The organism is Azospirillum melinis (assembly GCF_013340935.1).
GTDB classification, from domain to species: Bacteria; Pseudomonadota; Alphaproteobacteria; order Azospirillales; family Azospirillaceae; genus Azospirillum; species Azospirillum melinis.
The window spans coordinates 221,127-276,400 of the sequence record NZ_WHOS01000003.1 but is presented as its reverse complement, the minus strand read 5'-3'; the positions used below and the strand labels follow the sequence as shown (position 1 = coordinate 276,400).

The window sequence follows — 55,274 nt, the reverse complement described above, 5'->3', positions numbered from 1 at the left end:
TCTTGCTTTCGAATTCGCAAGGCCGAAGCGGAAGGCGGCAGCATTGTTTTCCATAACCTAACTTATGTGTTTTTTGTTCGCCCATACGGGGTGTTCCCCTAAGCATGCCCCATAAGCATGCATGGCTGGATCGTTTTGGGGTGACCGGTTGCGGCATGGCGGATTGCGGATGCGTTGCCCATTTCCGGCGTCGCAACTTCGGATCCGGATGGATGATGCCGTCGAAAAACCAGCCCACCCCGCCCGATCAGCGCCAAGCGGTCCTGTCCCAGCGTCGAAATCTCAAGATGGCTGAGTCCGCTCACGCCTATGTGCGCGGCAGCACCGTGAAATTCTACGAATGGCTGGAGCAGTCCAGCGGCAGAATCCCCGACGGTCCGCCAGTCTGGATCTGCGGCGACTGCCATGTCGGCAACCTCGGGCCGGTCGCCAACGCCAAAGGTCGGATCGGCATCCAGATTCGCGACGTCGACCAGACGGTTGTCGGCAATCCCGCCCATGACCTGATCCGGCTGGGCCTGTCGCTCGCCACTGCGGCACGCGGTTCCGACCTGCCCGGCGTCACCACGGCGCTGATGCTGGAGCGGATGATCGAGGGCTACATGATGACCCTGGACGGCGAACTGGGCGGCGATGCGGTGCGGAAGAGACCCTCGGTCGTCCGCCTCGGCATGCGTCAGGCCATCGGCCGCACCTGGAAGCATCTGGCCATGGACCGCATCAAGGACATCCGGCCGACCATCCCGCTCGGCAAGCGTTTCTGGCCGCTGACCGACGAAGAACGCGCCGCCGTCGCAGAGCTGTTCGCCAGGGATCAGGTCCGCCGTCTGGTGACCGCCCTGCACTCCCGCGACGACAACGACAGGATCGAGCTTCTGGATGCGGCCTATTGGGTGAAGGGTTGCAGTTCGCTCGGCCGGCTGCGGATCGCGGTGCTTCTCGGCGTCGGCGAGGGTCATTACGACGAGGGCGGCCTCAGCCTGATCGACATCAAGGAGGCGGTTCAGGCCGCAGCACCGCGTGCCGCCAAGAACGGCATGCCGCGCGACAATGCGGAACGCGTGGTGACCGGCGCGCAGAATCTCTCGCCTTATCTTGGCGACCGGATGCGCCCTGCCCGCCTGCTCGACCGCGCCGTCTTCCTGCGCGAGCTTCTGCCGCAGGACATCAAGCTCGATTTCGATCATCTGACGAGGGAGGAAGCGACCCGCGTCGCCTTCTATCTGGCCGCTGTGGTCGGCAAGGCGCATGCCCGCCAGATGGACGAGGCGACGCGCAAGTCATGGCGTGGCGAATTGGCGCGCAACCGGACCAAGAGCCTGGATGCTCCATCCTGGCTGTGGTCCAGCATCGTCGACCTGATCGTCGGTCATGAAGCGGCCTATCTGGAGCATTGCCGCCGCTACGCCGAAAGGCCGGAGGCCTGATCGAGAAAGCCACGGGCCATCTCTAGGCAGGCGTCGCGGTCCGGCTGGAAATCCTCGGCGATCCACCAGGCCTCGACGCGCTTCAGCGTGCCGCCGACCAGCGGGCCGCGCGGAACGCCAAGCTCCAGCAGGTCGCGACCGGCAATCGGCAGCTTCAAGCCCGGCAGGTCGTCGGCCACCGACAGGGCCTTGCGCAACGCGCCCAAATCCAGCGGACCGTCATGAATGGCGGCGGCGATCAGCAGCAGGTCGCCGAACAGCTCCGCATCGCCGACGCGGTACAGCGCCTGACGCAGGGCCTTGCGGTTGTCGGCCGGCGACACCGCGACCGGCGGTTCGACCAGGGCCAGCAGGCGCTCCCGCTCGTGGTTGGACAGGCGCAGAGCATCGGCAGCCCTGAGCGCGCCCGGCCGGTCGCTGTCCAGCACCGCAGCCAACCGGCGGGTGGGGTCGGGCGTCACGCCAAGGTCGCGTTCCACCGCGATCAAGCGCTCCAGCCGGTCGGTGTCCATTGCCTCCGGCAGCAGATGGACCATGATCCCCTGCCCCATCATCAGCCGCCAGACCGACGCGGCGCAGGCTGCGGTCAGCAGGCGGAAAAGCTCGCCCCGCACCCGTTCGCCCGACAGGGTCGGCAGGCGCGGCGCCAGTTCGCGGCAAGCCGCCATCGCCTCGGCATCAGGCTCGCCGCGGCCGTAATGGGCGTGGAAGCGGAAGAAGCGCAGCAGGCGCAGCACATCCTCCTCAATCCGCCGACGGGCTTCGCCGACGAAGCGCACACGTCCGGCGGCAAGATCGGCCAGACCGCCGAACGGGTCGAACATTGCGCCGTCCGGCGTGCAACTCATCGCGTTCATGGTCAGGTCGCGGCGGGCGGCGTCCTCGATCCAGTCGTCGGTGAATTCGACACGGGCATGGCGGCCGAAAGTCTCCACATCGCGCCGCAGCGTGGTGATCTCATAGGGCTTGCCGCCGCACAGCGCGGTCACGGTACCATGGGTGATGCCGGTCGGGATGGCGCGGATCCCCGCCGCCTCCAGCAGCTCCATGACCCGTTCGGGCGGCGCATGGGTGGCGATGTCGATGTCCTTCACCGGCCGGCCGAGCCACGCATCGCGCACGCAGCCGCCGACGAATCGCGCGTCGGCACCGCCCGATGCCAGGGCATCGAACACTGCCAGGCTTTCGGGGGCGGTCATCCAGGGCTGGGGAGACAGGCGTGCGGCAACGGTCATGGCGCGCGACGCTATCCGATTCCCGATCCCCATTCCACCGCCGTCGGGTTCCGGGCCATCGGTTTTGGAGACGTCAGCCCGCCCCTTCCCCTGTTTCGCGGGCGGCGGCACCCAGCACGTCGCGCAGGTTCACCAGCATGCCGGCGGTCGCGCCCCAGATGTAACGCTGCGGATAGGGGAAGGCGTAGAACCAGCGCGGCTTGCCCAGAAACTCGCGGCTGTGGCGCTGCGGGTTCGACGGGTCGAGGATGAAGGACAGCGGCACCTCGAACACCTCGGCCACCTCGGTCGGGTCGGGCGTCAGGATGAAGGGTGGCGTCACCACCCCCACCACCGGCGTCACCCGGAATCCGGTGCGCGTGACATAGGTGTCCAGCCGGCCGACGATCTCGATCCGGCCGCGCTCCAGCCCGATCTCCTCCGCCGTTTCGCGCAGCGCGGTTTCCTCCGGAGTGCCGTCCTCCGGCTCCATCCGCCCCCCGGGGAAGCTGATCTGGCCGGCATGGGCGCTCAGCGTCGCGGTGCGCTGCGTGAAGATGACGGTGAGCTCCTCCGGCCGGTCGACCAGCGGAACCAGCACCGCCGCCTCGCGCAGCGTCGAGGGCGGCCCCATTTCCGGATTGAGGTCGTGGTCGCCGCGGATCTTGGCGGCGTGCTTCGGCGCCGTCCGGTTCGACCGGACGGAGCTCTCCACCGCTGCATCGGTGCTCATCGCCGGCAAGCGCCGGCGGACTTCCTCCAGGCTCAGTCGCCAGGCAGCCTGCCCAGCGTGAAGAAGACCTTGTTGCTCCATAGACCCACCTCGGACTCGCCGGTTTCGGTGCGGCGCGCCTCGCTGCGCTCCACCATGTCGTAGAACACGGGCCGCAGGATTCTCGCCTCAAGCCGGCTTCTGATTTCGATGTAGGGTGCCGGCTCCCCAGTTTCAGGGTTGACGGCGACGCGGATCGGATGTTCGGGACCGGCCTCCACCCAATGATCGAGGTTGGTACGGAAGGACAGGACCTGATCGGCTCCGCTGCCCGCCACAGTCATCTCCACCGCAACGAAAGGGGCGTCGTCCACGACGATCCGGCCGCGCTCGACAGGCGTGATCAGCCAGTAATCGCCGTCGTCGTCGCGCTTCAGGACGCTGGAGAACAGCTTCGCCAGTTCGATCCGGCGGATGGGATCGCCATTGTGGAACCAGGTGCCGTCGCGCGCAATGCGGATGTCGTACTGCTCCAGCGTCGGTGTCCGTCCCAGCGCCACCGGCAAGTCGGACGGCAGCACCGGCGGCGTCTCCGGAACGGTTTGCCCATCTGAGCGCTTGTCATTCGCCATCGCGTTACCGACCTTCATAGGATTGGGAGCCGTTTTGTCCCCGGACATGCGCATTTTCGCCACACTCGGCCGCTAGGTCCACTCCAATGGTCCTGGCGCCACCACCCGTCCGGCGGCACATCCGGCGGCGGGATTCGGAAAATGGGTGTCGACAAGGTGCCGGAACAGGGCCAACCATGCGGATCCCGTGTTTCGCGTCGCGGAATCCTGCGACCATGACACCGATCGGCCCACCATCGGGGAGCAGCAGACCTTGAGCGCACAGGACATCCTGAGGGGGCAGCCTCCCGTGCCGGACGACCCGCAACGGCTGATGGAAGAGATCGAGGCGCTGGGTGACCGCCTTGCCTCCGTCCGCGACCGCATCGGCCGCGTGATCTTCGGCCAGCAGGAGGTGATCGACCGCACGCTGGTCACGCTGCTGGCCGGCGGCCACGTCCTGCTGATCGGCGTTCCCGGCCTTGCCAAGACGCGGCTGGTGGAAACGCTGGGCACCGTGCTGGGCCTCGCCGAAAAGCGAATCCAGTGCACGCCCGACCTGATGCCTGCCGACATCCTGGGCTCCGAAGTGCTGGAGGAGGGCGACAACGGACGCCGGTCCTTCCGCTTCCTGCCCGGTCCGGTGTTCAGCCAGTTGCTGATGGCCGACGAGATCAACCGTGCCAGCCCGCGCACCCAATCGGCCCTGCTCCAGGCGATGCAGGAGCACCGGGTGTCGGTCGCCGGCCAGTACCACCCCTTGCCCCAGCCCTTCCACGTGCTGGCGACCCAGAATCCGCTGGAGCAGGAAGGCACCTATCCGCTGCCGGAAGCCCAGCTCGACCGCTTCCTGATGCAGATCGACGTCGATTATCCGGACCGCGAGGCGGAACGGCGGATGATGATCGCCACCACCGGGGCCACCGACGAACGGGCGGTGACGGTGCTGTCCGCTGCCGATCTGCAGGCGGCACAACGACTTGTCCGCCGCGTGCCGGTCGGCGAAGGGGTGGTGGACGGCATCCTCGACCTCGTCCGCCGCGGCCGCCCGGAAACGTCGGAGCTGATGGAGGTGCGCCAGCATGTCGCCTGGGGCCCCGGTCCGCGCGCCAGCCAGTCGCTGATGCTCGCCGCCCGCGCCCGTGCAGTGCTGGACGGCCGCCTGTCGCCGTCATTGGACGATGTCGTCGCGCTGGCCAAGCCGATCCTGAAGCACCGCATGGCGCTGAACTTCGCCGCGCGGGCCGATGGGGTGACGCTGGACGACGTCATCGACCGCCTCTGCGCGCCACTGGCCTGACCCCTCGAAGCGGAGCCGCAATGCCGCGAAGCTCAAACTCCCCGCAAAATGGCCAGCCGCCGGGTCAGCTGTCGAACACCCTGCTGGCGCGGCATCGCGCGGAGGAACTGGCATCCGCCCTGCCCCCGCTTCTGGTCGCGGCAGAGCGGGTGGCGGCGACCGTCGCCCAGGGGGTGCATGGCCGGCGGCGCGTCGGGCTGGGCGAGACCTTCTGGCAGTTCCGTCGCTACCAGCCGGGCGATGCGCCGTCGATGATCGACTGGCGCCAGTCGGCCAAGACCCAGCCGGTCTATGTCCGCGAGAATGAATGGGAGGCGGCGCAGAGCGTCTGGCTGTGGCGCGACCGCTCCGCCTCCATGGATTTCCGCTCTGTTAACGGGCTGCCGACCAAGCGGGAGCGGGCGGATCTGCTGACGCTCGCCACCGCCGTGCTGCTGGCCCGAGGCGGCGAGCGGGTCGCCCTGCTGAACAGCGGCGTGCGGCCCGACCACGGCAAGACCGCCATCGACCGCATCGCCCGGCTGATGACCGACCCGCGCACCGCTGCCGCACCCGATCCGCTGCCGCGGGTGGAGCCGCTGCCCCGCCATGCGCAGACGGTCCTGTTCGGCGACCTGCTGTCCCCCCTGCCGGAAATCCACGCCATTGTTGCCGGCCTCACCGGGCGGGGCCTGCGCGGCCATCTGGTCCAGATCCTCGATCCGGCCGAAGAAACGCTGCCCTATGACGGCCGTGTCGATTTCCACGGCCTGGAGGGCGAACAAAATCTGCTGGTCCCCCGTGTCGAGGCCGTCCGCGACGCCTACCGCGAGCGCCTGAAGGCGCAGCAGGACGGGCTGGCGGCGCTTGCCCGCACCGCCGGCTGGAGTTTCGCCGTTCATCGCACCGACCGTTCGCCGCAATCCGCGCTGCTCACCCTCTGGGGTGCGATGGCGATGGAGGCGGTGTGACGCGCCGGCCTACCCCTTCTCGCCCCTCCCCCTCGTGAAGACGCGCCAATGCTGGGTCTCGGACCGATCGCCTTCGCCGCCCCCTGGGTCTTGACCGCACTGGCTGCCCTGCCGGTCCTCTGGTGGCTGCTGCGCGTCACGCCGCCGGCCCCGCGTGCGATCCAGTTTCCTGCCATCCGCCTGCTGCGCGACCTGATCGCGCGGGAGGAGACGCCGGCCCGGACGCCGTGGTGGCTGCTGCTCCTGCGGCTGATCGTGGCGGCGCTGATCATCCTGGCCCTGGCCGGTCCATTGCTGAACCCGCGGGCGGCGCTGCCCGGCGGCGGGCCGTTGCTGCTGGTGGTCGACAATGGCTGGGCGGCCGGGCGCGACTGGCCGACCCGCAAGCGCACGATGGACGAACTGATCGCCCAGGCCGACCGCCAGCAGCGGCCGGTGATCCTGCTGCCCACCGCCCCGGCCGCCGACGGGCAACCGATCCATGCAAGCGCCGTCCTGCCGGCACCCGAAGCCCGCCGTCTGGCCCAGGCGATGGTTCCCCTGCCCTGGCCGACCGACCGTGCCGCAGCGCTGGAGGCCCTGAAGGCGGTGGCGACGCAGGCCAACGGGCGCGGCTCGATCCATGCGGTGTGGCTCAGCGACGGCGTTGGCGACCGCCAAGCCGCCGCTCTCGCCGCCGGATTGCAGCGGCTGGGCTCCGCCGATGTTCTCGACGATTCCGCCGAGCATCCCCCCCACCTGCTGCTGCCGCCCTCCAGCGAGGGCACGGCGCTGACCGCCCGCGTCGTCCGCGCCGATCCGTCGAAGCCGGAGCCGGTGACCGTCCGCCTCGCCGCCGCCGACGGCCGGCTGTTGACCCGCCAGACCGTGACCTTCGAGCCGGGCCAGAAGGTGCGGGAGGTGCGGCTGGACGTGCCGACCGAGCTGCGCAACGACGCCGCCAGTCTGCGGGTCGAAGGCGATACCACCGCCGGTGCCACCGTCCTGCTGGACGAGCGCTGGCGCCGCCGCCCCGTCGGTCTCGCGTCTGGCCGGGCGGAGGGGGAAAGCCAGCCGCTGCTCTCCGATCTCTATTATCTTGAACGCGCGCTGTCGCCCTACAACGAGGTGCGGCGCGGCGAGACGCTGGATCTGCTGAAGCGCGATCTGGCCGTGCTGATCCTGTCCGACATCGGCGCCTTGACTGGGACCGAGGTTCAGGACATCGAGGATTGGGTGAGGAAGGGCGGCGTGCTGGTCCGCTTCGCCGGCCCGCGTCTGGCCCAACATGCCGACACGCTGGTGCCGGAGCGGCTGCGCATCGGTGACCGCGCGCTTGGCGGCGCATTGTCTTGGTCGGAACCGGCAAAGCTCCAGCCCTTCCCGCCGAAATCCCCCTTCGAGGGGCTGGCCATCCCGCCCGATGTCCAGGTGAACCGGCAGGTGCTCGCCGAGCCAGCCCTGGATCTGGCGGACCGCACCTGGGCAAGGCTGGCCGACGGCACGCCGCTGGTCACCTCGCAGAAGCGCGGCGACGGCTGGATCGTGCTGGTCCACACCACCGCCAGCCCGGACTGGTCGAACCTGCCGCTGTCCGGCCTGTTCGTCGACATGCTGCGCCGGCTGGTCGCGCTCAGCGGCGGCGTGACGGGAACGGCGGCCACTGCCTCGCTCGATCCGGTCGAGGTGCTGGACGGCACCGGCCGGCTGGTTCCTCCGCCGCCCACCGCCTTCCCGATCCCCGGCAATGCTGCCGCCGATGTCATCGGACCGCGCCATCCGCCGGGATTCTACGGCACCGACGATGCCCGGCGCGCTCTGAACCTCTCCGCCGCCGTCACCGCCATCGACCCCTTGCCGCCGATGCCGGCCGGTATCGGCCGCGACGGCTATGGCGGCCGCGGCGAGGTTCCGCTGAAGCCGTCGCTGCTGGCGGCGGCCCTGGCCCTGCTGTCCATCGACCTGCTGATCGCGCTGGCCCTGCGTGGCCTGCTACGCCCGCCCAGCCTGCGGCGCGGAACCGGCGGGGCGGCGGCCGGCCTGCTGCTGGCGCTCGCCCTGTCTTCGGCACCGCAGCCTGCCCGCGCGCTCGATCAGGACAAGGCGGTCAAGGTGACGGCGGAGACTTACCTGGCCTATGTCCAGACCGGCGACAGCAGCGTCGACGATACCGCCCGCGCCGGGCTTGAGGGGCTGGTCAGCGTGCTCGGTCTGCGCACCGCCGTCGAAGCGGCCGGAGCGGTCGGCGTCGATCCCGAACAGGACGAGCTGGCTTTCTATCCCCTGCTCTACTGGCCGGTGTCGGATCGGCAGAAGACGCTGTCCGATCAGGCGCGCCAGCGGGTGAACGAGTATATGCGCAGCGGCGGCACCATCCTGTTCGACACACGCGATCAGGCCCCTGGTGGCGGCCCGGCCGTTCTGCAACGGCTGGTACAGGGCTTGGACATCCCGCCGCTGGCCCCGGTGCCGCAGGACCATGTGCTGCGCAAGTCCTTCTACCTGCTCACCGACTTCCCCGGACGCTATGCCGGCGGGCAGTTGTGGATCGAAGCGCGCGAAGGGCCGGCGAATGACGGCGTGTCCTCCGTCGTCATTGGCGGCAACGACTGGGCGTCGGCCTGGGCGGTCGGCCGCAACGGCCAGCCGATGTTCGCGGTCATCCCCGGCGGCGAACGTCAGCGCGAGATCGCCTATCGCTTCGGCGTCAACCTCGTGATGTATGCGCTGACCGGCAACTACAAGGCCGATCAGGTCCATGTGCCCGCCATCCTGGAAAGGCTCGGCCAGTGATGCCCGTCGATCTGCTCTCCGGACTTTCGGTGGCGCTGGCGCCCCTGCTGCCCTGGCCGGTGCTGGGCGCACTTTTCGGCTTCGCCTTGCTGGTGGTGCTGATCGCGGCAGCACGCCGGGCGCGCGGCACCTGGCTGCGCCTGCTGGCGGTGGCGGTGCTGGCCTTGGCGCTGATCAACCCCTCGCTGGTCCAGGAGAAGCGCGACCCGATCAAGGATGTCGCCGTCGTGGTGATCGACGATTCGCCGAGCCAGGCGATCGGCGACCGCCGTGCCCGCACCGAACGGGCGGCGGAGCAGCTGACCGAGCGGCTGAAGCGCTTCAACGACCTGGAGGTGCGCGTCGTCCGCAGCGCCGAGGGCGGCGAGACCGGCGGCACCATCAACGAGACCCATCTGTTCGATGCGCTGAACCGTGCGATGGCCGATGTGCCGCGCCGCCGCATGGCCGGCGCCGTCTTCATCACCGACGGTCAGGTGCATGACGTTCCGCAGGTGCCGGGCAAGCTGGCCGACATCGGCCCGATCCACACGCTGCTGACCGGCGACCGCGACGAGGGCGACCGACGCATCGCCATCGTGCAGGCGCCCAACTACGGCCTTGTCGGCAAGCCGGTCGAGTTGACCATCCGCGTCGACGACATGCCCGGCCGCCAGTCGGTCGACGCCGCGGTGACCCTGCGCCAGGACGGCGGCGCCCCCAGCACCATCCGGGTGCCGGTTGGCCGCGACGTCCGCGTCGATTTGCCGATCACCCATGGCGGCCAGAATGTCCTGGAACTGGAGGTCGAGCCGGCGAAGCAGGAGCTGACCCTAGCCAACAACCGCGCGGCGGTGGTGGTGAACGGCGTGCGCGACCGGCTGCGCGTGCTGCTGGTTTCCGGCGAGCCTCACGCCGGTGAGCGCACATGGCGCAACCTGCTGAAGGCCGATCCGGCGGTGGATCTGGTCCATTTCACCATCCTGCGCCCGCCGGAGAAGCAGGACGGCACGCCTATCCGTGAGCTGTCGCTGATCGCCTTCCCGATCCGCGAGCTGTTCGAGGTGAAGCTGGACGAGTTCGACCTGATCATCTTCGACCGCTACCGCCGCCGTGGCGTGCTGCCGCAGATGTATCTGGAGAATATCGCCGATTATGTCCGCAAGGGCGGTGCCCTGCTGGAAACTTCCGGACAGGGCTATGCCGGGCCGCTGTCTCTCTACCGCACCCCCCTGGGGTCGATCCTGCCGGCGGCTCCCAGTGGCCAGACGGTGGACAGCCCGTTCCTGCCGACCGTGACCAATGTCGGCCGCCGCCATCCGGTGACCGCCGGACTGCCAGGCGACCGGCTGGACGCAGCACCGAGCTGGGGCCGCTGGTTCCATCAGGTGGATGTGACGCCCAACAGCGGCACCGTGGTGATGCAGGGTGCCGGCAACCGCCCGCTTCTGGTGCTGGACCGCGTCGGCAAGGGCCGGGTGGCGCAGCTCGCCTCCGACCAGATCTGGCTGTGGAGCCGCGGCTTCGAAGGCGGCGGTCCGCAGGCCGAGCTTCTGCGCCGCCTCGCCCACTGGCTGATGAAGGAGCCGGAGCTGGAGGAGAACGACCTGCGCGCCCATGTGGACGGCAACCGCATCACGGTCGAACGCCGGTCCCTGACGCCCGACCCGCGCTCCGTCACCATCACCGATCCGTCCGACCAGACCAGCACGCTCCAGCTGGCCGACGACCGCACCGGCCGGGCCATCGCCACCGTGACCGCCGCAGCCCCCGGCATCTACCGCATTTCCGATGGGGAGCGGACGACGCTGGCAGTGGTGGGTGCCGTGAACACGCCGGAATTGGCCGATGTGCGGTCCACCGGCGACCGCATGCAGCCGGTGGCGGAGGCGACCGGCGGCGGCATCCATTGGCTGATCGACACCGACACCGGATCCAACCCCGGCATCGATGTGCGCCGCACCCAGCCCGACCGTAGCCAGACCGGATCCGGCTGGATCGGGCTGCGCGCAAACGGCGACTATACGGTGACCGGCGTGACAGATGTGCCGCTGCTGCCGGTGGGTGCAGTGCTGGCCCTGGTGCTGGGTGGGTTGCTGATGGCATGGCGCCGGGAGGGCCGCTGAGCAACCTCGCGGAGGGCCGATTGCCGCGAAAATTTTCTGAAAACAGCCTGTTGCGTTCGGCCGGGCTTCCGATTATGGTGCCGCTCCTTCCGGCGATACGAGAGATCGCCGCGCCGGTTGGGGCGTCGCCAAGCGGTAAGGCAGCGGTTTTTGGTACCGCCATTCCCAGGTTCGAATCCTGGCGCCCCAGCCAACTTTCACAATCTTTGAAACAGCAAACCTTCAACCCGCCCTTCGGCGGGTTTTCGCGTTTTTGGCGGCCGGTACAGTATCGACCCCTTGGTCACGCGGTACAAAACACAATGCGTTCTGTACCAGCGCATCAAGACCAGAGGCAGATGACTTGGGAGCACTTGCCTTTCGGGTGTCCCAAGCCATTCCTTCCTTAAAGAGCGGCGGCCAGTGAAGCCGAAGCCTGTTCGGATGCCAGGAACTGTGCGGAACGGCTGGTGGATGTCGTCAGCGGGGCGGCAGACCGTCCCTCACGATATCCGGATGTCACATAATGCGTCGCGGCGCCCAGTTCGCTGGTGCCGTACATCCACCGGAGGTCCGGGTAGCGCGCAAGATAGGCGGACGCATTGAAAGTCGTCGACCTGCCCTCTAGCCGCCCAGTGGTGGCGTAGTGCAATGCCGCAGCGTTCTTGTCCGTTCCGAACGCCTGGATAAGATCCGGATTCGCGGCGAGGTAGCTCATTGCGTTGAAGCTGGTGCTGCGACGTTCCAGACGGCCGGCATTTATGTAGTGCTGAGTGGCCGCTACGGTATTCGAACCGAATGCGGCGGCCAAATCTGGGTTCGCCGCAAGGTAGCCCGCGGCATCGAAGGTCGTCGACCGATGTTCGCGGATGCCGATGCTCAGGTAATGGCTCAGCACTGGCGCAGTGCTTCCACCAAACGCTGCGGCGAGATCGGGATTGGCCGCCAGATAAGACAGCGGATCCAACGCGGCAACGCTGGACGTGGCGATCGTTCTGTTGCTGAATCTAATGTATTCGACCCCAATCAGCTGGTCGTAACCGCTCGAATCGTAGACATAGACGGACCCGCCATAGCTGAAGGTGGTATTGGTATCGGTGCTTCCGCGGAATTCGACGGTATCGACGCCAGCACCACCGTCGATAACGTTGTTTCCGTAACCGCCATCCAGAAGATCGGATCCGCCGCCGCCCAGAATCGTATCGTTTCCGGTATACCCCCGAATCGTATCGTTGAAATCCGACCCGAACATCGTGTCCGAACCTGACAAGATCGAGGACCGTGCGCTGCTGCTATCGCCACTGGACAGCCACGCGAGGAAGGTGGTTGCGGGAACCGACAGGTTTTCGACGGTGTAGGTCGGCGTGCCGTTCGACAGCGAGCGGATGGCGGAGATCGTTCCGCCCACCACATTGGTGCCCGTCGAGTTGTAAGCGAAATTACCATAAAACTCGGTGACTGCACCGCCACCATAACTTGCCGAAATATAGGTGCTGTTTGCGCCGGTTATCTGCGCAAACCGAAGATCGGTGATATAGATACTGTCGGTGTTAACCCCGGTTGAACCACCCGCAATAAAGCGCGCCATAGGCCTTCCCCTGATTTTTGTTGCGTTCGTTTTCAGCTCGACGCGTGTTATTCGTATGACGCTTTTAAAATCGCTCAAGCTGAACGAAAACAGCCTCAGAGTAGCACAACCTCAGGGTATGAAAAACACGCAATTGCATTTTTCTGCAACGGCTTGCGGCAGAAAATTACGAACCGTGTTCTCTGACTGCCAATGATCAGGTGCCAAACGGCGAAGGGCAGTCGGATCGGCAGCCTTACTCTTGGAGCTCCGCGACCTCGTTCGCGGAAGGCTCGACCAGCATGACCAAGGTGAAAGCGGATCGGTCACCCGGACGCAGGGTCACCTGCTCCAACATCAGGGCGCCATCCAGCGGATGATTGAATCGGCGCAGGCCGCCTTCGCGCTCCAGAACACTCTGGTCCTCCCACAACCGGGCGAACAGCGGGCTGGCCTGCCGCAGTTCGTCGACCAATTGCCGAAGCGTCGGGTCGTCCGGGTGCCGGGCCGTTTCGGCACGAAACTCCGCCAGCAGCCGGCGGCCACGATTCTCCCAATCCTGGATGAAATCGCGGGCCGACGGGTCGAGGAAGACATAGCGCAGCAGATTGGTTTCGGTGCCAGCCAGCCAACCGGAAAAAAGCCGCTCCGCCCGGGGATTCCAGCCGACGGCGCTCCAGCAGCGGTCGAGGAGATAGGCTGGCGCGGTCATCGCCGTCAGCGCCGCAAGCAGCGACGGCGGGGGACTGTCCGCCTGCCCCGCTGCCGGCATGTCCGGGTCGCGCTTGCGGGTCAGTTCGAACAGATAGGCCCGTTCAGCCGGGGTCAGGTGCAGCGCATTCGACAGGCGCGCCAGTGCCGCGGGAGAAACCGAAACGTCGCGGCCCTGCTCCAGCCAGGTGTACCAGGTTGGACTGATGCCACAGAGCTGCGCCAGTTCCTCCCGCCTCAGGCCGGGCGTTCTCCGGCGGGTGGAACCGGTTCGAACACCGGCCTCTGCCGGAGCGATCCGTTCGCGGTGGCGCCGCAGAAAGGAGGCAAGCTGGCGGCGGCGGTCGGCCGTTGGATCGACGGGGACCTGACCGGTGGAAGCGGGTGTGCGGATCATCGTGGCAGTGCTTATACCAGGATAACCACCTGCCTTGTACCCGGTTACGAATGGCGCGACGCTCGCCACATCAGCCAGCCAACTGCAAGGAAGCCCTCCATGACCCGGAATCACCATGGCGTCGTCGCCGAGAATTACGGCCCGCGCGCCGATGCCTATGTGTCCAGTGCCGTCCATGCCGGCGGTGCCGACCTGGACCAGATCGAGCTGGTCCTGCGTGGCCGGTCGAGCGCACGGGTTTTGGATCTGGGCTGCGGCGGCGGTCATGTCAGCTACCGCGCCGCTCCCCATGTGGCGGAGGTCGTGGCCGTCGACCTGACGCCGGAGATGCTGGAGGTGGTCGCCCGCACCGCCGCGGAACGCGGCCTGTCCAACATCGCCACCCGGCAGGCGCCGGCCGAACGGCTGCCCTTCGAGGATGGCCGGTTCGACGTCGTGCTCTGCCGTTTCACCGCCCATCATTGGCGTGATTTCGAGGCCGGACTGCGGGAGGCGCGGCGGGTGCTGGCACCAAGCGGGATTGCGGTCTTCATCGACTGCATCGCACCGGCCGCCGCCGTGCTGGACACCCACCTGCAGGTGGTCGAGGTGCTGCGCGACCCCTCGCATGTCCGCAATTATACGGCGGCTGACTGGGTGTCGGCATTGGCACGGGCGGGCTTCGCTGTCCGGTCCCTGACGCCGCGTCGCCTGCGTATGGAGTTCCCGGTGTGGACCGCCCGCACCCGCACCCCGGACCTCCACGCCCAGGCCATCCGCTCGCTCCAGCGCAGTGCGGCGGCGGAGGTCCGCACCCATTTCGACATCACCGAAGACGGCAGCTTCCTGCTCGACACGCTGACGCTGGAGGCGGACCCGGTTTGACAGGCCGGTTCAGCAGGCCGCCGGAACAGTCGTCCGGCGGTCGGTCTCCCGCCTGTCGAGCGCACCGCTCGCCAGCGTCAGGACGAGACCGCCCAGAACGAACAGGCCACCGACCCACGGCGTGGCGCCGAGACCGAGTGGGGAGGAAACAACCTGCCCGCCGAAGAAGGCGCCAGCCGCGATTCCCAGGTTGAAGGCAGCGATGTTCAGCGCTGACGCCACATCGACCGCTTCCGGCGCATGACGCTGCGCCAATTGGACGACATAAAGCTGAAGGCCTGGGACATTGGCGAAGGCCAGCGCTCCCATGCCGGCCAGCGTGACCAGCGCCGGAACCTTGGCGTCTGCGGTGAAGGTGAAGACGATCAGAACCAGCGCCTGCAAGGCGAACAGCCAGGCCAGCGCCCGAACCGGCCGGCGGTTGGCAAGCCGGCCGCCGACGACATTGCCGACCGCGATGGCGGCACCGTACAGAACCAGGACGAGGCTGACGGTCGAGTTCGAAAACCCGGTGATCGTCTCAAGGATGGGCGCCAGGAAGGTGAAGGCGACGAAGGTGCCGCCATAACCGAGTGCGGTGATGGCGAAGGCCAGCAGAAGCCGCGGCTTCGCCAATACACCCAGTTGCGTGCCCAGACCGGCGGCCGGCGGTTGGCTGAGCCGTGCCGGCACCAACGCTGCGACACCCAGCCCGCCGATGACGCCAAGCGCCGACACCGCCAGGAAGGTGGCGCGCCAGCCGAAGGTCTGACCGATCCAGGTGCCCAGCGGCACGCCGGTGACGATGGCGATGGTTAGGCCGGAGAACATCATGGCGATGGCCGAGGCGCGCCGGTCCTCCGGCACCAGATCGGCGGCGATGGTCGAACCGACCGAGAAGAAGACGCCATGGGCGAAGGCGCTCAGCACCCGCGCCACCAGCAGCGTTTCGTAATTGGGGCTGATGCCGGCCAGCAGGTTGCCGGCGACGAACACGCCCATCAATCCGAGCAGCAACGGCTTGCGCGGAACCCGGCCGGTCAGCGCGGTCAGAATCGGCGCGCCGAATGTGACGCCCAGCGCATAGACGCTGACCACCATGCCGGCCAGCGGCAGGCTGACGTCCAGATCGCTCGCCACGGTTGGGAGCAGGCCGACAATCACAAACTCCGTCGTCCCGATCGCATAGGCGCTGATCGCCAGCGCCAGCAGTGCAAGTGGCATTTCCAAAGTCTCCATTCCAAGAAGGACTGTGCTGGGGAGACGATGTGCGCCATAAGGTCAGGAACGGGAATACCAGCCCAGTTCGCATGATTTTGTCATTCAAGGACAAGGTAAGGATGGAGATGCCGGAATGAGCGATCCGCGTGCCTGGGAAATGCGGGTTTTCCTGCGGGTTGCTGCCCAGGGCAGCTTCAGCGCCGCCGGGCGCGATGTCGGCATGACACCGTCGTCCACAGCGAAGCTGGTCGGTCGGCTGGAGGAACGGCTGGGTGTGCGGTTGGTCGAACGCTCCACCAGGAAACTGCGCCTGACCGCCGAGGGAGAACTGTATCGGGAACGGGCACAGGCGCTGCTGGGAGAGTTGGACGCGCTGGACGCGGAGATCGCCGGCGGCGCCCGCGCGCCGACCGGCCTGATCCGGGCCAACGCCTCGGTGCCGTTCGGTCAGCATTGCCTGCTGCCGCTGCTGCCTGAATTTCTACGTGACCATCCCGGCATCACGATGGACGTGACGATGACCGACGAGGTGGTAGACCTCTATGCAGCCCGTGTCGATGTCGCCTTCCGCGCCGGGCCCTTGAGCGATTCGGCGCTGCTGGCCCAGCGGCTGGGCGTCGTCCGGCGGAGAATCGTCGCCTCCCCCGCTTATCTGGACCGCAAAGGCGTTCCGATGACTGCCGCGGATCTGGAGGCCCATGACTGTCTGGGCTTCAATTTCCGTCGTGCCGCCGCGGTCTGGCCGCTGAAGTCCGGCGGACGGCTGGTGGACCGCGAGGTGCCGACCCGCATCCTGGCCAACAATGGCGAGACGGTTCGCCATATGGCGCTGCTGGGACTGGGGCTGGCGCGGCTGGCCGAATACCACGTCCGCGACGATTTGCGTGAGGGGCGGCTGGTCGCAGTGCTGGACGACACGCTGGTCGATACCGAGGAAATCCACGCCGTCTATACCGGTCGCGACCGTGCGCCACGCCGTGTCCGGGCCTTTCTGGACCATATGGCTCCGCGCCTGCGCGCGATGCTGGCAGGCTGACCTATCGGACGCCGAAAAAGAAATCGGCCGGATGACTGGCATCCGGCCGATGGAACTTACCGCTTCGGTGATTCGCGTCAGAACGGGATCTCGTCGTCGAGGTCCTCGTGACGGGGCGGAGCGCCACCGCCGCCACGGTTGCCGCCCGAAGAGCCGCCGCCGTAGTTGCCGCCACCACCGCTGCCGCCGCCATAGCCGCCGCTTCCGCCGCCACGCGATTCGTAGCCGCCACCGCCGCCGCCGAAGCTGCCGCCGCCACCCTCTTCACGGGCGCCGCCGGTGAAGTCGATTTCGGCCACGCGCACCGACAGGCCGGCGCCGCGGGTGCCGTCACGCTTCTCATACTCGCGCAGGGTCACTTCGCCCGAAACGACGACGCTCTTGCCCTTGGTCAGGTGCTGAGCGAGCGACTCGGCGCGGCGACCCCAGATCGAGCAATCGACCCATTGAGTCGTCTTGCGTTCGCCAAAGCCGACATCGTTGGCGACGCGGAAACCCAGCACCTTCTCGCCGCTCTGGGTCGTGCGCAATTCGCCGTCCGCGCCCAGGCGTCCCGTAAACGTCCAAACATTCATCGCTCGTTGCTCCTAAGCGCGAGTGTCCCAGCATCCATGCCGACCCGTCAGGATGCCCGGCGGAGGCACCCAGATGCCGAGGGTTCCCATTCGCAGGGCCGGCTGTTCAATGGCGACCATCCCCCCGGTCCCGCGCAACGAAGCACGAGGGACCGACGCCGGTCAACCGCCGTCGGAAATGCTCCGGCGATGTTCGGACCGGCGCACTCGCCCTGCCGCTCCGAACCAGAACACTCCATGAACAAATATAGCAGAGGAACAGGCGCGGGAAAACCGAATCCTTCGGCTTAGTGCTGGAAACCCGTCAATCGGCACCGGGATCAGCGCAGGCGCCGCGCCGCCAGATCCAGGGCGATCTTCAGCTGTGCATGAGAAAAGGGCCTGTGCACCACACCCAGCGGATAGGTTTCGGTGATGCGCGCCATGGTGCCATGGTCGCTGTTGCCCGACAGGAAGATGGAACGCAGTCCGTGGTCCAGATTCAGCCGGCGCGCCACCGCGATGCCGTCTCCGCCGCCGAGATGTGCATCGGTCATTGCCAGATCCGGACGTTCACGCAGCGCCAGATCGACCGCCTCACACTCTGTCCGGGCAATGCCGCAGACGGTGTGCCCCAGATCCGCCATCACCACCGACAGGGCGTCGGAGATGCCGGGGTCATGCTCCACCAGAATGACGCGCAACGGCTGCCCTAGCGTACGGGTGCGATGGGGCAGATGCTGCTTGGCGATGGCGTCGATCCGGAGCATGCGACCGACCTCGGACGTTGCAACTGTTGCGCGGTATGCGGCGAATCTTGGTAAAATTTCATTTACCGATACGCCGTTTGTACTAGAACCTCCCCGAATTTGCAAGCTCAATCGTTCAGAATCTGACCTTCTGCGTCGGCCGCAGAAGGGTGCGAGAGCCGCGAGTCGCAGCCCTTCCGACGCCTGTCCACCACATCCTGTTTTTGCTGACGTCAGCGTCCGGCCGGCCCCAGCCAGTCGATTCCACCCTTGGGTCTTGGTCCAGCGCTGGCGGTGGCCCGTACCGTCGCCGCGCGGGATGGCGGCGGTGGTGGCGCCGGTTCGCTGGCAAGCCATGACGCCTGCCCTTCGCCGGTTCGGGCTGCCGAAGCCGATGACCGAGAGGCTGGGCTGGATGGATTTACCGCCGCAACCTGCGACAGGGCCGGTGCCAGGGGGCCGGGAGAGGGAGAAGCTTGCGAAGCCGGCAGGGCCAGAGCCGGCTGGGACAGTCGGGCCGGCAAGTGGGTCGAAGGTGGCGGCGCGCTGTCGGCCTGAAGCGGTTCGTCGCTCCGCTCCAGCGCATCGTCGCCGCCCCAGCCATCGGACATGCCTTCATCGGCCGACACACCCTGGGCAATCGCGGCAGGCTGTCGCAGGCGGGGAGCGTCGGCGGCTCCCAGCCAGGACGGGCGCTCGTCATCCGACAGCGGGCCGGTCTGGGTGTTCAACTGCCGGGCCTGTTCGCGAATTTCCAGCAGGGTTGTGACCGCCAGTTGGAGCAACGGCGCCAGCACCATCGGGTCGGCCATTTCCTCGGCGGTCAGTGCGGCAAAACGGTCGCGCACCGTCTCCACAGCCTGCTCCACGCCATCACGCAGGGCGCCGGCCTCATGGGCCAGCCGCTCCAGATCCTCGCGCAATGCGGAGATTTCGCACGCCTGCCGCAACTCGTGAAAGCCGATGCCCGCCCCCGGCACGGGTGCGGATCGCCGGTCGCGTGACGAACCAAAATCGTGAGGCATCCTGGCCCTACCCCGGTTCCAAGCCCAGCCCGATGCAGACGTCCAACCTTCCGGAAACGGCGGCGTCCACCCTTATGGCAACCCGCGCAACCGACGGGCGGTTCCAAAAGCCAACGTCATGGCGCCATTTGCCGGAGCGTCGGCGAAGTTGCCCGGCGTCACGGATGGGGTCCCGATCGGGCAACACTGTTTAGCGCCGTTGATGTCGTTTGGAAACCGTTTGCGCGTGATGGCCGCTTGTACTATTTTTTCGGCCCCAGGGGAATGGATTCCTTGCGATCCAACATCCGGGCGCTTCCCCGTCGCCATTTCATCTTGCCGGAATCCCATACGGTGTCGATCGATCGCTCGGAACTTGAACGGCTCCTTGCCGATCGCCCGGCTGGCAACCGCAGCGCCATGCAGGCGGTGCGCGAAAGCTATGCCGATATCGGGCTGATGCGCGAGCGCGGCCTGTCCTGGGCCGAGATCTCCGATCTGCTGGCAAAGCTGGGGGTGACTGCCCGCGACAACCAGCCGATCTCGCCCGTTACCCTGCGCTCCGCCTTCTTCCTCGTCGGAAACGAAGGGCGTGGCGAGGCCGCCGGTGACCATGGCGCCGCAGCCCTTCCTGCCGAGACCCTGGCAGCCGTCCATGAGGCAGCCCTGTCCGCCGGCCTGAAGGAAGAGGCCGGAGATGCGGATGAGGGTGGCCCGGATGAGGACGGCCCCGAGAAGGGCGACCAGAAGGACGATGGGGGCGACTCCGTCGTCGAGCCCGTCACGGAGGCTGCCGACTCCGATGTCGAACTGCTGACCGAGACGACCGGGCTTGATGGCGAGGATACTCAGGCTAACGCCGTCGAGGAAGAACCGCTGACGCAAGCGCCCACGCCTGAAGAGGGCGAACCTGCCTCGAAGGCCGTCGAGGAACCTTCCCAACCCGCCTCCCCTGCCCTGGACCTGCTCGCACCGGCGACTGCCGTTGCCGGAGACCGGCCGGCAGAGGACGAGACCGGAACCGGAGAGGACGAAACGCCTCCTGAACCCGCAATGACCAGGCCGGAACCGCAGCCGGCTTCCCATCAGACGTCCGCGGCGGTTGCGCGGGGCACCGGCTCTCCTGTATTCCCGCCGATGCCTGCCACGATGACCCAAGACGACTCAACAAACGCATACTGGAAAGGCGATCGCATGCTGGGCACGATCTTCGTCCTCAATGACCGCGGCGGCGTCGGCAAGACGCTGCTGTCCCATCACCTGATGGCGACCGCCATGCTGGAAGGCCTGCAGCTGAAGGTCGTCGAGTACGAGGTGAACGAGCGTCTCGCCCGCCTGTTCGGCCCGGACGTGGTCGAACACCGCCGCATCACCCAGGACTTCATGAACATGATGGGCTCGGGTGACGGCTTCTACGAGTTCTGGGACCTGATCGGGCCGGAATTGCAGCGCGGCGGCCGCCTGTATGATTTCGGCGGCAACATCTCGCAGTGGTTCTTCAACTGGGCCGAGGTGTCGGGCTTCGACTATTACGTCGGCGAAGGCGAACGGCTGACCTTCATGGTCCCCGTGACCGTCGACCTCGCCTCGCTGTCCACCGGCATGACGACGCTGGAGCGGGTGGCGACCATCGCCCCGAAGGCCAAGCGCGTCCTGGTGGAAAACGGCTTCTCCGGCCCGTTCTCCCAGCTGGAGGACAGCCAGTATGCCCGCCGCAAGGCGGAGATGGTGGAGCGCGAGGGCCTGCAGGTCATCTCCATGCAGCCCTGCACCGCCCCGGCCTGGGCGCGCCTGACCGGCCACCGGCTGGATCAGGTGGCGACGATGACCCGCGAGGATCTGGTGAAGCTGGGCATGACCCCGCCGGTCGCCTCCCGTTCGCTGATCATCATCCATGAATGGCTGCGCAACATGCGCCAGTCGCTGTCGCCCTACCTGCACGACGCCTTCCGCCAAACCCCGGCCACCGCCAAGGCGCGCTAAAGCCTGGGAACGCGCTGAGACGGACCTTTGCGAAAAGCCCTTCTTCCCTCGCGGAGGAAGGGCTTTTCGATGTCTGCGCGATGCTTTTCTACGCTGCGCTTTGGGCCGGGCTGGCGTTGTAGAGATCTTCCTTCACCGGGGCCACCGACCGCACCTGATAGCCGGGCCGGGCGCTGAAGCGGCGGTTGGCACGTTCGCCGGCCTCGCGGTCCGACTCCGCCCAGACCAGATACTGGCGCCCCCGTGCCCATTCGACGGCAAGAGGGTGGGCGGCATCGATCTCGCCAATCTGCTGGTTCACCACGGTGACCAGCCATTCCTTGTCGCCGGGATTGCGCCGGTCGGTCAGGATCAGGATCTGCGGACGACGCTTCGACTGCGCTTCGGTCAGGCGCTGTTGCACCTCCACCTGCTTCTTGCGCAGTTCCACCATCTCCCGGGTCAGTTCCTCGATCTCGGCATGGAGGGTCTCCTCCTCCCGATGCAGGCGGTGGATGGTGGCATCCAGCTTATCGAGGTTGTTGCGGACGCCGCGGACGCGCTGGCGCGCCTGCGACACCCGCTGCTCGACGCTCATCAGGATGTTGCCGAGCCAAGCACCGATAGCGACGATGGCCAGGACGATGATGAAGTTGATCATCATGTGGCGGCACCCGCCTTCGCCCGGGCGGTGGCGGGTGGCGTCGGCACACCCTTGCCGGCGGCCTTGCCGCCGGCCCGCGCATCGCCGCGCATGAACGTCTTCTGGAAACCCATTTTGAACGGGAAGGCCACATCGCACATCTGCTTGGCCTCGTCAAAGCTGGACGCCCAGACCTCGGCTACATTTGTGCAGCGCCATATCGGGTTGACCTGCGCCCGCTCGCCGGCGGCGCGGGCAGCGGCAGACGCCTTCTCCTGCGTCACCGTCGCGACGAATTTCATCAGTCCGGCCTGCGGGTCGCCGACCTCATGCACGAACATCGGCGGCTGGTCCGAGAGGTCCCGAACCTGCTTTTCCGCCTTGCGGATATCGCTTTCCAGCCGGTTGCGGTCGGAAGACTGGCTGTTCCGGCGCTGGACCAGATGGTTCACCCGGTTTTGAAGCTCCTGCGCCTCGGCATGCAGGACGTAGATGCGGTTCTCGACCTGATCCAGGCCGCTGCTCTTTTCCATGATGTTCGGCAGGAAATCCTTCATCATCATGGCGACCGGGACGGCAGCCAGCATGATGATGACGATGGCGATCAGGAACAGCGTCGTGTTCGACATCCGCCCGCCCGTTCTCCTACCGCAAATCCCACCCGCAAATTCCGCCGAAGCCGGCATCACCCGACGCGGAAGCTGCACCGGCGCAGTGGAAAAGAGAATCAACGAACAATCCGACCCCGTCAACGAATCGTCACAGGTTGGTTCGAAATTCGTCGGAATGAGTCGGTCGGCTGCGGGTCAGGACACCGCCATCCGTCAGGACATGGCAATCTCCGCCACCCGCTTCACCGCGTCCCGCACCGGCCCGGGACGCCGTTCGTCGCCCAGCGTCGTGAACCAATGTTCGGGCGGATTGCGGCCGGCGGCGCGATTCCAGGTCAGGGCACGCAGCACCGCCTCCGCCTCCGCCGTTGGCCGCACGGCGGGATCGACGCCGTTCATCACCGCCCAGATCCCGGCCCAACAACGCCCGACCGACCAGGGATTATAGCCGCCGCCTCCGACCACCAGCACCCGCGGCGCCAGCGGAAGCAGCGCCGCCACGGCATCCCACAGCGCACGGTTGGACAGCTCCAGCCGGCTCAACGGATCCTCGGCCAGGGCATCGGCGCCGGTCTGGATCACCATCGCCTGCGGACGGAAGGCACGGGCCAGCGGCAGGACCGCCGCCTCCATCACATGCTCCATCTCGCTGTCGTTGAAGCCCGGCGGGACCGGCAGGTTGCGGGCCATGCCGCCGGCGCGGTCCTCCGCCTTGCCGGTGTAGGGCCAGCGCCCATCCTCATGGATGGACACGGTCAGCACCCGGTCGTCGTCGGCGAAGGCCTCCTCCACCCCGTCGCCATGATGGGCGTCGAGATCGACATAGAGGACCCGCTCCAGCCCATGGTCCAGCAATTCCAGAATGCCGAGAACCGGCGCGTTGAAATAGCAGAAGCCGCTGGCCCGGTCGCGCCGCGCATGATGCGTCCCGGCGGCCGGCGCATACACCAGACCGGCGGGCCGGTCGCCGAGAATCCTGGCCGCCTGCAACGCCGATCCGCTGCTGTGTGCCGGCCGCCGGTACATCTCGGCGAAGACGGGGTTTTCCAGCTTGCCCAGATTGTGGCGGGTGGCTGTCGCCTCGTCGACCCGCTGCTCGGCCTCCGCCCGCTTCAGCGCGGCGATGTAGTCGGCGGTATGGAAGCGCGCCAGTTCGCGTTCGCTCGCCACATGGGTGTCGAGATAGACCTCGTCCGGCAGCCAGCCCATGGCGCGGCTGAGGTCGATGGCGGTCGACACGCGTGGAATCGCCAGCGGATGCTTCGGCCCATAGGTGGAGCCGCGGTAGATTTCCCCGCCGATGAACAGCGGTGTGCGGAATGGCGTGGTCAGGACGGGCACTCCTCGATGCCCGTCAGAAACTAGGCGCCGCAGCGGTGTGGTCAAGCCGCCCGCTTCCGCATGCCGGAAGCGGCATCCGGCAATGCTTGCGGTCACGGATCGTCCGCGCCTATAGTCGCCGCCTTCACTGGGGGGAGCCGATGGGCGGCTGAGAGGTCCTGTTGCGGGACGACCCCTGGAACCTGATCCGGTTCATGCCGGCGTAGGGATCAGTGATGCGGGACCGCACCCTCTCCAACTCCGCCAGTTCACGATGCATGCCCGCGTGCCTGCGATGACGCCCCTTTCGGTGACCATCTCGCGGGCGCGGCTGACCTATGGCGGCACGCTGCTGTTCTCCGACCTGACGCTGGAGCTGCCGGCCGGGCGGACCACCTGCCTGCTGGGGCCGAGCGGCGTCGGCAAGACCACGCTCCTGCGCATCCTCGCCGGTTTGGCCGAGCCGGAGCCGCCGACCGAGGTGGTCACCGGCGACCGGCAGCCGCTGGCCGGCCGGATCGCCTACATGGCGCAGCAGGACCTGCTGCTGCCTTGGCTGACCGTCCTCGACAATGTCCTGCTCGGCGACCGGCTGCGCCACCGCCGTCCCGATCCGGCGCGGGTGGAGCAGGCTCGCGCGCTGCTGGACCGCGTCGGCTTGACGGGGCGCGAGCGCGACCGTCCCGCCGCGTTGTCCGGTGGGCAGAAGCAGCGCGTGGCGCTGGCCCGCACCCTGATGGAGGACAAGCCGCTGGTCCTGATGGACGAGCCCTTCTCCGCGCTCGACGCCATCACCCGGCTGCGCTTGCAGGAAACGGCGGCGGAGACGCTGGCCGGCCGCACCGTCCTGATGGTCACCCACGACCCGCTGGAGGCGCTGCGCATCGGCGACCGACTGCATGTGATGACCGGCCGGCCCGCCGTCATGGGACCGGCGCTGGAGCCCTCCGGCCCGGTGCCGCGCCGGGTCGACGATCCGGACCTGCTGGCGCATCAGGCCGAACTGTTGCGGAGGCTGGCGGAATGAAGGCGCTGCTGCGCGGCGCGATCACCCTGCTGGTGCTGGTCGCCGGCTGGCAGGCGCTGGTCTGGGCCACCGGGCTGCCGCGCTACCTTCTGCCCGGTCCGCTGGCGGTGGCGGACGCCATGCAGCGCCAGGCTCCTCTGCTGTTGACCCATGGCCTGACCACGCTGGCCGAGATTCTGATCGGGCTGGTGGCCGGCGTGGCGCTGGGCGGGGTCAGCGCCTTGCTGCTCGCGCGGTTCCGCACGGCGCGGCGCTGGTTGATGCCGCTGCTGCTGGTCAGTCAGGCCATCCCGGTCTTCGCGCTGGCGCCGCTGCTGGTGCTGTGGCTCGGCTATGGCATGGCGTCCAAGATCGCCATGGCGGTGCTGGTCATCTATTTCCCGGTGACGACCGCACTGTTCGACGGGCTGCGGCGCACCGATCCCGGCTGGCTCGACCTTGCCCGCACCATGGGCGCCTCGCCCGCCGCGATTCTGTGGAGCATCCGCCTGCCGGCCGCCCTGCCCGCCTTCTGGTCCGGGGTGCGGGTGGCCGCCGCGGTGGCGCCCATCGGGGCGGTGATCGGCGAATGGGTGGGGTCGTCTTCCGGCCTTGGCTACCTGATGCTGCACGCCAATGCCCGCATGCAGATCGACCTCCTGTTCGCCGCCGTGCTGGTGCTGGGACTTTTCGCCGTCTCGCTTTATGCCGCCGTCGATGCGCTCGCCCGCCGCGCCCTGCCTTGGCAACCCGATACCCAACCTGCCGAAGACGCCAACCCTTGAAGGGGAGAGACAACCCGATGAAGCACCTTTTTGCCGCCGGCCTGATCGCCGCCGGTCTGATGACCTCGCTTCCCGCGCTGGCCCAGGACAAGCTGTCCGTGATGCTTGACTGGTTCGTCAACCCCGACCACGCCCCGCTGGTGGTGGCGCAGGAGAAGGGATTCTTCAAGGACGCCGGGCTTGAGGTCACCCTGACCGCCCCGGCCGACCCCAACGACCCGCCGAAGCTGGTCGCCGCCGGCGGCGCCGACATCGCCGTGTCCTACCAGCCGCAGCTGATCCTCCAGGTGGCGGAGGAACTGCCGCTGGTCCGAATTGGCACGCTGGTGTCCACGCCGCTGAACTCCGTCGTCGTGCTGCGCGACGGGCCGGTGAAGATGCTGAAGGATCTGAAGGGCCGCAAGGTCGGCTACTCCATCGCCGGCTTCGAGGATGCTCTGCTGGGTGCCATGCTGGAGAAGCAGGGGCTGAGCCTGAAGGATGTCGAGCTGGTCAACGTCAACTTCTCCCTCTCACCATCGCTGCTGTCAGGCCAGGTCGATGCGGTGGTCGGCGCCTTTCGCAATTTCGAACTGAACCAGATGGAGATCGAGAAGCACCCCGGCCGCGCCTTCTATCCCGAGGAAGAGGGCGTTCCGCCCTATGACGAACTGATTCTGGTCACCCGCAAGGACAAGACGAACGATCCGCGCTTCAAGCGCTTCCTGGCGGCGGTGGAGCGGGCGACGCTCTACATCCTGAACCATCCGGAGGAATCGCAGGCCGCTTTCGTCAAGGGCCGGCCCGAACTGAACGACGAGCTGAACCGCCGCGCCTGGGCCGACACGCTGCCGCGTTTCGCCCACAGCCCGGCCGCCCTGGATGCCGAGCGCTACACCCGCTTCGCCGAGTTCCTGAAGGCCCGCGGTCTGATCAAAGCGGTGGCGCCGGTCGACCAGTATGCGGTGGTGGTGAAGTAACTGCCTGCCTTTCCCATGTGACCGGCGTTGCCATCGACCCCGGCGGAGCGTTACCTAGAGGGAAACCGCTCCGCCGGCTGATGGTGGACCGATCATAATGTTGGGAGACGCAAGGGCATGCCGATCAAGACCATCCTGCTGCACATGGCCAACGACGACGCCCACACCAGCCGGCTGGCGGTGGCAACGGCCCTGGCCAAGCGTTTCTCCGCCCATATCCAGGCGCTCTACATCGCCACCCCGGTGTCGATGCCTGCGGGCGCCACCGGCCGCGCCGCATCCTATGGCTTCATGGCGGAGGCGACCGCAATCGCCCACGAGAATGCCGAGCGGATCGAGCAGGAGGTCCGCAAGTCGCTTGACGGGCTGCCCTACGACTGGACCATCGAAGAGGGCGACCATGTCGATCTGCTGGCCGAGCGCGCCGCTTATGCCGACCTGATCGTCGTCGCGCAATCCGCGGCGGTGCGGGCGGGCGAGCGGGTGTCGCTGCACCACATCCCCGATCGTTTGCCGCTGGAAACCGCCACACCGGTCCTGGTCCTGCCGCCGAAACAGCCGGCTGCGGCGCCCATCGGCCGCCATGTGCTGATCGCCTGGAAGAACACACGCGAATCCACGCGTGCGGTCCGCGCCGCCATGCCCTTCCTGGAGGCGGCGGAGTCCGTCACCGTGCTGACCGTGGAACCCCTCGGGCAACAGAGCAGAGAAGCCGCCACCCTTGTCGACTGGCTGCACCGCCACGGCATCGCCGCCCGTCCGCAGTCGGTCATCGCGTCCGGCGGCGAGGTCGGGGACATGATCCTGTCCTGCTGCACCGACCAGGGCGCCGACCTGCTGGTGATGGGCGCCTACGGCCATTCCCGCCTGCGTGAACTGGTGCTGGGCGGGGCGACCCGCACCGTGCTGGACGGGCTGGCCCTGCCGGCGCTGCTGGCACATTGAAGGGGCGCGGGAGGGCTATAGCCCTCCTGTACCCAACACGCACTCAGCCGAACAGCTGTCCATGCAGCGCCTGCCAGCTTTCGCGGTCGGGCGCCAGCAGGATGCTGCCGTTCAGCAGCCCCGGCCGGTAGGGCGTCCCGTCGATCAGCGCCGAATAACCTCCGGCCTCCGCATGCAGCAGGACGCCGGCCGCATGGTCCCACGGCATCAGCCGGTGATAGAGCGAGTAATGCGCCCGCCCCTCCAGCAGGCGCAGATACTCCTGGGCGGCGCTCGACAGGCACACGCGATCCGCCAGCCCGACGCTGCGCTCTTCCAACTGGCGGCCCATCTCCGCGCTGCAGAAGCGCGTGGACAGCGCCCCGACCATCTGCGGCAGCGGCACGGCCGGTGCGACATGGACGCGGCGACCGTCGAGCCAGGCACCCTGCCCCTTTACCGCCGTCGCCATCCGACCGTCGACCGGATCGTGGATCCAGCCGGCGACCGTCTCCCCCTTGCAGGCAAGCGCAACGATCACCGCGAACATCGGCCGTCCCTGGGCGAAGTTGATCGTGCCGTCCACCGGGTCGATGATCCAGACCGGATCGTCGCCATGGATGCGGTCGAGCACGCGCTCGTCCTCGGAGGCAGCCTCTTCTCCGACGACGCGGCTGCCCGGCAGCAGCGCCGACAGCGCCGGGGTCAGGGCTCGCTCCGCCGCCTCGTCGGCGAGCGTTACGAGATCGGTCGGGCCGGTCTTCTGCCGGATGCCGGCGGCGTCGAGCTTCTGGAAATAGGGCATGATCTCCGTCCGGGCGACGGAGCGGATCAGGTCCGCGACGCGGTCGATGTCGGGAAGCGGGAAACCCGTCATGGTCGGTTGGCCCTTTTGCGGCTTGAGTTCGGAGAGGGTCAGCGCTTCGCCGCCGGCTTGCTGCCGGGCACGCTGTCCAGCTTCAACAGGGGATCGCCGCCCTTCGGGTCGGTCAGCAGAACCTTGCCGTCCAGTCCACTGTCCTTCAGCGCCTTCGACAGCGCATCGAAGGTGGCGCGGTCGGCCGCGGCGGCGGCAGATTCCTTGGCCGCATCGGTTGGCGGTGGCGGCACCGGTCCACCCTGTGCCGGTTGGCGTGGCGCCTTGGGGTCAGGTGGCGGCGGAGGCGGAGGCGCCGCAGCGGTATCCTTCTCAGGTTCCGGCGGCGGCGGTGGAGGCGGCGGGGGTTGCCACAGGCGGAAGCAGTCGGTGAAAGTCTGCTGCTTGCAGTCTTTCAGCAGCCCGGCAGCATCGGGAGCGACGACCTGCGGTTCGTCGGGCGCCACCGACAGCGGCTTCGGCGGCGGAGGAAGCGGGTCTTCGGGTGGGGTCTCCGGTTCTTCCACATAGCCGGGCGGCAGCGGCATTCCCGGTCGCAGCGGCTCCGCCGCCGCCAGTGGCTGGACGAATGCCAGCAACAGCGGCAGCGCCGGCATCAGACGGCCGGCACCGGTCAGGATGGTTCGGGAAGGGGAACGAAGCAATTCGGGACCGCGGCGATGACGAACGGCTCATTATGACCTGCCATCGCAGGCGCCGTCATCCCTCAAGCATGTGTCAAATCACCGTCATGCCGCGGCGCGGTGATCGTGGCGAGGCTCATGGCGGGGCCCACCGGTGAAGCCGCCATAGCCCCAGGCGGTCAGTTCACGGCAGATCGCCGAAATCTTCGCGGCCTCGTCGGCGTTCGGTTCCCGCTCGCCGGCGGCCTCGATCAGATGCATCAGGGTGGCGCGGCCTTCCGGCGTGCGCGAAAGCTCCTGCAGGCGCAGCAGGGCCGCACCCGGCGGCAAATTCTCCTGACGGGCGACGAGGGCTACCTGATCGGCGAGAAATGCCGTAATCGAGAAGCACGACGGATCGGTTTGCAACCGCATTGGCAGTCCTCCTCATGGGGGAGCACGACTGCTCCATTCCCATCATCGGACCCCAACGGGCAAATAACCACGCCGCATTCGTCTTAAGACCGGAGTGGGGTGCAACAGGTCATAGACACCGTCCACACCCCTTTCCGTTTAGCCAGGACACCCAGCCGCACCGCCTAAGGTTGCGGTTGAGCCTGACTGTCGGGCTGGAACCGCTTTTCGAACCGGGCGAGATCGACAGGGTCGATGGAGACATGCAGATGCGCGTGTTCCTCGTCGTCTCGCCGGTCCAGCACCTCGCCCTTGGCGTAGAGCCAGGCGAGCGCTGCCCCGTCGCCAAGGTCTACCGAGAGGTCGACGACCTGCCGGTTGACGTTCATCCGCTGGTCCAGCAGGCGGTCGAGGTTGTCGATCCCCTCGCCGGATAGGGCTGAGACCGCCACGGCACGCGGATTGCGGCCGGTCTGGACCAGAATCGCTGCGCGGCTTTCCTCGTCCAGCGCGTCGATCTTGTTCAGCACCTCGATCACCCGGTCGTCCGTCTCCGGATCGATGCCCATGTCCGACAGCACCTCATGGACATCGGCCTTCTGGGCGTCGCTGTCGATGTGGGCGATGTCGCGGACATGCAGGATGATGTCGGCGGCGTCCACCTCCTCCAGCGTGGCGCGGAAGGCGGCGACGAGGCCGTGCGGCAGGTCGGAGATGAAGCCGACCGTGTCCGACAGGATCACCTTGCGCCCCGACGGCAGGGTCACCTGCCGCATGGTGGGATCGAGCGTGGCGAACAGCAGGTTCTGGGCGAAGACGTCAGCGTTCGCCAGCCGGTTGAACAGCGTCGATTTGCCGGCGTTGGTGTAGCCTACCAGAGCCACCACCGGATAAGGCACCTTGGCACGTGCCTTGCGGTGCAGGCCGCGGGTTCGCCGCACCTCCTCCAGTTCCTTCTTGATCTTGATGATCCTGTCGCCGATCAGGCGGCGGTCGAGCTCAAGCTGCGATTCGCCGGGACCGCCGAGGAAGCCGAAGCCGCCGCGCTGCCGTTCCAAGTGGGTCCAGGACCGCACCAGACGCGATTTCTGGTAGGTCAGGGAAGCCAGCTCGACCTGGAGCATGCCTTCGCGCGTCCGGGCGCGGGCGCCAAAGATCTCCAGGATCAGGCCGGTGCGGTCGATGACCTTGGCCTTCAGCGACCGCTCGAGGTTGCGCTGCTGCACCGGCGACAGGGCATGGTCGAGGATGACCAGAGTCGCCTCGGCCTCTTCCACCACCTGTGCCAGATGCTCCACCGTGCCGGAGCCGAGCAGGGTCGACGGTTGCGGCCGGTTCACCTTGGCGCATTCGGCATGGACGACATCCAGCTGAATGGCCTGGGCAAGACCGACCGCCTCCTCAAGCCGCGATTCGGGAGGGCGCATGTCCCCGTCCGCCTCACTGCGGAGGACGGGGTGGACCACGATGGCCCGCGCGGCGCCTTCAGGGACCGCGCCGTTACCATTGGTCAAGGGATCAGACGCTTTCACCTTCCTTGGGCGGCTCGAAAAGTTGAATGGGATGGGCCGGCATGACCGTCGAGATTGCGTGCTTGTAGACGAGCTGGGAATGCGCGTCGCGCCGCAGAAGTACCGAGAAGTTGTCGAACCAAGTAATGATGCCCTGGAGTTTCACGCCGTTCACGAGAAAGACGGTTACGGGAGTCTTGTTCTTACGGACGTGATTCAGAAACACGTCCTGCACGTTCTGGCTTTTTTCAGACATTTTTCATGCCCCCTTCTTCAATGTTCTTGGGACCCCTTTGCTAGGCGGTCCGCTCCCCGTTTCACGGTGCAGGTGTGGTGCGCGTTGGTACCGTCTCGACAGCCGTTTGCAGGGATATGGTATCACCATTGCCGTCCACCAAGCCATACAGGACGCGGTGAAGCGCCGTACAGTCGATGTGGCGATGGGCGGGCGGGAAGCGGTCGAAGCCACTCCCCTCGCCCAGCCCTATTAGCACCGGAACGAGACCGGCGCCATGGGCGCATTCCATATCGATGTCGGCGTCGCCAAGAAACCAGACATCTTGGCCCGGCACGATCCCAGCCGGCTCCAGCGCCATCCGCACCGGGGCGATGTGCGGCTTGTCGAACTCGGCATCCTGTGCGCCGACCAGCTTGCCGAAATACCGGGTCCAGCCCAGAGCGTCGGCCTCCGCCCGCAGGAACTTGCCGTTCTTGTTGGAGACGACGGCCTGATAGACGCCCCGCTCGTGAAAATGGCGCAGCAGCGTCTCGGCACCCGGCAGCGGTGTCAGCCCGTCCAGATGGTGGGCAGCGAAATAGGCGTAGAACAGGTCGCGCGCCTCGGTCCAGCGCTCGCCGAAAATGCGCGGGAAGCTGTCGCGCAGCGATGCCTTGATCCGCTCGCGCGCCTCCTCGGCACTCCAGGGGGCAAGGCCGAAGGACACCAGCGCATGGTTCAGCGCCTCGCGAACCGTATCCCAGTTGCTGACCAGAGTGTTGTCCCAGTCATAGATGACGGCGCGCGGCAGGGCGATGGGAGAGGACAAGGAGATTTCTCGATGGATTGTCATGGCGGAAGCTCCCTTCCCCCGCGGAGGGGAGAGAGGGGAATGGTGGGGGCGCGACCTCCCCCCACCGATCACTCGAGGAACATCTTCCCCTTCTCGCTGCCATGAACGCCCAGCGACTTCAGCTTGCGGTGAAGGGCGGAGCGTTCCATGCCGACGAAGGACGCGGTGCGGGAGATGTTGCCGCCGAAGCGGGTGACTTGGGCCAGCAGATATTCGCGCTCGAACACCTCGCGGGCTTCGCGCAGCGGCAGGCCCATGATCTCGCCGCCCTTGTCCCATTTGAGGACCGTCGGCGTGATGGCGCCGATCTCCGGCGGCAGGGTGTCGGCGCGGATCGGCTCCTTGGGGTCGCCATGGGCCATGATCAGCAGCCAGTCCACGACGTTGCGCAGTTGGCGAACGTTTCCCGGCCAGTCATAGGCCTGGAGGGCAGCCATGGCGTCCTCACCGAACTCGCGGGTCGGCAGGCCGGACGCTTCGGCGGACCGCTGCATGAAATGGCGAGCCAGCACCGGGATGTCCTCACGCCGCTCGGCAAGCGACGGGACGCGGATCGGCACCACCGACAGGCGGTAGAACAGATCCTGGCGGAAGCGCCCCTGCTCGATTTCCGCCTGGAGGTCGCGGTTGGAGGTGGCGATCACGCGCACATCCACCTCGACCCGCTGGCCGCCGCCGACGCGCTCGAACACCTGTTCCTGAAGGGCGCGGACGATCTTGCCCTGGGTCTCCAACGGCATGTCGGCGACTTCGTCCAGCAGCAGCGTGCCGCCATGAGCCTGCTCGAAGGTGCCGATCTTGCGGCCGGGACCATCGACGCCGGCCTCGGTGCCGAACAGCTCCATCTCCAACCGCTCGGGCCGCATGGTGGCGCAGTTCAGCCCGACGAAGGGACCGCCGGCCCGGCGGGAGCGGGCATGGATCAGCCGGGCGACCACCTCCTTGCCGGCACCGGGCGGGCCGGAGATCAGGACGCGGCTGCCGGTGGGCGCCACCTTGTCGATGGACTGCCGCACCTGATTGACTGCCGACGATTTGCCGATCAGCTCCGCATCGCCGCCGGCGCGCAGCTTCAGCTCCTGGTTCTCGCGCTTCAGCCGCGCCGCCTCGATGGCGCGATCCACCATCAGCAGCAGGCGGTCGGCCTTGAACGGCTTCTCGATGAAGTCGTAGGCGCCGACCTTGATGGCCTGGACCGCGGTTTCGATGTTGCCGTGGCCGGAGATCATGATGACCGGCAGGTTGGCATGATCCCGCATCAGCTGTTCCAGGATCTGCAGGCCGTCCAGCCTGCTGCCCTGGAGCCAGATGTCGAGCACGACGAGGCTCGGCCGGCGCGCCGCCACCTGGGCGAAGGCCTGATCGGCGTCGGCGGCTTCGCGCGTCTTGATGCCTTCGTCGTTCAGGATGCCGGCAATCAGCATCCGGATATCGGCTTCGTCATCGACGATCAGAATGTCATGCGCCATGGGCTTCGTGCCTCATCTCTCCGCCGGTCTCCGCCGGCCTGTCGTCACGGCCGCCCGCGTCGTTCGCGACCGTAACCGGGTGTGGAATGACCAGGGTCACGCGCGCCCCGGGTCCGCCTTCGCGGTCCTCAAGGGTCAGCACGCCGCCATGGTCCTCCATGATCTTCTTGACGATGGCGAGCCCCAGCCCGGTGCCCTTGGCCCGCGTCGTCACATAAGGTTCGGTCAGCCGGTCGCGCTGTTCGCCGCCGGGCAGGCCTTTGCCGTTGTCCTGTACGGTGACGACGACCTTCTCGCCGTCGTCCTCCACTGCAATCGCCACCTCTCCAGGCGGCAGATCCGCGCCGTCGGCCGGCGGCGTGCGCCCCTCGATGGCGTCGGCCGCGTTCTGCAGCAGGTTGGTCAGCGCCTGGGAGATCTGCCGGCTGTCGCAGGCCACCGTCAACGGCCCGGACGGCAGCCGCGTGTCGAAGCGGATCTTGCCGGAATGGGCGCTCGATTGCAGGAACACCGCCTGCCGGACCAGATCGTTGATGTTGACCGGCTTCATCACCGGCTGCGGCATCCGTGCGAAGGCGGAGAATTCGTCCACCATGCGGCGGATGTCGTCGACCTGCCGGACAATGGTGTCGGTGCACATGGTGAAGACCTCCGTATCGCTGGAGATCTCCTTCAGATATTTGCGGCGCAGCCGTTCGGCCGACAGCTGGATCGGCGTCAGCGGGTTCTTGATCTCGTGCGCGATGCGGCGCGCCACGTCGGCCCAGGCCGCCTTGCGCTGCGCCGACACCAGTTCGGTGATGTCGTCGAAAGTGACGACATAGCCTCGCACGTTGCCGTCGCGTACCTCCGCCGCGATGCGGACCAGCAGGGTCAGCGTCGTCTTGCCCGGACGCCGGATTTGGATCTGGTCCTGCACCACGCGGCCGGGCTTCTTCGGCGCGTTTTCCAGCAGGTCGCCGATGTCCGGCAGCAGCTCGACCAGCGACATGCCGATCATCCGCTCCGGATCCTCCTCGCCCAGCAGGCGGGCGGCGGACAGGTTCGGCAGGTTGATGACGCCGTCGGCATCGACACCCAGCACACCGGCCGACACGCCGGACAGCACCGTCTCGGTGAAGCGGCGGCGCTCGTCGAGCAGCCGGTTGGTCGACAGCAACTCCCGCCGCTGCCCCTCGATCTCGGTGGTCATGCGGTTGAAGGCACGCGACAGCAGGACGAACTCGTCCTCGCCCGGCGGTTCCGACACGCGGACGGTCAGGTCGCCGGCGCGCACCCGCTCGGCGGCTCCGATCAAGGCGCTGATCGGGCGGACCAGCCGGGTGGCGAAATTCAGCCCGGCCCATACCGCCGCCAGCAGCAGCAGCATCGCCACCACCAGGAAGATCAGCGTGAAGGTGACCTGCAGGCTGCCGCGCTGGTTCTCCAGCGCGGTGTATTCCTTCACCGCCCCCTCGGCCGAGGCCATGTGCTGGAGCACCCGCGGCTCCACCATGCGGCCGACATAGAGGAAGGTGTCGGACACCCGATCCAGGCTGACCAGGGCGCGGACGCGATCGTCGGATTCCTTGACGATCAGCGCGACCTCGCCGGTGCGGGCCTGCTGGATCTTGTCCTCAGGGATCGGCTCGAATTCCAGGGTGAAGGTGTAGCCGGCCCGCGCGACGATGGCGCCGGTGGTGCCGTTGAAAACGATTGCTTCCGACAGCGCGCGCAGCATCGCCTGGGTGGCGACGACCTGTTCGAACCGTTCGGGGTCACTGGAGAAACGCGCCTCTTGCGAAAGGTCGTTGGCCATCGCCAGTGCGTCGGCGCGGATGTTCTGCTGGTGCTCGTGCAGATAGGCGCTGGCGACCACCAGGGATTCGTTCACCGCCGTGCGCACGCGGTCGCTGAACCAGCTCTGCACCCCGACATAGAAGAACAGGGTGGAAAAGACGGTCATGATGATGGCCGGCGCCACCGCCAGCACGCTGAACACCAGAACCAGACGTGTATGGAGCCGCGACCCCGCCAGCCCGCGCCGCCGCCCGATCAGGATGGCGACGATGCGCCGGGCGATCAGAACGCCCAGCGTCAGCAGGATCGCAAGGTCGAGCGTCAGCAGAAGCGTGACGGTCCGCGGGTTGGCCTGTCCGAACGGCGCGCTTTCCGTCATCGCCGCGTAGGTGGCGAACCCGGCGGCCAGGGCCGCCAGCGACAGGGCAAAGGCCAGCCGCTTGCCCAGGCCGACCCGCCTGGACCATTGGAGAATCTTCTGCCAGACCGGCCTTTGGCCGGCTGCTGCAATGTCGGAATTCGGTGGCATGGTCCGGCGCTAATCTGTTGCCGGAAAGATACACCTCTGTTGCGGCCCTGCCAAGCCTCAACGAATCTGCCTTTCGGACAGCACAGTCTACGCCAGAAGGCGTCAGAAGAAGTGCAGAAGGCGTTTAGTAGCCAATGGGCGGCGGTTTGCCCGCCGCCCCTGACCGGGTTGTGTCACAATTTTGGCACGGATTGGCAGCGTTGCTGGGCCTCCCCGCACGCGTTGCCGGATGCGGCTTATTTGATGCCGCGCATCACCTGGATATCGAGGTCGCGGATCTTCTTGCGCAACGTGTTGCGGTTTAGGCCGAGCAGTTGTGCCGCCTTGATCTGGTTGCCGCGGGTCGCCGACAGGCTGAGCGAGATCAGCGGCCGTTCGATTTCGCGCAGCACCCGGTCATACAGGCCGTTGGACGGCATGCCGTCCTTGTGGGCGGCGAAATAGTCCTTCAGGTGGCGCTCGACGGCCGAGGACAGGCCTTCGCTCTGCGGCTCCTCCACCGGCTGGGAGGCCGGGGTGGCGTCGGCGAGTTCCGCCTCCACCACATCCAGCCCGATCACCTCCTGCGAATAGAGCGCGGCCAGACGGCGGACGAGATTTTCCAGTTCACGGACGTTGCCGGGCCAGCGATAGCGCTTCAGCCGGTCCATCGCCGCCTGGTCGATGCTCTTGGCCGGAAGTCCCTGGCTGATGCCGAGATTCAGGAAATGGCGGACCAGCAGCGGAATGTCTTCCGTCCGCTCGCGCAGCGGCGGCAGGCGGATCGGCACCACGCACAGGCGATAGAACAGATCCTCGCGGAACAGCCCCTGGCGGATCAGGGTGCGCAGGTCGCGGTGGGTCGCCGCGATGATGCGCACGTCGGTCTTGATCGCGGTGCGCCCGCCGACGGTGGTGTATTCGCCTTCCTGCAACACGCGCAGCAGCCGGGTCTGGGCATCGAGCGGCATGTCGCCGATCTCGTCCAGGAACAGCGTTCCGCCCTGCGCCTGCTCGAACCGGCCGGTCGAACGGTTGGTGGCGCCGGTGAAAGCGCCCTTCTCGTGGCCGAACAGCTCGGATTCGATCAGTTCGCGCGGGATGGCGGCCATGTTGATGGCGACGAAGGCCCCGTTGCGCCGCTTGCCGTAATCGTGCAGCGCGCGGGCGACCAGTTCCTTGCCGGTCCCGGACTCGCCGGTGATCATCACCGTCAGGTCGGTGCCCATCAGGCGGGCCAGCACCCGATAGATTTCCTGCATGGCGGGCGAGCGGCCGATCAACGGCAGCTGCTCCTCGCCCTCCATCTCGCCGCCCGGCATGGCGGCCGGCGGGGTGTTGGTGTTCAGCGCACGTTCGACGACGGAAACCAGTTCCTTCAAGTCGAAGGGCTTGGGCAGATATTCGAAGGCCCCACGCTCCGCTGCCTTCACCGCGGTGATCAGCGTGTTCTGCGCACTCATCACGATGACGCGCATTTCGGGCCGCAGCTTCTTGATGCGCGGGATCAGGTCCAGGCCGTTTTCGTCCGGCATCACCACGTCGGTGATGACCAGATCGCCCTGCCCGTCCGCAACCCACCGCCACAGCGTCGCGGCGTTGCCGGTGGTTCGGACCTCATGCCCCAACCGGGCCAGGGCCTGCGTCAGGACGGTGCGGATGGCGCGGTCGTCATCCGCGATGAGAATGGTCGCTGCGCTCATCAACGAGTCCCCCGGCCGCCCTTGGACTGCAAGCCAGCGTCAGAAATCTTCGAGTCCCCGGAAAGTTTCGGTTCGTCGTATTTCGAATCATCGTACATCGGCAGCGACACCTTGAAGACGGTCCGGCGAGGCTGGCTGTCGAACTCGATGGTTCCGCCATGGTCGCCTATCAGTTTCGCCACCAATGCAAGACCAAGGCCAGTCCCGTTCACTTTGCTGGTCACGAACGGATCGAACAGGTTGGACTGAAGATCTTCCGGAATGCCGTCGCCGTTATCCTGAACCGTCACCAGCAGGGGCAGGTGCCGGCGCACGTCCCCACCGGGCAGCGCCATGCGCACGCCGTGCTGGTAAGAGGTCGTCAGCGTGATCTCGCCGCCCGATTCTGGTGCAGCCTCTGCCGCATTTTTCACCAGATTCAGGAAAACCTGCACAAGTTGGTCGCGATTGCCATAAACAGGAGGCAGTGACGGGTCGTACCGCTCGACAAAGCGTATTTTTCGGGCAAAGCCGCTCTGGGCCACTTTCCGCACATGTTCCAGAACGGTGTGGATGTTCACCGCAGCGCGTTCCGGCGGCCGTTCGTCGGAGAACACCTCCATCCGGTTGACCAGCGCCACGATGCGGTCGGCCTCGTCGCAGATCAGGCGGGTCAGCACCCGGTCCTGGTCGCTGGCGTTCTCCTCCAGCAGCTGGGCGGCGCCACGGATGCCGGACAGCGGGTTCTTCACCTCATGGGCCAGCATCGCCGCCATGGCGGTGACCGAGCGCGCAGCATGGCGGTGAGTCAGCGAATGGTCGATCTTGCGGGCGAGCGACCGCTCATGGATGGTCAGCACCACATGGTCGGGCGGGTCGCCCATGGTCGCCACCTGCACCGTCACATGGTGGGGGCCGATACGGGGCGTATCGATGATGACGCCGTCCTGCGAAACCCGGCGGCTGCCTCGGCGCACCTGTTCGATCAGGCCCATCACCGGGCTGTCCGGAGGCAGCAGGTCGGGCAGCGGCATGCCTTCCATGGCATTGGCCGAAAGGTCGAAGAACTCCTGCCCTTCCAGATTGACGAAGCGGATGTCACCGTTGCCGTCCACCACCAGCACCGGATCGGGCAGGCTGTTCAGCACCACCAGCGAGTCAAGCCGCGGCGCTCTGGCGGCACCCGACCGGTTGCGGCCACGCTGGCTCGGAGCGGTCATCGGTACGGGATCCATCAGGCGGCCATCCTTTCGATTGCCGGTTCATAGAAGGCACGGATGCGGTCACGCACCGCGTTCGGATCGCCCAACTGGTTGACCTCCTGTCGGAACTCGTTGGAGCCGCGCAGGCCGGTCGAGTACCAGGAGACATGCTTGCGGGCGACCTTGATGCCGCCGTCCGTGCCGTAATGGCTCAGCATGCTGTCGAAATGCTCCAGCAGCGTGTCCATCTGCTCGGGCAGCGGCGGGTCGGGCAGCTTCTCGCCGGTACGCAGATACTGCATGACCTGAGACGGGAACCAGGGGCGGCCGTAGCTGCCGCGTCCGATCATCACGCCGTCGGCGCCGGATTCGGCGAGCGCACGGTCCACCGCCTCGAAGCTGACGATGTCACCGTTGACGACGATGGGGATCTTCACCGCCTCCTTCACATGGCGGACATAGGTCCAGTCGGCAGTGCCGGTGTAGAACTGCATGCGGGTGCGGCCATGGACCGTCACCATCCTGATGCCGCACTGCTCGGCGATGCGGGCGAGATTGGGGGCGTTGCGGTTGGTCTCGTCCCAGCCCAGCCGCATCTTCAGCGTCACCGGAATGCTGACGGCCTTCACCACCGCCTCCAGGATGCGGCCGGCCAGTGCCTCGTCCCTCATCAGGGAAGAGCCGGCATGGCCGTTCACCACCTTCTTGACCGGGCAGCCGAAATTGATGTCGACGACCGCGGCGCCGCGATCCTCGTTCAGCTTCGCCGCCTCGGCCATCACCTCGGGCTCGCAGCCGGCGAGCTGGACCGCCATCGGAAACTCTTCCGGCTCGGTTTCCACCATGCGCAGGGTCTGGCGGTTCTCGCGGATCATCGCCTGGCTGGCGATCATCTCCGACACGACGAGGCCGCAGCCCGCGCGCTTCACCAGACGGCGGAACGGCAGGTCGGAGACGCCCGACATGGGCGCCAGGATCACCGGTCCGGCGAGCGTGATGGGTCCGATTTGTATGGTCATTCTCACCTGCCCGATTGATGGGCAAATCAACAAAGTGCCGTCAATTTGGGCAAGTTATCACGTGGCGACAGTCGTGTGCAAGGGCGAAGCCCGACCGCCACGCTCAGGCCCCGCCCTAAACCCATGATCTTGCACCGGCTTGCGCCGATGTCGGCTCAGCTCCAGGTCCACTGCCCGATCAGCACGTTCGAGACGAACTTGACGCCGGGATAGGCAAGCGTCGCCAGCAGGTAGACGATCAGCATGGTGCGCGCCGCCGTCCGTCCACGCACCCCGGTCCGGTATTCGGCAAGCAGCAGGATTCCGATCACGATGAAGGTCGCGAGCGACAGCAGGCTCTTATGGTCGGTGCGGAACAGCAGCCCCTGCTCGAAATAGAGCACCGCCATGCCGGTGGCGAGGCCGGCACCAAGCACCACCTCGGACGCGATCAGCAGGCGCAGTTGCAGCCGCTCGCTCTCCGCCACCGGCGGCAGGAAACGGCTGAGCGGGGTCGGCCGCTTGGACTTCAGTGCCCGGGTCTGGATCACCGCGGCGAAGGACGACACGGCACTGAGCGTCAGCAGGGCATAGGTGAAGACCGACACGGCGATGTGCAGGTCGATCCACACGCCCGGCGCATTGCCGCGCAGGATCGGCGCCGGCGCATCCTCGGTCAGGGTCGCCAGCAGGCAGACCACCAGCAGATAAGGCAGCAGCAGCGGCGCCAGCCTCCAGGCGGTGGCATGTAACAGGCTCAACCCGATGAACAGCGCCATGCAGGCGGCCGTCGTCACCCACAGCGCTGTCGAGAATCCGGTCTGCCACTGACCGGCAACCTGCAGGATCGCCCACATGCCGGGCCCGGCGGCTGCGAGCAGCAATGCGCCCCAGAAAGCCCAGCCGCGCCCCTCCACGCCCTGCCCCGCGATGCGCCGGTAGGGATAGAGGGCGGCAGGCACCAGGGCCACCAGCGCCGTCAGGCTTAAAAAGATGTTCTGCGACATGGACCCGAATGCACTCCCGTCTTTCCGCCATCATGCTGCCGGAGCAGGCCGGCCGGCTCCCTGACATTGTCCGGAGCGTCTCGGCGGCAAGGCTCGGCACTTGGCGGAACCACGGCGACAGGCTAGGCTCCGCGACGTTTCCGTCAAGTGGCTATCATATCTTACGGTTTGCCTTATGCCCACCTGCATCGCCCCCACCTGTATTGCTTTGATCGTGGCCGGAGGGTCCGGACAGCGGTTCGGGGCCGAGCGGCCGAAGCAGTATCTCGACCTCGCGGGCAAGCCGGTGCTGCGCCGGACGGTGGAGGCTTTCCTGAGCCATCCGCAGGTCACCGGCGTGCGCGTGGTCATCGACCCGACTTGGCGCGATGCCTATGACGCCGCCCTGTCCGGTCTTGCCCTGCCCGACCCGGTTGCCGGCGGCGCCAGCCGTCAGGACTCGGTCCGCAATGGGCTGGAGGCCCTGGCCGCCGACGGCGCACCCGATCTCGTGCTGATCCATGACGCTGCCCGCCCCCTGATCGATGCGGACACCATCGCCGCGGTGATCGCGGCGCTGGACAGCACGCCGGGCGCCATCGCGGCGGTGCCGGTGGCCGATACGTTGAAGCGCGGCAGCGGAGACGCCATCACCGGCACGGTTGACCGCGAAGGGCTGTGGCGGGCGCAGACACCGCAGGGCTTCCGCTTCCCCGATATTCTCGAAGCCCACCGGGCTGCCGCCGGCCTGTCGCTGACCGATGATGCCGCAGTGGCGGAGCGTGCCGGGCTGACCGTGGCGCTGGTGCCGTCCAAGGAGGACAATTTCAAGGTGACCACCCCCGACGACCTCACCCGCGCCACCCGCGCGATCATGAGCAGCCTGTGGGACGTGCGGACCGGCAGCGGTTTCGATGTCCACCGCTTCACCGATGGCGATTTCGTGACGCTCTGCGGCCTGCGCGTCCCCCACAGCCATGGGCTGGAAGGCCACTCCGACGCGGATGTCGGATTGCATGCGCTGACCGACGCCATTCTCGGGGCGCTGGCCGCCGGCGACATCGGCAGCCACTTTCCGCCGACCGATCCGCGTTGGCGTGGGGCCGACAGCGCCAGGTTCCTGCGCCATGCCGCCGATCTGGTGGCGGAGCGCGGCGGCGTCATCGCCCATGCCGACGTGACCATCATCTGCGAGCGGCCGAAGGTCGGCCCCCACCGCGCCGCCATGACGGACCGCATTGCCCAGATTCTGGGCATCGAGGTCGGACGGGTCAGCGTGAAGGCGACCACCACCGAACAGCTGGGCTTCACCGGCCGGCGCGAGGGTATTGCGGCACAGGCTGTGGCGACCGTCCGACTTCCGGGCTAACATCCCGACCAACGATACGAACCGGGAGAGGCCGTCATGTTTCCCGAGATCATCCGCGACCTCGCCGCCCAGACGCTTGCCGAATACGGCCTCGCCGGCTTCATGCTGGCGACGGCCGAGTCCTGCACCGGCGGCCTGATCGCCGGCGCCCTGACCGACATCGCCGGCTCGTCCAAGGTGGTCGACCGCGGCTTCGTCACCTACACCAACATCGCCAAAACCGAAATGCTGGCCGTTCCCGCCAGCCTGCTTCATGCCCATGGTGCCGTCAGCCCGGAGGTGGCGGTCGCCATGGCGGTCGGCGCGCTGGCGAAATCGCGGGCCGACGTGACAGTGGCGGTGACGGGAATCGCCGGCCCCGGCGGAGCCACGGAAACCAAGCCGGTGGGCCGGGTCTATGTCGCGACCGCCGTGCGCGGCGGAGCTGCCAAGGCCAAGGAATACACCTTCCCCGGCGACCGCGACGCCGTGCGGATGGCGACGGTCCAGGCGGCGCTGGAGAGGCTGCGGCTCGCCCGGCCCACTGGAAGCCTGCGCTGAAGAAACGCCGGCAAGCTCTTCACAACGAAGGAAAATGATCTAATGCCGACCATCAACATCCAGCTGTTCGAAGGACGCACCGTCGAACAGAAGCGCGAATACGCCAAGGCGTTGACCGAGGCGACCGTGAAGGTCCTCGGCTGCTCGCCGTCCGCGGTGGACATCATCTTTCAGGACGTGAAGAAGAGCGATTGGGCGAGCGGCGGGGAGCTGTGGTCGGACAAGAGCTGACCGACCACCCGACCCAATCGGCCGCGGCCGGCGTCAGGCCGGCTGCGTCGCGCGGCCCGGCCCGTAAAGCTGGGCCGCACGCGTTTCGAAGGCCTGCACCATGCGCCGGACAGCCTCGTTGAACAGCAGGCCCATGATCTTCTGCAGCATCTTCGAACGGAACTCGAAATCGACGAAGAAATCGACGCAGCAACCGCCGGGATGCTCGTTGAAGATCCAGTGATTGTTCAGATACTGGAACGGCCCGTCGGTGTACTGCACGTTGATCCGGCAGTCGGGCTCGTGCAATTCCACTCGCGAGGTGAAGCGTTCGCGGACCATCTTGAAACCGATGATCAGGTCCGCGAACATCACGTTGTCTTCGCGCTTCCGGATGCGGGCCGCCAGGCACCAGGGCAGAAACTCCGGATACTTCTCCACGTCCGCGACCAGGTCGTACATCTGCTGGGGCGTGTAGGGAAGAACCTTCTTCTCCGCGTGCGTGGGCATGCCCGTACCGTGTCCTTTCTTATTGAACCGCCTGGATCAGGCGGCCGCGACCCCCAGCCTGCGCAGCCGGGCTTCACGCAGCTTCTCGAAATCCGCACCCGCATGGTAGGACGAGCGCGTCAGCGGCGATGAGGCCACCAGCAGGAAGCCCTTGCCGCGGCCAACAGTGGAATAACCGTCGAACTCCTCGGGAGTCACGAAGCGATCCACCGCCGCATGCTTGGGCGTGGGCTGGAGATACTGCCCAATCGTCAGAAAGTCCACATCGGCGGAGCGAAGATCGTCCATCACCTGCCCGATCTCCTCCTTCGTCTCGCCCAGACCGACCATCAGGCCGGACTTGGTGAAGATCGTCGGATCGAGTTCCTTCACCCGCGCCAGCAGCTGCAGCGAGGCAAAGTAGCGCGCGCCGGGACGGATCGTCGGGTAGAGGCGCGGCGCGGTTTCCAGATTGTGGTTGAAGACGTCGGGCTTGGCCTCCACCACCACCTCGACCGCACCCTTCTTCTTCTGGAAGTCGGGGGTGAGGATCTCGATGGTCGTCTCCGGCGACGCGACACGGATGGCGCGGATGGTGCGGGCGAAATGCTCCGCACCGCCGTCGGCCAGATCGTCGCGGTCGACTGAGGTGATGACCACGTGGGAAAGCTTCAGTTGACCGACGGCCTCCGCGACTTTCTCCGGCTCATGCGGGTCGAGCAGGTCCGGGCGTCCGGTCTCCACGTTGCAGAAGGCGCAGCCGCGCGTGCAGATGGAGCCCAGGATCATGAAGGTGGCGTGCTTCTGCTTCCAGCACTCCCCGATGTTCGGGCAGGCTGCCTCTTCGCACACGGTGTTCAGCTTCAGCCCACGCATCAGCTGGCGGGTCTCGTTGTATTCCTGGCTCATTGGCGCCTTGACCCGGATCCAGGCCGGTTTGCGCTGGATGGGGTTGTCGGGCTTATGGGCCTTTTCGGGGTGGCGCAGCTTCTCGGTCTGGTCGACGAGGGTCATGGTCTAAAGCTCCCGATGGCCGACGCGATGGCCCGGCCCCGACAATTAGGTGCGATGAGGATGTCAAACCCGCCATTCCGGCGGAAACAGTTCGGCCGGATAGGCCGGATCGAGCGCCTGGTCAAGCGTGAAAGGCAGCTCGACCGGGAAATGGCCGTCAGGGGTATCCGCCTCGACGGCAGCCCGCAGGCGGGCATCCGAGTAAACCTCGGCGAAAACGTTGACGATGTATGGCCGAAGGCTTGGGCTGTCCTTGATCTCGCGGATCAGCTTCTTGCGCTGCTCCCGTACTGTCAGGCGCCAGCCACGCTCGCAGCGTTCCCGAAGATCCGGGCAGAACATCCACTTCAGCAAATGGACCAACAGAACGCCAAGGCGATGGTCGATCTCGGACTTCTGGCTGCGGCCCATGCTCTCGATCTCCTCGGCGACGTTCTCCCAGTCGACCGGGGCATTGTTCCGCTCGGCGCCGGCACGGCGAAGCTCCTGCGCCTGGGCTTGGGTCCAGGCGTAAAAATCCTCGTCATAAGCGGCGTTGCTGCGGTCCATCGCTCCGTCCGGTTTGGAAAAACGTCACCTCGGAAGATCCTAGTTAAAAGTGGATCGCCCGGCCATAGGCATCAAGGACCGACTCATGCATCATTTCCGACAGGGTCGGGTGCGGGAACACCGTGTGCATCAGCTCGGCCTCGGTCAGTTCCGACGACTTGGCGATGCCGTAGCCCTGGATCAGCTCGGTCACTTCCGCGCCGATCATGTGGGCGCCCAGCATCTCGCCAGTCTTGGCGTCGAAGATGGTCTTGATCAGGCCTTCCGGTTCGCCGAGCGCGATGGCCTTGCCGTTGCCGACGAACGGGAAGCGGCCGACCTTGATCTCGTAGCCGGCTTCCTTTGCCTTCTTCTCCGTCAGACCGACCGACGCGATCTGCGGGTGCGAATAGGTGCAGCCCGGGATGTTGCGGACGTTCAGCGCATGCGGATGCTTGCCGGCGATGTGCTCGGCCACGATCACACCCTCGTGGCTGGCCTTGTGGGCGAGCCAGGGGGCGCCGGTCACGTCGCCGATGGCGTACACGCCCGGCTCGTCGGTCTCGCACATGCCGTTGGTCTGGATATGACCGCGGTCGGTCTTGACCTTGGTGTTCTCCAGGCCGAGGTTCTCGGTGTTCGGGCTGATGCCGACGGCGACGATGACGCGATCGACCGTGATGTCCTCGGTCTTGCCGCCGGCCTCGACGGCCACGGTCACGCTGTCGGCGGCCTTGCGCAGGTTGCCGGCCTTGCCGCCGGTGATGATGCGCATGCCCTGCTTCTCGAAGGCTTTCCGGGCCATCGCGGAGATTTCCTCATCCTCCACCGGAAGGATGCGGTCCATCACCTCGACCACGGTGACCTTGGCGCCGAGCGCATTGTAGAAGCTGGCGAACTCGATGCCGATGGCGCCGGAGCCGATGACCAGCAGCGACTTCGGCATGGCATCCGGAGTCATCGCCTTGCGGTAGGTCCAGACCAGCTTGCCGTCATCCTCCAGACCCGGCAGCGTGCGGGCACGCGCACCAGTGGCGATGATGATGTGCTTGGCGCCGAAGGTGCCGACCGGGGCTTCGCCCTTCGAAACCGCCACCTGCCCCTTGCCGAGCAGCTTGGCGGAGCCTTCGATCACCGCGACCTTGTTCTTCTTCAGCAGGTGCTTGACGCCGCCGTTCAGCTGCCCGGCGACCTTGCGCGAACGGGCGACGACCTTGTCGAGGTCGAAGGACGGGTTCTGGATGACCAGACCATAGTCGGACGCGTGCTTGGCGAGATGCAGCACCTCGGCCGAGCGCAGCAGCGCCTTGGTCGGGATGCAGCCCCAGTTCAGGCAGATGCCGCCCAGGAGTTCCCGCTCGATGACCGCGGTGTGCAGGCCCAGCTGCGCGGCGCGGATCGCCGCCACGTAACCGCCCGGTCCGCCGCCGATGACGATGACGTCGTAATTGATGTCGGCCAAGGGTGTTCTCCCCATTCAGGAGCGAGGCGCATCCTCGCGGCCGGCGGCAAAGATGCCTTCCTCGACCCGGCACGCCTCGTCGATGATCGTCTGGTACAGGGTGGCCATGAAGTCCGGATCCAGGCCGTAGGCCTTGCCTGCCTCGGCCGCCCGCCGTTTGACCGCTTCGACGCGGTCGGGCAGGACGGCCGGCAGTTTCTCCGCCATCTTCACCGATGCTACGCGGTGGACGACGGACAGGCGCTTGCCCAGCAATGCGACGATCTCGTCGTCGATGGCGTCGATTTCGGCGCGGAGCGGGGCAAGGCTTTTCGACATGGAACCGGTCCTCTAACCGTCAGAGCAGCATCGAGAGCGGATCCTCGAGCAGCTTCTTCACCGCTCCAAGGAATTCCGCACCGACGGCGCCATCGGCCACGCGGTGATCGAAGGTGCCGGTCAGGCTCATCACCGTGGCGATGGCCAGAGCGCCGTCCTTCACGACCGGGCGCTGCTCGCTGGCGCCGACGGCCAGGATGCAGGCCTGCGGCGGGTTGATGATCGCCTGGAACTGCTTGATCCCCATCATGCCCAGATTGGAGATGGAGATGGTGCCGCCCTGATACTCTTCCGGCTTCAGCGCGTTGTCGCGCGCCTTCTTGGCCAGCACCTTCATCTCGTTGGAGATGTCGGCCAGACCCTTGGTCTCCGCCTTCTTGACGATCGGCGTGATCAGCCCGGTCGGCGTGGCGACGGCGACCGAGATGTCGGCGTGGCTGTACTGCAGCATCGCCTCGTCGGTCCAGGCGGCATTCAGCGCCGGGACCTTCTTCAGCGCCAGCGCCACGGCGCGGATGATGAAGTCGTTCACCGACAGCTTGTAGGCGTCGGACCGGCCATTCAACTCGGCACGGACCTTCATCAGCGCGTCGATCTCGACATCCACCGTCAGGAAGTAGTCGGGAACCGTGCGCTTCACCTCGCCCAGACGCTTGGCGATGGTCTTGCGCATGCCGCTGTTCGGCACGGCGGTATAGGCCATGCCCAGCTTGTCGGCGAGCGCCTTGGCGTCCACGCCCTCGGCCTTGGGAGCCGGGGCCGGTGCAGCGGCGGGAGCCGGAGCGGCGGCCGGAGCCGGGGCAGCAGCCGGAGCGGCAGCGGCCTTGGCCGGGCCGGCGGCCTTGGCGGCCTCGACGTCGGCCTTGACGATGCGGCCGTGCGGGCCGGTGCCCTTGACGGTCTTCAGGTCGACGCCGGCCTGTTCGGCGATGCGGCGGGCCAGCGGGCTGGCGAACACGCGCTCGCCAGCCGCCGCAGGAGCGGCAGCGGCCGGAGCCGGAGCCGGAGCAGCGGCGGCAGCCGGGGCTGCCGTGGGCGCCGGGGCAGCTGCCGGAGCAGCGGCTGCCGGGGCCGGAGCGGAACCGGCCGACGCCAGCGCGCTCTCGTCCTCGCCCTCTTCCAGCAGGATGGCGATGGGGGTATTCACCGCCACGCCCTGGCTGCCGGCCGGGATCAGGATCTTGCCGATGCGGCCTTCATCGACCGCTTCGACTTCCATGGTGGCCTTGTCAGTTTCGATCTCGGCGAGCACGTCGCCGGACTTCACCGTGTCGCCTTCCTTCTTCAGCCACTTGGCGAGGTTGCCCTCGGTCATCGTGGGCGAGAGGGCGGGCATCAGAATCTGAACGGTCATCCTATCAGCCCTCCTCTCAGCGATAGCAGGCTTGCTTTGCGGCCTTGACGATGTGATCGACCTGCGGCAGCGCCAGCTTTTCCAGGTTGGCGGCGTAGGGCATCGGCACGTCCAGGCCGGCCACGCGGGCCACCGGCGCGTCGAGATAGTCGAACGCCTGCTCCATCATCAGCGCGCACATTTCCGAACCGATGCCGGCGAAGGGCCAGCCCTCCTCGACGGAGACGAGGCGGTTGGTCTTCTTGACGCTGTTGACGATGGTCTCGGTGTCCAGCGGACGGATCGTGCGCAGGTTGATGACCTCCGCGTCGATGCCTTCCTTGGCCAGGATCTCGGCGGCGGCCAGGGCATGGCCGACCATGATCGAGAAGGCGGTGATCGTCACGTCCTTGCCGGCGCGCTCGATCTTGGCCTTGCCGATCGGCAGGACGAATTCCTCGTCCTCCGGAACCTCGAAGCTCTGGCCGTAGAGGATCTCGTTCTCGAGGAAGACGATCGGGTTCGGATCGCGGATCGCTGCCTTCAGCAGGCCCTTTGCGTCGGCCGCCGACCAGGGCGACACGACCTTCAGGCCCGGGCAATGGGCGTACCACGAGGCGTAGCACTGCGAGTGCTGGGCGCCGACGCGGGCAGCGGCGCCGTTGGGGCCGCGGAACACGATCGAGTTGCTCATCTGACCGCCCGACATGTACAGCGTCTTGGCAGCCGAGTTGATGATGTGGTCGATCGCCTGCATGGCGAAGTTGAAGGTCATGAACTCGACGACCGGCTTCAATCCCTTGAAGGCGGCGCCGACGCCAAGGCCGGCGAAACCGATCTCGGTGATCGGCGTGTCGATGACGCGACGCTCGCCGAACTCCTGCAGCAGGCCCTGGGTCACCTTGTAGGCGCCCTGGTACTGGGCGACCTCCTCACCCATGACGAAGACCTTGTCGTCACGGCGCATTTCCTCGGCCATCGCGTCGCGCAGCGCTTCGCGGACCGTCTTCTTGACGGTCTTGGCCATGAACCTGTCCTCGTCCGACGCGGGCGCCGCGACCGGAGCCGCCGGCACCGTGGGCGCCGGGGCCGGAGCAGCTTCCGCCACCGGGGCGGGAGCGGGGGCGGCCGGAGCTGCGGCGGTTGGGGCGTTGCCGCCCTTGCTCAGCGCGCTCTCGTCCTCGCCTTCTTCCAGCAGGACGGCGATGGGGGTGTTCACGGCGACGTTGTCGGTGCCCTCGGCGATCAGGATCTTGCCGACGCGGCCTTCATCGACCGCCTCGACCTCCATGGTCGCCTTGTCGGTTTCGATCTCGGCGAGGACGTCGCCGGACTTCACCGAGTCACCTTCCTTCTTCAGCCATTTGGCCAGTTTGCCCTCGGTCATCGTGGGCGACAGGGCCGGCATCAGCACTTCGATCGGCATTCCTCAACCTCCGGCGGCGCGGGGAGTCCGGTTTCCCGTCCCACAAGGCGCCGCTCCCGCTTATCGTTGACGTCAGGATCAGACGAGAATGTCGGTCCACAGCTCCGACGGATCGGGCTCCGGGCTCTGCTGGGCGAATTCGGCCGATTCGGTAACGATCGCCTTCACCTCGCGGTCGATCTCCTTCAGCTTGTCCTCGTCGGCGTGGTTGCCGGACAGGATCTTCGCCTTCAGCTGATCGATGGGATCGGATTCCGACCGCATCTTCTCGACCTCTTCCTTCGTCCGGTACTTGGCCGGGTCGGACATCGAGTGGCCGCGGTAGCGGTAGGTCTTCATCTCGAGGATGACGGGGCCGTTGCCCCCGCGGATGTGGGGCACCCACTGGTCCGCCGCGGCCTTGACCTCCAGCACGTCCATGCCGTTGACCTGATAGCCGGGGATGCCGTAGGCCGCACCGCGCTGGTGCAGTTCGCCTGCAGAGGCGCGCTCCTGCGAGGTGCCCATGGCGTATTTGTTGTTCTCGATGATGAAGAGCACAGGCAGCTTCCACAGCGCCGCCATGTTGAAGCTCTCGTAGACCTGGCCCTGGTTGATCGCGCCGTCGCCGCAATACACGGCAGCCACGCCGCCGTCGTTGCTGTACTTGTGCGCGAAGGCCAGACCCGTGCCGAGCGGGACCTGCCCGCCGACGATGCCATGGCCGCCGAAGAAGTTCTTCTCCTGGCTGAACATGTGCATCGAGCCGCCCTTGCCCTTGGAGTAGCCTCCAATGCGGCCGGTCAGCTCGGCCATCACGCCCTTGGCGTCCATGCCGCAGGCCAGCATGTGGCCGTGGTCGCGGTAGCTGGTGATGACGCTGTCGCCATCCTTCAGGGCGGCCTGCACGCCGACCACAACGGCTTCCTGGCCGATGTAGAGGTGGCAGAAGCCGCCGATCAGACCCATGCCGTACAGCTGGCCCGCCTTCTCTTCGAAGCGGCGGATCAGCAGCATCTCGCGATAATAATGAAGAAGCTCTTCGGAAGAGACGGCTTGAGCGGGCGCGGTGTCGGTCAGCGCCTTGGTGGAACGGCGTCGGGACGCGGCCATGATTCCTCCCCAGGGTTCAAGCGGCAAAGGTCTTTGACACCTCTTGCCGCCGCGCGTTGCGGGCATACGGGAGCCCGCACCGGAAGCGAATATGGCGCGCACACTACACGAGCTTCTGGAGGCGCGCAAATGTCTGTTTTTGCAGCGCTATTTCAGATTAACCGCGAAACGGTTAATCGGCTGATTTCCCCTTACTTCTGCTGGCCGGCCCCTTCCTGCTCGGCCAGTTTCGGCAGCTTGACGACCACGTCGCGCGGGCTCGCGAAGTTCAGCATCAGACGTGCCCGCTCCTCCAGCATGTCGCGGTCGAGGCCGTCGCCGCGCAGCAGCTGCGCACGGCGTTCCATATCCTCCCGCTCGGTGCGGAGCTGGTTGAGGACCCCTTCGGCCTGGGCGATCTCCCCCTGGATCTGCTTCATCGCCACCAGTCCGCGGTCGCCATGGACCGCGTAGTAGGCGAAGTAGGCGACCACGCAGGCGCACAGCGCCGGCATGATTGCTTGGCGGATCGCGCTTTTGGCGGCGCGGGCGAGCGTGTCGGTGAGGTCGGCGATCATCGTCATGGTGGCATGATGGAATCACAGCGACTTTCCGCCGGTCAAACGAAAAAGATGGAAAAGCCAAGTCGCAAAAGGTTCGTGTTCTTTGCGCAACCCAGTAATGGGTATCCGTCACGTCCAGGCCACAAGTCGCGTTGATGTTCTTGTAAAGTTCTCGTCAGCCGCCGCAAGGATCCAGCGTCTGGAAACCTGTTCATCGGAACAGGCACCCACCCGGCATAGCACCAAGGTGGATGGAATGAAACCGGCGGTGGCGTGTTTGGAGGCATACGGTGCCACCGGAGCCGTACCGAGTCCGCTTCGTACTCGCACAGCAGGTCCCGTCGATGGCGCCGCCCACTGGCTGAGGAGCAACACTCATGCGCAGCAAGTTTCTGATCGTGGCCCTGCCCGCCCTGCTTCTGGGTCTGGCCGCCTGCGATGACCATAACGCACAGAATTCCAACGCGTCCAACCAGACCAGCCCGACGACCAGCAGCGGGTCGAGCAGCGGGTCCACCACTGTCCCGCCGCCTTCGACCGGCGTGCCCGTGCAGGGCGGCACTTCCGGCAACTCGATGAACGAGACCACAGGTGCCACCCAAACCGTACCGGGCGGATCGACCGCCGGAGGGTCGGCCGGCGGCGGTGCCAGCACCGGCGGATCCGCCACCCCCTCGGGCGGCCAGTAAAACAGCGGATTTAAAAACAGCGGATTTGCGGCCCCTCTCCTTTCGCGGATGAGGGGCCGTCCGCCTATACGTCCACCACCCGCCCGTGCCGCTCGGATACGGCGGCGCCGCTGTCCGGTTCGAAGGCGACGCCCTTGACCAGCGCCACCACCTCGCGGCCGGGCACCAGCCCCAACTCGCGCACCGCCGCACGGGTGATGCGCGCGATCAGGAATGAACCGCCCAGCGCCAGCCGCACGTCAGCGGAGGATGGGCCTGCCTCCGCCAGCTCGATCACTGTCGCGGCCAGTGCGTTGCGCAGGCTGACCCCGGCCAGCGGCTTCAGCGCGACGATCACGTCGCGGGCATGGATGTGCAGCCGGACGGCGGAGCCGGGTGGGCGGTCGATCTGCGGCACGGTCAGCCGTCCGCCGTCGAAGGCCAGCACCGACAGACCGTCTTCCGGAATATGGGTCTCGACCGTCAGGTCCAGCACGGCGCCGGCATCCTGCGCGCCGGTCACCGCCGACAGGTCCAGCCTGCCCATCACCGTTCCGACCGGTCCGGACGCACGCACCCTGCCCTCCCCGATCAGCACCATGGTGGTGGCAAGCCGCACCACCTCGTCCAGCGCGTGGCTGACCATGACGATGGGGATGTTCATCTCGTCACGCAGCCGCTCGATGTAGGGCATGATCTCCGCCTTGCGGGCGGCGTCGAGCGAGGCCATCGGCTCGTCCATCAGCAGAAGGCGTGGCTGAGCCAGCAGGGCGCGGCCGAAGGCGACACGCTGCCTCTCGCCGCCGGACAGGCCGCGCGGCCGGCGGTCCAGCAGATGGCCGAGCCCCAGCAAATCCACCACCGGGCCGAAGGCGATGCGCCGCTCCGCGGCCGGCACGCGGCGCAGGCCGTATTCAAGGTTGCTGCGGACGGTCATGTGCGGAAACAGCCGCGAATCCTGGAAGACATAGCCGATGCGTCGCTTCTCCACCGGCACGTCGATGCGCCGGGCGCTGTCGAAGAACATTGTGTCGCCGACGCGGATATGCCCGTCGTCCGGCCGGGTCAGCCCGGCAATCGCATTGATGACGGAGGTCTTGCCGGACCCGGAACGGCCGAACAGCGCCGTCACGCCGCGTTCCTCGGCGGTGAAGGCGATGTCGAGCGTGAAGGCGCCCAGCCTCTGGCGGATTTGCAGGTCCAGCATGATCAGACCTGCCCGATCAGGCGGCGAACCCGGTTCGCCAGGAATTCAGACAGCATCAGCGCCAGCAATGCCACGGTGAAGGAAATTGCCGCCAGCCTTGCCGCCACCGCATCGCCGCCGGGTTCCTGCGTCGCGGCATAGATCGCCAGCGGCAGGGTCTGCGTCTTCCCGGGGATGTTGGACACGAAGGTGATCACCGCTCCGAACTCGCCCATCGCCGCTGCGAAGGCCACAATGGCGCCGGACAGCAGTCCGGGCGCCATCAGCGGCAGCAGGATGGTGAAGAATCGGTCGACCGGCCCGGCACCCAGCGTGCGCGCCGCCGCCTCCAGCCCGCCGTCGATGGCCTCCACCGACAGGCGTATCGCCCGCACCATCAATGGGAAGGAGGTCACCGCCACCGCCAGCGAGGCGCCTTCGGCGGTGAAGATCAGCTTGATCCCGAAGGTCTGGTACAGCCAGCCGCCGACCCCCCCCTTTGTCCCCATGGTCACCAGCAGGATATAGCCGGTGACCACCGGCGGCAGGACCAGCGGCAGATGGACCAGCCCGTCGAACAGCGTCTTGCCCGGAAAGGAATAGCGGCCGAGCACCCAGGCGGCGAGCACGGCGAGCGGCAATCCCAACGCGATGGCGACGCCCGCGACACGCAGGCTCAGCAGCAACGCGGTGGTCTCCATCGGCGTCAGGATTTCCATGCCGCTGAGCTTACGGTGCTTTGGGCGCCGGGACGAAGCCGAATTCCTTCCAGACCGCCATGCCGTCCGGCGACTTCATGTAGTCGAGGAACGACGCGGCAGCCGCATTCTTCGAGGACGCAACCAGCGCCGCCGGATAGGTGATCGGCGGATAGCTGTCGGGCGGGAAGGCCGCGGCGACCTCCACACCCGGATCGACGGCCGCATCGGTGCGATAGACAATGCCGACCGGCACCTCGCCGCGGCTGACCAGAACCAGGGCCGCGCGCACACTGTCGGCCCGCGCCAGCTTCGGTTCGACCGCCGCCCACTGGTCCAGCTTCTCCAGCGCGGCCTTGGCGTACTTCCCGACCGGAACGTTCGATGGGTCGCCGGTGGCGAGCCGCCCGTCGCCCAGCTGCTCCGCCAGCTTGCCGCCCTTGGACAGGTCGGGCTTCAGCGTCGATCCCTTCGGCACCACAATCACCAGCTCGTTGCCGAGCAGGTTCACCCGGCTGTCGGTCTTGATCAGGCTGCGTTGCTGGAGATAGTCCATCCAGTCGAGATCGGCCGAGATGAAGATGTCGGCCGGAGCGCCATTCTCGATCTGCTTGGCCAGGGCCGACGAAGCGGCGAAGGAGGAGGTCACGGTGGCCCCGGTCTTCGCCTTGAACTGCGAGGCCAGCTTTTCCACCGCATTCTTGGTGGAGGCCGCCGCCAGCACCAGCACATCCTGCGCCATCGCCGCCGGTGCCGCGAGCGTCAGCCCGACACCGAGAATGACCGCCGACATTGCCGACCTGAACCGGCCGCGCCCCAGAGACCTATGCAACCCAACCATCGCCACCTCCTGCCGGATTTGACATTTCATCTATATTCAAACGGATACAACGCTTCGCAATTGCGGTAAAGCCCAAACGGCCCGGCTGACGCTGGTTCCGACTCTCAGCTGCCGAACCTGGATGCGCATATCGGGCGTTCACATCATGTCATGACTTGCCTTGCTATGCCGTGATAGGAAGTTCGGCTGATCGGACCCGGTCCAAGCCACCTCCCGCACCAGGAAAGCCCCATGCGCGCCGTCAAGATTTCCCCCTCGATTCTCTCCGCCGATTTCGCCCGGCTGGGCGAGGAGGTCCGCGCGGTCGATGCCGCCGGCGCCGACTACATCCACATCGACGTGATGGACGGCCATTTCGTGCCGAACCTGACCATCGGGCCGGGCGTGGTGAAGGCGCTGCGCCCCCATACCGCCAAGGTCTTCGACGTCCACCTGATGATCTCGCCGGTCGACCTCTTCGTTCCGGAATTCGGTAAGGCCGGCGCCGACATCATCACCGTCCATCCGGAGGCCGGTCCGCACCTGCACCGCACCATCCAGCTGATCAAGTCGCTGGGCAAGAAGGCCGGCGTGTCGCTGAACCCGGCCACGCCGGTGGACGCCATCCAGCATGTGCTGGAGGACATCGACCTCGTGCTGGTGATGACGGTGAATCCCGGCTTCGGCGGCCAGAGCTTCATCAAGAGCCAGCTTCCGAAGATTCGCGACCTGCGCGCCCGCATCGACGCGCTCGGCAAGCAGATCGACCTGGAGGTGGACGGCGGCATCAACCCGGAAACCGCGCGTCTGGCCATCGAGGCCGGCGCCGACGTGCTGGTCGCCGGCACCGCCACCTTCACCGGCGGACCGGAGCAGTACGCCGCCAACATCAGCGCGCTGCGCTGACCGGGCCCGAAGGAATGCAGCCCCGCAGCGCCCCCGATTGAGGAGCGCTGCGGGGCCGCTTTCGTTCAGGGAGACGGCAGGGAGGATACGGCGTATGGCCGGGAGGCTCCACCCCACCGAAAGAGTACCAGTCCAAAAGATCCTCCGGCGCTGAGAACCAAATCCCTCTTTGCCCGTTATTGGGCATGGGAAGACGGTCCCGCAACGGAAGGG

Annotated in this window: 53 protein-coding genes, 1 tRNA gene and 1 riboswitch; of the genes, 18 read left to right on the top strand and 36 right to left on the bottom strand. The window is 66.8% G+C overall.

Annotated features, from left to right (window positions below; translation table 11 throughout):
• Positions 1–212 precede the first annotated feature (212 nt).
• A complete protein-coding gene (locus GBZ48_RS04590; RefSeq protein WP_174469926.1) occupies positions 213–1,427 on the top strand; it encodes a DUF2252 family protein in 1,215 nt (404 codons plus the stop codon).
• Here GBZ48_RS04590 and GBZ48_RS04585 read toward each other — a convergent pair.
• The 3 genes from GBZ48_RS04585 to GBZ48_RS04575 form a co-directional block, all read right to left on the bottom strand.
• Positions 1,403–2,662 (bottom strand): CCA tRNA nucleotidyltransferase, encoded by a 1,260-nt coding sequence (locus GBZ48_RS04585; RefSeq protein ID WP_174469925.1) that lies wholly within the window; start codon positions 2,660–2,662, stop codon positions 1,403–1,405. The two genes, GBZ48_RS04590 and GBZ48_RS04585, sit on opposite strands and share 25 nt — an antisense overlap.
• A gap of 73 nt (positions 2,663–2,735) precedes the next feature.
• Complete coding sequence (locus GBZ48_RS04580) at positions 2,736–3,374, bottom strand: CoA pyrophosphatase (protein WP_174469924.1); 639 nt, start codon at positions 3,372–3,374, stop codon at positions 2,736–2,738.
• 32 nt (positions 3,375–3,406) lie between these two features.
• Positions 3,407–3,985 (bottom strand): DUF1285 domain-containing protein, encoded by a 579-nt coding sequence (locus GBZ48_RS04575; RefSeq protein WP_174469923.1) that lies wholly within the window; start codon positions 3,983–3,985, stop codon positions 3,407–3,409.
• A gap of 313 nt (positions 3,986–4,298) precedes the next feature.
• Between GBZ48_RS04575 and GBZ48_RS04570 the strand changes: the two genes are divergently transcribed.
• From GBZ48_RS04570 to GBZ48_RS04550, 5 genes are all read left to right on the top strand, one after another.
• Positions 4,299–5,264: an AAA family ATPase gene (locus GBZ48_RS04570; protein WP_209798153.1), complete on the top strand. Its 966-nt coding sequence runs from the start codon at positions 4,299–4,301 to the stop codon at positions 5,262–5,264.
• A 20-nt stretch (positions 5,265–5,284) separates the two neighbouring features.
• Positions 5,285–6,214, top strand: coding sequence for a DUF58 domain-containing protein (locus GBZ48_RS04565; RefSeq protein WP_174469922.1), 930 nt, complete (start codon positions 5,285–5,287; stop codon positions 6,212–6,214).
• A gap of 48 nt (positions 6,215–6,262) precedes the next feature.
• Positions 6,263–8,986 (top strand): DUF4159 domain-containing protein, encoded by a 2,724-nt coding sequence (locus GBZ48_RS04560; protein ID WP_174469921.1) that lies wholly within the window; start codon positions 6,263–6,265, stop codon positions 8,984–8,986.
• Positions 8,986–11,091: a glutamine amidotransferase gene (locus GBZ48_RS04555; RefSeq protein ID WP_174469920.1), complete on the top strand. Its 2,106-nt coding sequence runs from the start codon at positions 8,986–8,988 to the stop codon at positions 11,089–11,091. Before GBZ48_RS04560 ends, GBZ48_RS04555 begins: the two co-directional genes overlap by 1 nt.
• A gap of 118 nt (positions 11,092–11,209) precedes the next feature.
• Positions 11,210–11,284: transfer RNA gene (locus GBZ48_RS04550), tRNA-Gln, on the top strand.
• A 192-nt stretch (positions 11,285–11,476) separates the two neighbouring features.
• On the opposite strand, the gene GBZ48_RS04545 is transcribed toward GBZ48_RS04550, so the two are convergent.
• Together GBZ48_RS04545 and GBZ48_RS04540 are read right to left on the bottom strand one after the other, a co-directional pair.
• Positions 11,477–12,658, bottom strand: a complete 1,182-nt coding sequence (locus tag GBZ48_RS04545) for a hypothetical protein (RefSeq protein WP_174469919.1) — start codon at positions 12,656–12,658, stop codon at positions 11,477–11,479.
• 235 nt (positions 12,659–12,893) lie between these two features.
• Entirely contained in the window at positions 12,894–13,862 is a 969-nt protein-coding gene (locus tag GBZ48_RS04540; protein WP_246306974.1) for a helix-turn-helix transcriptional regulator, read from the bottom strand.
• Here GBZ48_RS04540 and GBZ48_RS04535 point away from each other — a divergent pair.
• Positions 13,845–14,609: a class I SAM-dependent methyltransferase gene (locus GBZ48_RS04535; RefSeq protein WP_174469918.1), complete on the top strand. Its 765-nt coding sequence runs from the start codon at positions 13,845–13,847 to the stop codon at positions 14,607–14,609. The two genes, GBZ48_RS04540 and GBZ48_RS04535, sit on opposite strands and share 18 nt — an antisense overlap.
• 9 nt (positions 14,610–14,618) lie before the next feature.
• On the opposite strand, the gene GBZ48_RS04530 is transcribed toward GBZ48_RS04535, so the two are convergent.
• Positions 14,619–15,812: an MFS transporter gene (locus tag GBZ48_RS04530; RefSeq protein WP_174469917.1), complete on the bottom strand. Its 1,194-nt coding sequence runs from the start codon at positions 15,810–15,812 to the stop codon at positions 14,619–14,621.
• Between the two features lie 130 nt (positions 15,813–15,942).
• Between GBZ48_RS04530 and GBZ48_RS04525 the strand changes: the two genes are divergently transcribed.
• Positions 15,943–16,845, top strand: coding sequence for a LysR family transcriptional regulator (locus tag GBZ48_RS04525; RefSeq protein WP_109050067.1), 903 nt, complete (start codon positions 15,943–15,945; stop codon positions 16,843–16,845).
• A 77-nt stretch (positions 16,846–16,922) separates the two neighbouring features.
• On the opposite strand, the gene GBZ48_RS04520 is transcribed toward GBZ48_RS04525, so the two are convergent.
• The 3 genes from GBZ48_RS04520 to GBZ48_RS04510 all read right to left on the bottom strand — a co-directional run bounded on the left by GBZ48_RS04520 (position 16,923) and on the right by GBZ48_RS04510 (position 19,173).
• Positions 16,923–17,420 carry a single-stranded DNA-binding protein gene (locus tag GBZ48_RS04520; RefSeq protein ID WP_174469916.1) on the bottom strand — a complete coding sequence of 166 codons (498 nt, stop codon included), beginning with the start codon at positions 17,418–17,420 and terminating at the stop codon, positions 16,923–16,925.
• 320 nt (positions 17,421–17,740) lie between these two features.
• Complete coding sequence (locus GBZ48_RS04515) at positions 17,741–18,169, bottom strand: response regulator (RefSeq protein ID WP_174469915.1); 429 nt, start codon at positions 18,167–18,169, stop codon at positions 17,741–17,743.
• A 212-nt stretch (positions 18,170–18,381) separates the two neighbouring features.
• On the bottom strand, positions 18,382–19,173 hold the full coding sequence (locus tag GBZ48_RS04510; RefSeq protein ID WP_246306972.1) for a hypothetical protein: 792 nt from the start codon (positions 19,171–19,173) through the stop codon (positions 18,382–18,384).
• A gap of 333 nt (positions 19,174–19,506) precedes the next feature.
• On the opposite strand from GBZ48_RS04510, the gene GBZ48_RS04505 reads away from it, so the two are divergent.
• Positions 19,507–21,135: an ICP22 family protein gene (locus tag GBZ48_RS04505; protein ID WP_174469914.1), complete on the top strand. Its 1,629-nt coding sequence runs from the start codon at positions 19,507–19,509 to the stop codon at positions 21,133–21,135.
• An 88-nt stretch (positions 21,136–21,223) separates the two neighbouring features.
• Here the strand turns inward: GBZ48_RS04505 and GBZ48_RS04500 are convergent, their stop codons facing one another.
• From GBZ48_RS04500 to GBZ48_RS04490, 3 genes are all read right to left on the bottom strand, one after another.
• Positions 21,224–21,778, bottom strand: coding sequence for a hypothetical protein (locus tag GBZ48_RS04500; protein WP_174469913.1), 555 nt, complete (start codon positions 21,776–21,778; stop codon positions 21,224–21,226).
• The gene (locus tag GBZ48_RS04495) at positions 21,775–22,386 is read right to left on the bottom strand and encodes a hypothetical protein (RefSeq protein ID WP_174469912.1); all 612 of its coding nucleotides are present in this window, start codon (positions 22,384–22,386) and stop codon (positions 21,775–21,777) included. The genes GBZ48_RS04500 and GBZ48_RS04495 overlap by 4 nt, the downstream gene beginning before the upstream one ends.
• Positions 22,387–22,581: 195 nt before the next feature.
• Complete coding sequence (locus GBZ48_RS04490) at positions 22,582–23,709, bottom strand: arginase family protein (RefSeq protein ID WP_174469911.1); 1,128 nt, start codon at positions 23,707–23,709, stop codon at positions 22,582–22,584.
• Positions 23,710–23,829: 120 nt separating this feature from the next.
• Positions 23,830–23,936, top strand: a riboswitch (TPP riboswitch).
• A gap of 47 nt (positions 23,937–23,983) precedes the next feature.
• Here GBZ48_RS04490 and GBZ48_RS04485 point away from each other — a divergent pair.
• The 4 genes from GBZ48_RS04485 to GBZ48_RS04470 all read left to right on the top strand — a co-directional run bounded on the left by GBZ48_RS04485 (position 23,984) and on the right by GBZ48_RS04470 (position 27,383).
• Complete coding sequence (locus GBZ48_RS04485; protein WP_246306971.1) at positions 23,984–24,715, top strand: ABC transporter ATP-binding protein; 732 nt, start codon at positions 23,984–23,986, stop codon at positions 24,713–24,715.
• Positions 24,712–25,479 carry an ABC transporter permease gene (locus GBZ48_RS04480; RefSeq protein WP_174469909.1) on the top strand — a complete coding sequence of 256 codons (768 nt, stop codon included), beginning with the start codon at positions 24,712–24,714 and terminating at the stop codon, positions 25,477–25,479. The genes GBZ48_RS04485 and GBZ48_RS04480 overlap by 4 nt, the downstream gene beginning before the upstream one ends.
• A gap of 17 nt (positions 25,480–25,496) precedes the next feature.
• The gene (locus tag GBZ48_RS04475; protein ID WP_174469908.1) at positions 25,497–26,438 is read left to right on the top strand and encodes an ABC transporter substrate-binding protein; all 942 of its coding nucleotides are present in this window, start codon (positions 25,497–25,499) and stop codon (positions 26,436–26,438) included.
• A 117-nt stretch (positions 26,439–26,555) separates the two neighbouring features.
• Positions 26,556–27,383 carry a universal stress protein gene (locus GBZ48_RS04470; RefSeq protein WP_174469907.1) on the top strand — a complete coding sequence of 276 codons (828 nt, stop codon included), beginning with the start codon at positions 26,556–26,558 and terminating at the stop codon, positions 27,381–27,383.
• A gap of 43 nt (positions 27,384–27,426) precedes the next feature.
• Here the strand turns inward: GBZ48_RS04470 and GBZ48_RS04465 are convergent, their stop codons facing one another.
• The 12 genes from GBZ48_RS04465 to GBZ48_RS04410 form a co-directional block, all read right to left on the bottom strand.
• Entirely contained in the window at positions 27,427–28,239 is an 813-nt protein-coding gene (locus GBZ48_RS04465; RefSeq protein WP_174469906.1) for an inositol monophosphatase family protein, read from the bottom strand.
• 38 nt (positions 28,240–28,277) lie between these two features.
• On the bottom strand, positions 28,278–28,835 hold the full coding sequence (locus tag GBZ48_RS04460) for a hypothetical protein (RefSeq protein ID WP_246306970.1): 558 nt from the start codon (positions 28,833–28,835) through the stop codon (positions 28,278–28,280).
• A gap of 132 nt (positions 28,836–28,967) precedes the next feature.
• On the bottom strand, positions 28,968–29,276 hold the full coding sequence (locus GBZ48_RS04455; protein WP_174469904.1) for a hypothetical protein: 309 nt from the start codon (positions 29,274–29,276) through the stop codon (positions 28,968–28,970).
• 164 nt (positions 29,277–29,440) lie between these two features.
• On the bottom strand, positions 29,441–30,721 hold the full coding sequence (hflX, locus tag GBZ48_RS04450; protein ID WP_174469975.1) for a GTPase HflX: 1,281 nt from the start codon (positions 30,719–30,721) through the stop codon (positions 29,441–29,443).
• A 52-nt stretch (positions 30,722–30,773) separates the two neighbouring features.
• Entirely contained in the window at positions 30,774–31,022 is a 249-nt protein-coding gene (hfq, locus tag GBZ48_RS04445) for an RNA chaperone Hfq (RefSeq protein ID WP_012974114.1), read from the bottom strand.
• 61 nt (positions 31,023–31,083) lie between these two features.
• Positions 31,084–31,836 carry an HAD family hydrolase gene (locus tag GBZ48_RS04440; RefSeq protein ID WP_246306968.1) on the bottom strand — a complete coding sequence of 251 codons (753 nt, stop codon included), beginning with the start codon at positions 31,834–31,836 and terminating at the stop codon, positions 31,084–31,086.
• Between the two features lie 68 nt (positions 31,837–31,904).
• Positions 31,905–33,305, bottom strand: a complete 1,401-nt coding sequence (gene ntrX / locus GBZ48_RS04435) for a nitrogen assimilation response regulator NtrX (protein ID WP_098739871.1) — start codon at positions 33,303–33,305, stop codon at positions 31,905–31,907.
• Positions 33,295–35,613 carry a sensor histidine kinase NtrY-like gene (locus GBZ48_RS04430; protein ID WP_174469903.1) on the bottom strand — a complete coding sequence of 773 codons (2,319 nt, stop codon included), beginning with the start codon at positions 35,611–35,613 and terminating at the stop codon, positions 33,295–33,297. Before GBZ48_RS04430 ends, ntrX begins: the two co-directional genes overlap by 11 nt.
• A 236-nt stretch (positions 35,614–35,849) precedes the next feature.
• The gene (gene ntrC / locus GBZ48_RS04425; protein ID WP_174469902.1) at positions 35,850–37,295 is read right to left on the bottom strand and encodes a nitrogen regulation protein NR(I); all 1,446 of its coding nucleotides are present in this window, start codon (positions 37,293–37,295) and stop codon (positions 35,850–35,852) included.
• A complete protein-coding gene (locus GBZ48_RS04420) occupies positions 37,295–38,509 on the bottom strand; it encodes a two-component system sensor histidine kinase NtrB (protein ID WP_425485970.1) in 1,215 nt (404 codons plus the stop codon). Before GBZ48_RS04420 ends, ntrC begins: the two co-directional genes overlap by 1 nt.
• Entirely contained in the window at positions 38,509–39,495 is a 987-nt protein-coding gene (dusB, locus tag GBZ48_RS04415; protein ID WP_174469900.1) for a tRNA dihydrouridine synthase DusB, read from the bottom strand. The genes GBZ48_RS04420 and dusB overlap by 1 nt, the downstream gene beginning before the upstream one ends.
• A gap of 155 nt (positions 39,496–39,650) precedes the next feature.
• On the bottom strand, positions 39,651–40,481 hold the full coding sequence (locus GBZ48_RS04410; protein WP_174469899.1) for a cytochrome C assembly family protein: 831 nt from the start codon (positions 40,479–40,481) through the stop codon (positions 39,651–39,653).
• Between the two features lie 175 nt (positions 40,482–40,656).
• Here GBZ48_RS04410 and GBZ48_RS04405 point away from each other — a divergent pair, with 175 nt between their 5' ends.
• The 3 genes from GBZ48_RS04405 to GBZ48_RS04395 are packed head-to-tail and all read left to right on the top strand — an operon-like array spanning position 40,657 to position 42,600.
• Positions 40,657–41,829, top strand: a complete 1,173-nt coding sequence (locus tag GBZ48_RS04405) for a bifunctional 2-C-methyl-D-erythritol 4-phosphate cytidylyltransferase/2-C-methyl-D-erythritol 2,4-cyclodiphosphate synthase (RefSeq protein WP_174469898.1) — start codon at positions 40,657–40,659, stop codon at positions 41,827–41,829.
• Positions 41,830–41,865: 36 nt separating this feature from the next.
• The gene (locus GBZ48_RS04400) at positions 41,866–42,369 is read left to right on the top strand and encodes a CinA family protein (protein WP_174469897.1); all 504 of its coding nucleotides are present in this window, start codon (positions 41,866–41,868) and stop codon (positions 42,367–42,369) included.
• 42 nt (positions 42,370–42,411) lie between these two features.
• Positions 42,412–42,600 carry a 4-oxalocrotonate tautomerase gene (locus tag GBZ48_RS04395; protein WP_098739878.1) on the top strand — a complete coding sequence of 63 codons (189 nt, stop codon included), beginning with the start codon at positions 42,412–42,414 and terminating at the stop codon, positions 42,598–42,600.
• A 33-nt stretch (positions 42,601–42,633) separates the two neighbouring features.
• Here GBZ48_RS04395 and GBZ48_RS04390 read toward each other — a convergent pair whose 3' ends face one another.
• The 9 genes from GBZ48_RS04390 to GBZ48_RS04350 form a co-directional block, all read right to left on the bottom strand.
• Positions 42,634–43,089, bottom strand: a complete 456-nt coding sequence (locus tag GBZ48_RS04390; protein ID WP_109049901.1) for a type II toxin-antitoxin system RatA family toxin — start codon at positions 43,087–43,089, stop codon at positions 42,634–42,636.
• Positions 43,090–43,125: 36 nt separating this feature from the next.
• Positions 43,126–44,082, bottom strand: coding sequence for a lipoyl synthase (gene lipA / locus GBZ48_RS04385; RefSeq protein WP_174469896.1), 957 nt, complete (start codon positions 44,080–44,082; stop codon positions 43,126–43,128).
• Between the two features lie 63 nt (positions 44,083–44,145).
• Complete coding sequence (locus GBZ48_RS04380; protein WP_174469895.1) at positions 44,146–44,631, bottom strand: DUF29 domain-containing protein; 486 nt, start codon at positions 44,629–44,631, stop codon at positions 44,146–44,148.
• A gap of 43 nt (positions 44,632–44,674) precedes the next feature.
• A complete protein-coding gene (lpdA, locus tag GBZ48_RS04375) occupies positions 44,675–46,072 on the bottom strand; it encodes a dihydrolipoyl dehydrogenase (protein WP_174469894.1) in 1,398 nt (465 codons plus the stop codon).
• Positions 46,073–46,087: 15 nt separating this feature from the next.
• Complete coding sequence (locus tag GBZ48_RS04370) at positions 46,088–46,390, bottom strand: chorismate mutase (RefSeq protein WP_174469893.1); 303 nt, start codon at positions 46,388–46,390, stop codon at positions 46,088–46,090.
• Positions 46,391–46,409: 19 nt separating this feature from the next.
• Complete coding sequence (locus GBZ48_RS04365; RefSeq protein WP_174469892.1) at positions 46,410–47,744, bottom strand: pyruvate dehydrogenase complex dihydrolipoamide acetyltransferase; 1,335 nt, start codon at positions 47,742–47,744, stop codon at positions 46,410–46,412.
• A 16-nt stretch (positions 47,745–47,760) separates the two neighbouring features.
• On the bottom strand, positions 47,761–49,149 hold the full coding sequence (locus GBZ48_RS04360; protein WP_174469891.1) for a pyruvate dehydrogenase complex E1 component subunit beta: 1,389 nt from the start codon (positions 49,147–49,149) through the stop codon (positions 47,761–47,763).
• A gap of 78 nt (positions 49,150–49,227) precedes the next feature.
• The gene (pdhA, locus tag GBZ48_RS04355; RefSeq protein ID WP_174469890.1) at positions 49,228–50,241 is read right to left on the bottom strand and encodes a pyruvate dehydrogenase (acetyl-transferring) E1 component subunit alpha; all 1,014 of its coding nucleotides are present in this window, start codon (positions 50,239–50,241) and stop codon (positions 49,228–49,230) included.
• A gap of 191 nt (positions 50,242–50,432) precedes the next feature.
• Positions 50,433–50,804 (bottom strand): FtsB family cell division protein, encoded by a 372-nt coding sequence (locus GBZ48_RS04350; RefSeq protein WP_174469889.1) that lies wholly within the window; start codon positions 50,802–50,804, stop codon positions 50,433–50,435.
• A gap of 356 nt (positions 50,805–51,160) precedes the next feature.
• Between GBZ48_RS04350 and GBZ48_RS04345 the strand changes: the two genes are divergently transcribed.
• Positions 51,161–51,472 carry a hypothetical protein gene (locus GBZ48_RS04345; RefSeq protein WP_109096343.1) on the top strand — a complete coding sequence of 104 codons (312 nt, stop codon included), beginning with the start codon at positions 51,161–51,163 and terminating at the stop codon, positions 51,470–51,472.
• Between the two features lie 64 nt (positions 51,473–51,536).
• On the opposite strand, the gene modC is transcribed toward GBZ48_RS04345, so the two are convergent.
• From modC to modA, 3 genes are read right to left on the bottom strand one after another with little or no spacing between them, the layout of a single operon-like run.
• Positions 51,537–52,658 (bottom strand): molybdenum ABC transporter ATP-binding protein, encoded by a 1,122-nt coding sequence (modC, locus tag GBZ48_RS04340; RefSeq protein ID WP_174469888.1) that lies wholly within the window; start codon positions 52,656–52,658, stop codon positions 51,537–51,539.
• Positions 52,659–52,660: 2 nt separating this feature from the next.
• Entirely contained in the window at positions 52,661–53,356 is a 696-nt protein-coding gene (modB, locus tag GBZ48_RS04335) for a molybdate ABC transporter permease subunit (protein ID WP_174469887.1), read from the bottom strand.
• 10 nt (positions 53,357–53,366) lie between these two features.
• Positions 53,367–54,128 carry a molybdate ABC transporter substrate-binding protein gene (gene modA / locus GBZ48_RS04330; protein ID WP_246306967.1) on the bottom strand — a complete coding sequence of 254 codons (762 nt, stop codon included), beginning with the start codon at positions 54,126–54,128 and terminating at the stop codon, positions 53,367–53,369.
• Between the two features lie 279 nt (positions 54,129–54,407).
• Here modA and rpe point away from each other — a divergent pair, with 279 nt between their 5' ends.
• Positions 54,408–55,061, top strand: a complete 654-nt coding sequence (rpe, locus tag GBZ48_RS04325) for a ribulose-phosphate 3-epimerase (protein ID WP_174469885.1) — start codon at positions 54,408–54,410, stop codon at positions 55,059–55,061.
• Positions 55,062–55,274: the final 213 nt, after the last annotated feature.

Excerpts from the sequence above, each read along its gene's own strand:
- GBZ48_RS04590 (WP_174469926.1), top strand. The coding sequence starts at position 213 with ATGATGCCGTCGAAAAACCAGCCCACCCCGCCCGATCAGCGCCAAGCG.
- GBZ48_RS04585 (WP_174469925.1), bottom strand. The coding sequence starts at position 2,662 with ATGACCGTTGCCGCACGCCTGTCTCCCCAGCCCTGGATGACCGCCCCC.
- GBZ48_RS04580 (WP_174469924.1), bottom strand. The coding sequence starts at position 3,374 with ATGAGCACCGATGCAGCGGTGGAGAGCTCCGTCCGGTCGAACCGGACG.
- GBZ48_RS04575 (WP_174469923.1), bottom strand. The coding sequence starts at position 3,985 with ATGGCGAATGACAAGCGCTCAGATGGGCAAACCGTTCCGGAGACGCCG.
- GBZ48_RS04570 (WP_209798153.1), top strand. The coding sequence starts at position 4,299 with ATGGAAGAGATCGAGGCGCTGGGTGACCGCCTTGCCTCCGTCCGCGAC.
- GBZ48_RS04565 (WP_174469922.1), top strand. The coding sequence starts at position 5,285 with ATGCCGCGAAGCTCAAACTCCCCGCAAAATGGCCAGCCGCCGGGTCAG.
- GBZ48_RS04560 (WP_174469921.1), top strand. The coding sequence starts at position 6,263 with ATGCTGGGTCTCGGACCGATCGCCTTCGCCGCCCCCTGGGTCTTGACC.
- GBZ48_RS04555 (WP_174469920.1), top strand. The coding sequence starts at position 8,986 with ATGCCCGTCGATCTGCTCTCCGGACTTTCGGTGGCGCTGGCGCCCCTG.
- GBZ48_RS04545 (WP_174469919.1), bottom strand. The coding sequence starts at position 12,658 with ATGGCGCGCTTTATTGCGGGTGGTTCAACCGGGGTTAACACCGACAGT.
- GBZ48_RS04535 (WP_174469918.1), top strand. The coding sequence starts at position 13,845 with ATGACCCGGAATCACCATGGCGTCGTCGCCGAGAATTACGGCCCGCGC.
- GBZ48_RS04540 (WP_246306974.1), bottom strand. The coding sequence starts at position 13,862 with ATGGTGATTCCGGGTCATGGAGGGCTTCCTTGCAGTTGGCTGGCTGAT.
- GBZ48_RS04530 (WP_174469917.1), bottom strand. The coding sequence starts at position 15,812 with ATGCCACTTGCACTGCTGGCGCTGGCGATCAGCGCCTATGCGATCGGG.
- GBZ48_RS04525 (WP_109050067.1), top strand. The coding sequence starts at position 15,943 with ATGAGCGATCCGCGTGCCTGGGAAATGCGGGTTTTCCTGCGGGTTGCT.
- GBZ48_RS04520 (WP_174469916.1), bottom strand. The coding sequence starts at position 17,420 with ATGAATGTTTGGACGTTTACGGGACGCCTGGGCGCGGACGGCGAATTG.
- GBZ48_RS04515 (WP_174469915.1), bottom strand. The coding sequence starts at position 18,169 with ATGCTCCGGATCGACGCCATCGCCAAGCAGCATCTGCCCCATCGCACC.
- GBZ48_RS04510 (WP_246306972.1), bottom strand. The coding sequence starts at position 19,173 with ATGCCTCACGATTTTGGTTCGTCACGCGACCGGCGATCCGCACCCGTG.
- GBZ48_RS04500 (WP_174469913.1), bottom strand. The coding sequence starts at position 21,778 with ATGATGATCAACTTCATCATCGTCCTGGCCATCGTCGCTATCGGTGCT.
- GBZ48_RS04495 (WP_174469912.1), bottom strand. The coding sequence starts at position 22,386 with ATGTCGAACACGACGCTGTTCCTGATCGCCATCGTCATCATCATGCTG.
- GBZ48_RS04485 (WP_246306971.1), top strand. The coding sequence starts at position 23,984 with ATGACGCCCCTTTCGGTGACCATCTCGCGGGCGCGGCTGACCTATGGC.
- GBZ48_RS04480 (WP_174469909.1), top strand. The coding sequence starts at position 24,712 with ATGAAGGCGCTGCTGCGCGGCGCGATCACCCTGCTGGTGCTGGTCGCC.
- GBZ48_RS04475 (WP_174469908.1), top strand. The coding sequence starts at position 25,497 with ATGAAGCACCTTTTTGCCGCCGGCCTGATCGCCGCCGGTCTGATGACC.
- GBZ48_RS04470 (WP_174469907.1), top strand. The coding sequence starts at position 26,556 with ATGCCGATCAAGACCATCCTGCTGCACATGGCCAACGACGACGCCCAC.
- GBZ48_RS04465 (WP_174469906.1), bottom strand. The coding sequence starts at position 28,239 with ATGACGGGTTTCCCGCTTCCCGACATCGACCGCGTCGCGGACCTGATC.
- GBZ48_RS04460 (WP_246306970.1), bottom strand. The coding sequence starts at position 28,835 with ATGCCGGCGCTGCCGCTGTTGCTGGCATTCGTCCAGCCACTGGCGGCG.
- GBZ48_RS04455 (WP_174469904.1), bottom strand. The coding sequence starts at position 29,276 with ATGCGGTTGCAAACCGATCCGTCGTGCTTCTCGATTACGGCATTTCTC.
- hfq (WP_012974114.1), bottom strand. The coding sequence starts at position 31,022 with ATGTCTGAAAAAAGCCAGAACGTGCAGGACGTGTTTCTGAATCACGTC.
- GBZ48_RS04440 (WP_246306968.1), bottom strand. The coding sequence starts at position 31,836 with ATGACAATCCATCGAGAAATCTCCTTGTCCTCTCCCATCGCCCTGCCG.
- ntrX (WP_098739871.1), bottom strand. The coding sequence starts at position 33,305 with ATGGCGCATGACATTCTGATCGTCGATGACGAAGCCGATATCCGGATG.
- GBZ48_RS04430 (WP_174469903.1), bottom strand. The coding sequence starts at position 35,613 with ATGCCACCGAATTCCGACATTGCAGCAGCCGGCCAAAGGCCGGTCTGG.
- ntrC (WP_174469902.1), bottom strand. The coding sequence starts at position 37,295 with ATGAGCGCAGCGACCATTCTCATCGCGGATGACGACCGCGCCATCCGC.
- GBZ48_RS04420 (WP_425485970.1), bottom strand. The coding sequence starts at position 38,509 with ATGGATCCCGTACCGATGACCGCTCCGAGCCAGCGTGGCCGCAACCGG.
- dusB (WP_174469900.1), bottom strand. The coding sequence starts at position 39,495 with ATGACCATACAAATCGGACCCATCACGCTCGCCGGACCGGTGATCCTG.
- GBZ48_RS04410 (WP_174469899.1), bottom strand. The coding sequence starts at position 40,481 with ATGTCGCAGAACATCTTTTTAAGCCTGACGGCGCTGGTGGCCCTGGTG.
- GBZ48_RS04405 (WP_174469898.1), top strand. The coding sequence starts at position 40,657 with ATGCCCACCTGCATCGCCCCCACCTGTATTGCTTTGATCGTGGCCGGA.
- GBZ48_RS04400 (WP_174469897.1), top strand. The coding sequence starts at position 41,866 with ATGTTTCCCGAGATCATCCGCGACCTCGCCGCCCAGACGCTTGCCGAA.
- GBZ48_RS04395 (WP_098739878.1), top strand. The coding sequence starts at position 42,412 with ATGCCGACCATCAACATCCAGCTGTTCGAAGGACGCACCGTCGAACAG.
- GBZ48_RS04390 (WP_109049901.1), bottom strand. The coding sequence starts at position 43,089 with ATGCCCACGCACGCGGAGAAGAAGGTTCTTCCCTACACGCCCCAGCAG.
- lipA (WP_174469896.1), bottom strand. The coding sequence starts at position 44,082 with ATGACCCTCGTCGACCAGACCGAGAAGCTGCGCCACCCCGAAAAGGCC.
- GBZ48_RS04380 (WP_174469895.1), bottom strand. The coding sequence starts at position 44,631 with ATGGACCGCAGCAACGCCGCTTATGACGAGGATTTTTACGCCTGGACC.
- GBZ48_RS04370 (WP_174469893.1), bottom strand. The coding sequence starts at position 46,390 with ATGTCGAAAAGCCTTGCCCCGCTCCGCGCCGAAATCGACGCCATCGAC.
- GBZ48_RS04365 (WP_174469892.1), bottom strand. The coding sequence starts at position 47,744 with ATGACCGTTCAGATTCTGATGCCCGCCCTCTCGCCCACGATGACCGAG.
- GBZ48_RS04360 (WP_174469891.1), bottom strand. The coding sequence starts at position 49,149 with ATGCCGATCGAAGTGCTGATGCCGGCCCTGTCGCCCACGATGACCGAG.
- pdhA (WP_174469890.1), bottom strand. The coding sequence starts at position 50,241 with ATGGCCGCGTCCCGACGCCGTTCCACCAAGGCGCTGACCGACACCGCG.
- GBZ48_RS04350 (WP_174469889.1), bottom strand. The coding sequence starts at position 50,804 with ATGACGATGATCGCCGACCTCACCGACACGCTCGCCCGCGCCGCCAAA.
- GBZ48_RS04345 (WP_109096343.1), top strand. The coding sequence starts at position 51,161 with ATGCGCAGCAAGTTTCTGATCGTGGCCCTGCCCGCCCTGCTTCTGGGT.
- modC (WP_174469888.1), bottom strand. The coding sequence starts at position 52,658 with ATGCTGGACCTGCAAATCCGCCAGAGGCTGGGCGCCTTCACGCTCGAC.
- modB (WP_174469887.1), bottom strand. The coding sequence starts at position 53,356 with ATGGAAATCCTGACGCCGATGGAGACCACCGCGTTGCTGCTGAGCCTG.
- modA (WP_246306967.1), bottom strand. The coding sequence starts at position 54,128 with ATGTCGGCGGTCATTCTCGGTGTCGGGCTGACGCTCGCGGCACCGGCG.
- rpe (WP_174469885.1), top strand. The coding sequence starts at position 54,408 with ATGCGCGCCGTCAAGATTTCCCCCTCGATTCTCTCCGCCGATTTCGCC.